At 68.8% G+C, this 41,611-nt stretch carries 31 protein-coding genes; 20 read left to right on the top strand and 11 right to left on the bottom strand.

From position 1 onward, the window contains the following. The 4 genes from AC1D0A_RS19760 to AC1D0A_RS19775 all read right to left on the bottom strand — a co-directional run. The coding region (locus AC1D0A_RS19760; RefSeq protein ID WP_476946606.1) for a DUF222 domain-containing protein at positions 1–1,434 on the bottom strand (1,434 nt) is incomplete at its 3' end. Positions 1,435–1,601: 167 nt separating this feature from the next. Further along, complete coding sequence (locus AC1D0A_RS19765) at positions 1,602–1,904, bottom strand: hypothetical protein (RefSeq protein ID WP_079552845.1); 303 nt, start codon at positions 1,902–1,904, stop codon at positions 1,602–1,604. 57 nt (positions 1,905–1,961) lie between these two features. Next, complete coding sequence (locus AC1D0A_RS19770) at positions 1,962–2,186, bottom strand: DUF3107 domain-containing protein (protein WP_028278253.1); 225 nt, start codon at positions 2,184–2,186, stop codon at positions 1,962–1,964. Between the two features lie 61 nt (positions 2,187–2,247). Further along, positions 2,248–2,895, bottom strand: a complete 648-nt coding sequence (locus AC1D0A_RS19775; RefSeq protein ID WP_279294506.1) for a TetR/AcrR family transcriptional regulator — start codon at positions 2,893–2,895, stop codon at positions 2,248–2,250. Between the two features lie 156 nt (positions 2,896–3,051). Between AC1D0A_RS19775 and moeB the strand changes: the two genes are divergently transcribed. Then, on the top strand, positions 3,052–4,275 hold the full coding sequence (moeB, locus tag AC1D0A_RS19780; protein ID WP_476943553.1) for a molybdopterin-synthase adenylyltransferase MoeB: 1,224 nt from the start codon (positions 3,052–3,054) through the stop codon (positions 4,273–4,275). Positions 4,276–4,360: 85 nt separating this feature from the next. After that, positions 4,361–5,431 (top strand): SDR family NAD(P)-dependent oxidoreductase, encoded by a 1,071-nt coding sequence (locus tag AC1D0A_RS19785; RefSeq protein WP_243182247.1) that lies wholly within the window; start codon positions 4,361–4,363, stop codon positions 5,429–5,431. Between the two features lie 38 nt (positions 5,432–5,469). On the opposite strand, the gene AC1D0A_RS19790 is transcribed toward AC1D0A_RS19785, so the two are convergent. Continuing rightward, positions 5,470–6,858, bottom strand: coding sequence for a glutamyl-tRNA reductase (locus AC1D0A_RS19790; protein ID WP_476946607.1), 1,389 nt, complete (start codon positions 6,856–6,858; stop codon positions 5,470–5,472). A 170-nt stretch (positions 6,859–7,028) separates the two neighbouring features. On the opposite strand from AC1D0A_RS19790, the gene hemE reads away from it, so the two are divergent. From hemE to hemL, 10 genes are all read left to right on the top strand, one after another. Continuing rightward, positions 7,029–8,201 (top strand): uroporphyrinogen decarboxylase, encoded by a 1,173-nt coding sequence (hemE, locus tag AC1D0A_RS19795; protein WP_476946608.1) that lies wholly within the window; start codon positions 7,029–7,031, stop codon positions 8,199–8,201. Between the two features lie 4 nt (positions 8,202–8,205). Continuing rightward, positions 8,206–9,723, top strand: coding sequence for a protoporphyrinogen oxidase (hemG, locus tag AC1D0A_RS19800; RefSeq protein WP_243182249.1), 1,518 nt, complete (start codon positions 8,206–8,208; stop codon positions 9,721–9,723). Positions 9,724–9,935: 212 nt separating this feature from the next. After that, positions 9,936–10,808: a hypothetical protein gene (locus tag AC1D0A_RS19805; RefSeq protein ID WP_476946609.1), complete on the top strand. Its 873-nt coding sequence runs from the start codon at positions 9,936–9,938 to the stop codon at positions 10,806–10,808. A 124-nt stretch (positions 10,809–10,932) separates the two neighbouring features. Continuing rightward, positions 10,933–11,679: a hydrogen peroxide-dependent heme synthase gene (hemQ, locus tag AC1D0A_RS19810; protein WP_476946610.1), complete on the top strand. Its 747-nt coding sequence runs from the start codon at positions 10,933–10,935 to the stop codon at positions 11,677–11,679. Continuing rightward, positions 11,676–12,968, top strand: a complete 1,293-nt coding sequence (locus tag AC1D0A_RS19815) for a ferrochelatase (RefSeq protein ID WP_476946611.1) — start codon at positions 11,676–11,678, stop codon at positions 12,966–12,968. Before hemQ ends, AC1D0A_RS19815 begins: the two co-directional genes overlap by 4 nt. Next, positions 12,965–13,963, top strand: a complete 999-nt coding sequence (hemC, locus tag AC1D0A_RS19820; RefSeq protein ID WP_243181161.1) for a hydroxymethylbilane synthase — start codon at positions 12,965–12,967, stop codon at positions 13,961–13,963. Before AC1D0A_RS19815 ends, hemC begins: the two co-directional genes overlap by 4 nt. A 19-nt stretch (positions 13,964–13,982) precedes the next feature. Further along, positions 13,983–14,948 (top strand): uroporphyrinogen-III synthase, encoded by a 966-nt coding sequence (locus AC1D0A_RS19825; protein WP_476946612.1) that lies wholly within the window; start codon positions 13,983–13,985, stop codon positions 14,946–14,948. After that, on the top strand, positions 14,945–15,928 hold the full coding sequence (gene hemB, locus AC1D0A_RS19830) for a porphobilinogen synthase (RefSeq protein ID WP_476946613.1): 984 nt from the start codon (positions 14,945–14,947) through the stop codon (positions 15,926–15,928). Before AC1D0A_RS19825 ends, hemB begins: the two co-directional genes overlap by 4 nt. Further along, positions 15,925–17,025 (top strand): LLM class flavin-dependent oxidoreductase, encoded by a 1,101-nt coding sequence (locus AC1D0A_RS19835; RefSeq protein ID WP_476946614.1) that lies wholly within the window; start codon positions 15,925–15,927, stop codon positions 17,023–17,025. The genes hemB and AC1D0A_RS19835 overlap by 4 nt, the downstream gene beginning before the upstream one ends. A gap of 45 nt (positions 17,026–17,070) precedes the next feature. Continuing rightward, positions 17,071–18,402, top strand: coding sequence for a glutamate-1-semialdehyde 2,1-aminomutase (gene hemL / locus AC1D0A_RS19840; protein ID WP_243181165.1), 1,332 nt, complete (start codon positions 17,071–17,073; stop codon positions 18,400–18,402). Between the two features lie 79 nt (positions 18,403–18,481). On the opposite strand, the gene AC1D0A_RS19845 is transcribed toward hemL, so the two are convergent. From AC1D0A_RS19845 to AC1D0A_RS19860, 4 genes are all read right to left on the bottom strand, one after another. Further along, positions 18,482–19,219 (bottom strand): amino acid ABC transporter ATP-binding protein, encoded by a 738-nt coding sequence (locus AC1D0A_RS19845; RefSeq protein WP_028277189.1) that lies wholly within the window; start codon positions 19,217–19,219, stop codon positions 18,482–18,484. Next, the gene (locus AC1D0A_RS19850) at positions 19,216–19,980 is read right to left on the bottom strand and encodes an amino acid ABC transporter permease (RefSeq protein WP_028277188.1); all 765 of its coding nucleotides are present in this window, start codon (positions 19,978–19,980) and stop codon (positions 19,216–19,218) included. The genes AC1D0A_RS19845 and AC1D0A_RS19850 overlap by 4 nt, the downstream gene beginning before the upstream one ends. A 3-nt stretch (positions 19,981–19,983) precedes the next feature. Continuing rightward, positions 19,984–20,919, bottom strand: coding sequence for an ABC transporter substrate-binding protein (locus AC1D0A_RS19855; RefSeq protein WP_028277187.1), 936 nt, complete (start codon positions 20,917–20,919; stop codon positions 19,984–19,986). 409 nt (positions 20,920–21,328) lie between these two features. Further along, positions 21,329–22,039 carry a 3'-5' exonuclease gene (locus AC1D0A_RS19860; protein ID WP_028277186.1) on the bottom strand — a complete coding sequence of 237 codons (711 nt, stop codon included), beginning with the start codon at positions 22,037–22,039 and terminating at the stop codon, positions 21,329–21,331. A 97-nt stretch (positions 22,040–22,136) separates the two neighbouring features. Here AC1D0A_RS19860 and AC1D0A_RS19865 point away from each other — a divergent pair, with 97 nt between their 5' ends. From AC1D0A_RS19865 to AC1D0A_RS19875, 3 genes are read left to right on the top strand one after another with little or no spacing between them, the layout of a single operon-like run. Next, positions 22,137–22,553 carry an MGMT family protein gene (locus AC1D0A_RS19865; protein WP_028277185.1) on the top strand — a complete coding sequence of 139 codons (417 nt, stop codon included), beginning with the start codon at positions 22,137–22,139 and terminating at the stop codon, positions 22,551–22,553. A 26-nt stretch (positions 22,554–22,579) separates the two neighbouring features. Further along, on the top strand, positions 22,580–25,933 hold the full coding sequence (locus AC1D0A_RS19870; protein ID WP_476943557.1) for an ATP-dependent helicase: 3,354 nt from the start codon (positions 22,580–22,582) through the stop codon (positions 25,931–25,933). Further along, on the top strand, positions 25,930–29,502 hold the full coding sequence (locus tag AC1D0A_RS19875; RefSeq protein ID WP_476943548.1) for an ATP-dependent helicase: 3,573 nt from the start codon (positions 25,930–25,932) through the stop codon (positions 29,500–29,502). Before AC1D0A_RS19870 ends, AC1D0A_RS19875 begins: the two co-directional genes overlap by 4 nt. A gap of 76 nt (positions 29,503–29,578) precedes the next feature. Here AC1D0A_RS19875 and AC1D0A_RS19880 read toward each other — a convergent pair whose 3' ends face one another. Continuing rightward, complete coding sequence (locus tag AC1D0A_RS19880; protein ID WP_476943547.1) at positions 29,579–31,216, bottom strand: macrolide 2'-phosphotransferase; 1,638 nt, start codon at positions 31,214–31,216, stop codon at positions 29,579–29,581. Positions 31,217–31,403: 187 nt separating this feature from the next. On the opposite strand from AC1D0A_RS19880, the gene nudC reads away from it, so the two are divergent. From nudC to AC1D0A_RS19895, 3 genes are all read left to right on the top strand, one after another. Then, a complete protein-coding gene (nudC, locus tag AC1D0A_RS19885; protein ID WP_243181167.1) occupies positions 31,404–32,495 on the top strand; it encodes an NAD(+) diphosphatase in 1,092 nt (363 codons plus the stop codon). Positions 32,496–32,676: 181 nt separating this feature from the next. Then, a complete protein-coding gene (locus AC1D0A_RS19890; RefSeq protein ID WP_223913982.1) occupies positions 32,677–34,779 on the top strand; it encodes an ATP-dependent DNA helicase UvrD2 in 2,103 nt (700 codons plus the stop codon). 14 nt (positions 34,780–34,793) lie between these two features. After that, a complete protein-coding gene (locus tag AC1D0A_RS19895; protein WP_243181168.1) occupies positions 34,794–35,426 on the top strand; it encodes a M48 metallopeptidase family protein in 633 nt (210 codons plus the stop codon). Between the two features lie 7 nt (positions 35,427–35,433). Here AC1D0A_RS19895 and AC1D0A_RS19900 read toward each other — a convergent pair whose 3' ends face one another. Beyond that, entirely contained in the window at positions 35,434–36,957 is a 1,524-nt protein-coding gene (locus AC1D0A_RS19900; RefSeq protein WP_476946615.1) for a zinc-dependent metalloprotease, read from the bottom strand. A 257-nt stretch (positions 36,958–37,214) separates the two neighbouring features. Here AC1D0A_RS19900 and AC1D0A_RS19905 point away from each other — a divergent pair, with 257 nt between their 5' ends. Together AC1D0A_RS19905 and AC1D0A_RS19910 are read left to right on the top strand one after the other, a co-directional pair. Continuing rightward, positions 37,215–38,363 carry a YlbL family protein gene (locus tag AC1D0A_RS19905; RefSeq protein WP_243181170.1) on the top strand — a complete coding sequence of 383 codons (1,149 nt, stop codon included), beginning with the start codon at positions 37,215–37,217 and terminating at the stop codon, positions 38,361–38,363. A 214-nt stretch (positions 38,364–38,577) separates the two neighbouring features. Further along, positions 38,578–41,574 (top strand): UPF0182 family membrane protein, encoded by a 2,997-nt coding sequence (locus AC1D0A_RS19910; RefSeq protein WP_243181171.1) that lies wholly within the window; start codon positions 38,578–38,580, stop codon positions 41,572–41,574. Positions 41,575–41,611 lie beyond the last annotated feature (37 nt).

Genomic DNA, 41,611 nt, shown 5'->3' on the forward strand with positions numbered 1-41,611 from the left:
GCCGCCGGCGGTGACGGGGCCGGTGAACAGCAGCGTCCCGGTGCCGTGTCTGGTTCCGGTGCCGTGCTGTGCGGTGTTGGCAGGGGCGCCTGCTTCGGCGGGAGTCGTCCCGAGCCGGGTGAGCAGGTCCCGGTAGTCGATGGTGGCCATGATCTGGGGCCGGAGCCCGCCCGTGGCGGGCAGCCCTCCGGTGGCGAGGGCAGCCTTGCACGCGCCGACCAGGCCGTCGAGCAGCCGTTGGGGCCGGGAGCGGAGGTCCAGGGACGGCAGCGCGGCGTCCTTTTCGGCCGTGGCGGGCTCGTCAGACGGTCCTGGCGCAGCCGCCGCCGCGGACCCGTCACCCCGTCCGGCCTGCGCCGTGTGTTCGGTGGCGGTGCCCTCGCCGGCGTCTGGCCCGGTGCGGGGGTTGGTGGCGGTGTTCATCACGGTGATCAGGTGTTCGAACTGGTCCGTGGTGGCGAAGATTTCCAGGTGCTGCAGGCCGTGCCGGGGTTTGCGGAGGAAGGCGCCCTGGAGCTGGCGGAGCAGTTCCTCGGAAGGTTCGGCGCCGTCCTGGTCCAGCGCCTCGGCCCAGCTGCGGCTGACCCGGGCCAGGAAGTCGCCGTCGTTCTCGGCCGCGGTGCGGGTCAGGGCGTGTTCCATCGCCGCCGCGGCCTCGGGGAGGCAGGTGTGCCGGACCCGGTCCAGGGCGAGCGTGATGACGGTCGCGGCCCGGGACGCGACCTCGCCGGCCGCGACGGCGGCTCCAAGCTCCGGGTGCACGGGCGCCATGGGCCGGCCGCCGAGTCCCTGCCGGGGCAGCAGCGTGTCGGCCAGGCCGAGCCGGCGCCTGGCCTCCGCGGCGCCGATCCGCAGCCGCGCCCGCAGGAACTCCACCGTGTTCCGGTACCCGTCATCCAGCACCGATTCCGGCACCCTCGGTTCCGCCGCAACGGAGGTACCGGAGGGAACCGCCGCAACGGACGTGCCGGAGGGAGCAGAGGACAAGGAGGTGCCGCCTGGAACCGCCGCAGCGGACGTGCCCGCGGGAGCCGAGGCCAAGGAGGCGCCGGCGGGTTCCCCGGTTCCGGGTGCGCCGGTCTGCCACCCGGCGGGGCTCTCACGCCAGCCGGTGGTCCACGCGGTGACCGCCCCCGCTACAGCCCCCGTGGCCACGGCGGCGGACTGCTTCCGGGTCCGGTCCACGGCGGCCGCCGCGACGAGCTGCAGATACTCCACCGCGCGGGAGACTTCCTCCACCTGTCCGGCGAAGTCCGACGCGGCCCGGAATCCCCACGACCCCGCATCCTCCACCGCCGTCGAACCCACCGCCCGCAGCGCGGTCAGGGCGGCGTCCAGACCGGATTGCCCGACCGGGGCTGCGCCCCGGTCCGTGCCCTGCGCCTCGTCCTCGCAGGCGGTGAGATCCCTGATGAAATCCCTGACGGCTTCCATGGCTCGAGTCTATTTGAGGGCTCCGACAAAAGTGATGGGCACGGTTCCGCCTCGGAGTGACTCCGGTACGGTGCACCCGGCCGAACCCCAAACGAACTGTGACCACGCACCCCGTTGGGTGCGTGGTCACGGTTGCGCGCGGAAAACAGCTGCGCGGGGCTAAAGAGCTAGAGCTTCAGGATGCTGGTGAGCCGCTCGGTGTCCTGCCTCGTCCGGGCCTTGCCGAGATACACCACGGCCGCGATCGAGGCTGCAGTGCCCAGGACCATTGGCAGAATCCACGGGATCCAGGTCAGGCCCGGCTGGTAGCCGAATCCGGCCGCTATGAAGATGATCCAGCTGAGCATACCGACGGATGCAGCGACTCCCGCGGGGACGGCGACGCCGTACTTCTGGTGCCGTTTGTCGTTGGCCCACACCACGAAACCCGCAGCCACGGTCACCATGGCGACCACAATCAGGGAAAGCATTCAGGACACCTCACGATGGAGAAACTGCGATGAAGGAACGGTGGTGGGAAGAACGGGCTAGAGGGCACCGAAGCCGACGCGGCGGGCCTCTTCTGCGCCGATTTCCACGTAGCCCAGAACATTGGCGGGGACGATCACCAGGCGGCCTTTGTCGTCCGTCAGCCGCAGTTCGCTGCCCTTGGCGATCGCGTCGCCCACTACCTTGGCGACGGCTTCGGCATCCTGCGCCGATTCGAGGACAATTTCGCGGCCAATGTTTTGAATACCAATCTTTACTTCCACAGCAAGGCCTCCCAGCCAATCAACGTCCAAAAAATGTCTAAGGTCAATCTCTAGTTGTAGTCTAGGTCTCTTTGGGGAAGCGGGAGATTCCGCGCCAAGCTAAACGGTAGATGAGGTCGCTGGCTACATCGAGATCCAGATTCCCGTCCGTTTCCAGCCAATACCGTGCGCTCACGTGGGCCATGCCGGCGAGTCCGCGGCCCAGCAGCTGGGCCTCCAGTTCAGGCAGTTTGGTGTCCTCGGCGATGACGTGCGCGACGGCGTCGGCAAAGGTCTTGTTGAACGTTTCCAGCCGCGCGCTGACGTCGGGGTCGTTAATCAGGTCCGACTCGAAGACGAGCCTGTGGGCCTGGTCGTCGTGCGCGATGAAGCGGAAGTAAGCGCGCATGACGGCCTGGACGCGCTCGTCATTGTCGGTGGTGGAGTTCAGGGCGCCAAGCAGGAGGTCGGTCAGCTTGCTGAGGTGGCTGTCCAGCAGAGCCAGGTAGAGGTCCCGCTTGGAGGGGAAGTGCTGGTACAGCACCGGCTTGCTGACGTGGGCGGTCTCGGCGATCTCGTCCATGGCGGCACCGTGGTATCCGTTCGCCACGAAAACTTCCTGCGCGGCCGCCAGGAGCTGCGCCCGGCGTTCGTCGCGGGGGAGGCGGGCCGAGCGTTGTCCGCTCCGGGGCTGCACTGCCGTCGGCTTGCCCGACTCGTCCCGCTCCAACGGTGCCTGATGAACCACTGTCGGCCTTCTTTCCCTTATTCACCCCATTGCGCGCAATGGCAATCGTCTGCATTTTGTACTGAACTACCTTGCACTCAATTACACCTTACGCGCGGGTAATATGACCTGGTGGTATCTTCGGGCATAGATTGAAGTATGGCTTCCAAGTTCACCGCCGCCGGTGCCCCCGCAACCCCCCAGACGAAGCTGGATCCGCAGCCCGGACCGCTGGTCGACCCGGCTGCGGACCTCAGTCCGGACGAGGTGGAACGCTACTCGCGGCACCTGATCATTCCGGAGATCGGCGCGATCGGCCAGCGACGCCTCAAGAACGCGAAAGTCCTGGTGATCGGTGCCGGTGGCCTCGGCTCCCCGGCGCTGCTCTACCTCGCCGCCGCGGGGGTCGGCACCCTTGGCATCGTCGATGACGACGACGTCGACCTCAGCAACCTCCAACGCCAGATCATCCATGGTGTCGCGGATGTGGGCCGGCCGAAAATCGAGTCCGCCCGCGACGCCCTTACGGCCCTGAACCCGCTCGTGGATGTCCGGCTTCACAACGTCCGGCTCGACGCGTCCAACGCATTGGAACTCTTTGCCGGCTACGACCTGATCCTCGACGGCGCCGACAACTTTGCCACGCGCTACCTCGTCAACGACGCCGCCGCCATCCTCGGCAAGCCCTACATTTGGGGATCGATTTTCCGTTTCGACGGCCAGGTCAGCGTCTTTTGGGAACAGTTCGGGCCCACCTACCGGGACCTCTACCCGGAGGCGCCGCCGCCCGGATCCGTGCCGTCCTGCGGCGAAGGCGGCGTGTTCGGCATGCTGTGCGCCGCCGTCGGAGCGCTGATGGTGACCGAGGCGGTCAAACTGATCACCGGCGTCGGCCGGTCCCTGCTGGGCCGGCTGGCGCTCTATGACGCGCTGGGCGGCACCTGGCGCGAGATCAAGGTGACCAAGGACCCGGCGGCTGCACGAATCACCGAACTCACCGACTACGAGGCCTTCTGCGGGATCACTCCAACGGCGGATCCCGGTACCGAGCACACTGTGACGGCGACCCAGCTCGCCACCATGCTGGCCTCCCGCAAGGCCGGCCTCAAGGACTTCCACCTCGTGGACGTGCGGGAGCAGGGAGAATACGAAATCGTCCGCATTGAGGGGTCGGAGCTGATCCCGCAAGGCCGCATCCTTGCCGGCGAGGCGTGGCAGGAACTGCCCCAGGATGCCGAAATTGTCTTCCACTGCAAGGCCGGAACACGATCCGCCGCCGTCCTGTCCGCAGCCCGCGCCGCAGGGTACGGGCGCGTCAGCCACCTCGAAGGCGGCATTCTCGCCTGGGTAAGGGACGTGGAGCCCGGGAAACCGGTGTACTGAGCCTTGGCGGGCCATATGGCCAGCAAGGCCGCGATACCGCACAACACGCTCCGCTGAGCGGCGCCCTAAAACGAAAGGCTTGGTCATGAGCGAGGAAAATACAGTGACGTCCCAGCGCAAGATTGGCTCGGGGTTCGGCCGGGATTCGACGGCGGCCGACGTCATTGCCGGCATCGACCTGACCGGGAAGACCGCCATTGTCACCGGCGGCTACTCGGGGCTGGGCTTGGAGACCGTGCGGGCGCTGGCCTCCGCCGGCGCCACCGTCGTGGTGCCGGCCCGGCGGCCCGAGCATGCCCGCGACGTCCTGGCCGCGGCGGGGCTGACGCCGGCAACGGCTGGCGGCGGCGTCAGCGTCGCCGAGCTGGACCTTGCGGACCTGGCCAGTGTGAAGGCGTTCGCCGCCGGCTTCCTGGCCGGCCTGGCGACCGAAACGGCACCTGGCGCCGCGCCTGACGCGGCACTTGGCGCGGCGCCGGGCTCAGGCCGCAGCCTGGACATCCTCATCAACAACGCCGCCATCATGGCAAGTCCGGAGCAAAGGGTGGGACCCGGCTGGGAATCACAGTTCGCCACGAACCACCTGGGCCATTTTGCCTTGACCAACCTGCTGTGGCCGGCTCTTGCCGCGGCGCAGGGGGCCCGCGTGGTCTCGCTGTCCTCGACCGGCCACAAGCTCTCGGCCATTCGCTTCGATGACATCAATTTCGACGCCGGCTACGACAAATGGCGTGCCTACGGCCAGGCCAAGACGGCAAACGCGCTCTTCGCCGTCCAGCTCGATGCCCTGGGCCGGAACTTTGGCGTGCGCGCCTTCGCAGTACATCCCGGCGGGATCATGACGGAGCTGCAACGGCACCTGCCGCGGGAGGAGATGATCGCCGCGGGCTGGATGGATGAGCACGGCAAACTCGACCCGCGCTTCAAGACACCCGCGCAGGGCGCCGCCACCTCGGTCTGGGCCGCAACTGCGCCGGCGCTCGAAGGAATGGGCGGCGTCTACTGCGAGGACTGCGACATCGCCGAAGCCACGGTGCCGGGATCGCCCGAAGCCAGGATCAGGGGAGTAGATGCCCACGCGGTGGACCGGGAGGCGGCCACACGGCTGTGGCAGGTGTCGGCCGATATGACCGGGATCAACGCTTTCCCCGGATAATCCAGGGATAAGCCGCGGCGCGGGGAGGCGCGGGCCAGCTACGCGGTTTCGCGGATGTCGCCCGTTGCGGGGCCGGCGTCGCCGGGGTCGCCGGGGTTGTGGACAGCGGCGTTGTGGTCCACGGGGCACGCGGCCCCGGAACCGGCGGCACCTGCAACCGTTGCGCCGGCGGTGGGCTCCACGGTGATGCCGTACAGCGCCTCAAGACCGGCAATGTAGGCGTCCTGCTGTCCGTTGGAGGCCAGTTCGCGGGCCCGGACGGTGGGGACGTGGAGAAGCTGCTTCACCATGCGGCGCAGGGCAAATTCGACTTCTTCGGCGGCGGCCGTGCAGCCGTGCCGGGCCCGGACCTTTTCCATTTCCGCATCCAGGACGTTCATCGTGTGGCGGCGCAAGGCGACGATCGCCGAGTCGACGCTCCTGGCCTCGCGCTCCTGCTCAAAGGCGCTGGCCGCCCCGGCCACGATGCTGCTGGCCTGTTCGAGCGACTCGGCCTGTTCCTGCGGTGCGGCCAGCCGGACCGATTCCAGCGTAAGCAGTTCGACGCCGTCGAGGTCGCCGACCGCGGGGTCGAAGTCATGGGTCAAAGCGAGATCGATCGCGATCAGCGGCTGGGGCGAGTTCGCCCGGATCTGGGCGAGTTCGTCCGCTTCGACCCGGCTGTCGGAGCCGCTGCAGCCGATCATGACGTCGGCGGCCGCGACTGCGCCCGGAAGCGTGTCCTCGTTCAGTGCCGTGCCGCCCCGGGTGGCGACGAAGCCGGCGGCGCGGCCGGAGGAGGAATAGACAAAGACATCGGTGCAGCCACGTTCCCGCAGCAGGGACATGGTGGCACCGGCATAGGCGCCGGTTCCGAAGACGACGGCTTTCTTGGCGGACCAGTCCGGGTTTTCCGACAGGTCAGTGGCGAGGTCCAGCGCCACGGAGACGATGGAGAGCCCGCGCGAACCCAACGCCGTCTGGGCGCCGACGTCCTTCGCGGTCTTGGACGCGGCCTGGAACAGCCGGACCAGGCCGGAGCTGGCGGTGCCCTCGTGCTGGGCCGTGATCAAGGCACGGCGGACCTGCCCGGCAATTTCCCGTTCGCCCACCACGGCGGAGTCCAGCCCGGAGCTGACCGAGAAGAGGTGCTGGCTGACCTCGGCGCCGGTGCGGGTGCTGAAGGCGCGGGAGACGAGCTGGTCGTTGAGTCCGCTGGCGCCGCTGATGTGGGTGATGAGGGCCGCCCGGGCGGCGGCGACGGCGTCCGGATGGGGTGCTTCGCCGTAGATTTCAAGGCGGTTGCAGGTGGCAAGGACAACGGCACCCGCCACAGCCGGCGATCCGGCGAGGGCGGATGTGGCGATCCCTGAAGCACCGGTGCTCAACTGAGCAACGGTTTCGAGGTCGATGTCGGCGTGTGTAGCCACCAATGAAAAAAGAACCACAGCATCACCATCATAGCTTTTTCGCGCCCGTGTAGAACAACTTTCCGGGCGTGGGCTCAGGCACCCTGGCCTGTGATTCCCGCCACGACGCGGCACTCGGGGCCGGTGTCAGAGCCGGCGTGACAGGCTGTCGTTATCTTTTGGGCACAAATTTGGGCACAATCGAAGTCATGACTCCAAGCGCTGCGGCACGTGCCGGCACGACCACATTCAGTACGTCCGACAACGGCGCAGCCGGCAATGCAGCCATTGACGGCGCCGCCACAGATGGCGCCGCCCGCGGCCTCGACGCCGGCCACCCGCTGATGGACGGCCGCACCGCGGATTCGCCGCTGATCACCGCCTACCGCGGCGGCAAGCCCTCCCTCCGTCCCGTCTGGTTCATGCGCCAGGCCGGCCGCTCACTGCCCGAATACCTCAAGGTCCGTGAGGGCGTCGCGATGCTGGACTCGTGCCTGCGCCCCGAGCTGGCCTCAGAGATCACCCTGCAGCCGGTACGCCGCCACGACGTCGATGCCGCCATCTTCTTCTCGGACATTGTCATCCCGCTCAAGCTGGCCGGCGTCGGAGTGGACATCGTGCCCGGCGTCGGACCCGTGCTGGACAAACCGGTCCGCACGGCCGCGGACGTTGCCGCCCTGCCGCAGCTGACCTGGGAGGCCTTGGAGCCCATCCGCGAAGCCGTCCGGCTCACGGTGGCCGAGCTCGGCAGCACCCCGCTGATCGGCTTCGCCGGTGCGCCCTTTACCCTCGCCGCGTACATGGTGGAAGGCAAGCCTTCCCGCGACCACCTCGGCCCGCGCACCATGATGCACGCCGACCCCGAAACCTGGACTGCCCTGGCCAACTGGGCCGCCGATGCCTCGGGGATGTTCCTCCGCGCACAGCTGGAAGCCGGCGCTTCCGCCGGCCAGCTCTTCGACTCCTGGGCCGGTTCGCTGGGACTTGCCGACTACCAGCGCTTCGTTGCGCCGGCGTCGTCCCGTGCCCTGGACCATGTCCGGCACCTGGGCGCACCCCTGATCCACTTCGGCACCGGCACCTCGGAACTGCTCGTCGCGATGCGCGACGTCGGCGTTGACGTCGTGGGGGTCGACTACCGGCTGCCGCTGGACGAAGCCAACCGCCGCCTCGGCGGCACCGTCCCGCTGCAGGGCAACATCGACCCGGCACTGCTTTCGGCGCCGTGGGAAGTCCTCGAAGCCCACGTCCGAGAGGTGATCGCGGCCGGCTCCGCGGCGCCCGGGCACGTCCTGAACCTCGGCCACGGTGTGCCGCCGGAGACGGACCCTGAGGTGCTCACGCGCGTCGTCGAACTCATCCACTCCATCGCTCCGGAGTAGGGGCGTGGACGCGGGCGCCGCCGGGACTCCCGTGGAAGGTACCGCCGTTGTGATCGGGGGCGGGATTTCCGGACTGCTTGCGGCACGGGAATTCGCCCGGGCCGGGGTCCGCACCACCGTCCTGGAGGCCGGCGAGGCCTGGGGCGGCTGTGTCGGCAGCCATGTCGTGGCCGGACTGACCCTGGACAGCGGTGCGGAGTCTTTCGCCACCCGCACCGCCGCCGTAGCCGATCTCGCCGCGGAGCTGGGGCTGGCCGGCGAGATCGTCGCGCCGAACCCCGGCGGGGCCTGGGTCCAGTTGCCTGACGGCCCCCGGGAACTGCCTAAGACCGGTGTGCTGGGCATCCCGGCGAGCCCGTGGGACCCGGAAGTCCGCCGGTCGCTGGGCCTGCTGGGATCCCTCCGCGCCTCCGTCGACGCCGTGCTGCCGGCCTCGCTGGGCACCGCTGACGCGGCAACGAGCGTGTCAGCCCTGGTCCGCCGGCGGATGGGCAAGCGGGTCCTGGACCGGCTCGTCGCACCGGTGGTCGGCGGCGTGCACTCGGCCGACCCCTCAGTGCTCGACGTCGACATGGTGGCCCCCGGTCTGCGGGCCGGCATCCGCCAGCATGGTTCCCTCGCCGCCGCCGTCGCGGCCCAGCGCAGGGGAGCGGCGGTCGCCACGGGCGGACCCCCCGGACCGTCCGGAGCAGGCCAGGCCGGCGGGCTCCAGAAGGCCGGTTCCGCCGTCGCCGGGCTGCGCGGTGGCATGCACACCCTCGTCGCCGCCCTGCTGGCCGATCTGCGTCAGCGCGGAGTCACCCTGCTGCCCGGCACCGCGGCCCGGTCAGTGCGGCGCTCAGCCGACGGCTGGCGCGTGGCCACGGACCAGGCCACTTTCGACGCCGGGCTCCTCGCGGTTGCGGTCGAGGGTCCCGCCGCCGTCGGGCTGCTTGAGGAGTCCCTGCCGGAACTTGCTGGCCTCCGCCCCGATGCCGGACCCGACGTCAGCCTTGTCACGCTCGTGGTGGACCTCCCGGCCCTTGACGCGGCGCCACGCGGCACCGGCGTGCTTGTTGCCCCGCAGAGCCCGGGTGTGCAGGCCAAGGCGCTGACGCACGCCACCGCCAAATGGGCGTGGCTGGCGGAGCAGGCAGGCCCGGGAAGGCATGTGCTCCGGCTCTCCTATGGGCGGAGCACGGCTCCAGGGGCTGTTACTCCCGGGGCATTGCCCGAGTCCCGCGGCGGCGGACTGGCCGCGGCGCCGCGCTCCGACGATGAACTTTTCCGCGCAGCCCTTGCTGATGCGTCGGCCCTGCTGGTGGTGCCAGTCGGCGCCGGGGACGTGGCCGATTGGGACGTGGTCCGCTGGGCCGGCGCGCTGCCGTTTGCGTCCCTGGGCCACAGGCAGCGCGTCGCGGCCGTCCGGAGCGTCTGTGCCGCGGACGGCACGCTTGCCGTGGTGGGCGGCTGGCTGTCCGGCAATGGCCTGGCAGCGATCGTGGCCGACACCCCGCAGCAGGTCCGCACCCTGTTGTCCTGAACGTTGTCCTGAACGCGGCTGCGCTGAATTTGGTGACACTGATTTTGGCTGTCCCGAACGACGTTCCTGAGTCCCAGGCACACCTTCAGTCACAGGAATCACAGCGGTTCCAAAGGCACCCTGAGCCCCTCCGGACCCGGCGGTTTCGTGCCGGAAATTCGCGGTTTTTGCAAGTTTTTCCTGCTGGTCGATTCCGGCTAGGCTCGATGACCATGTTTATTTTCAGGTCCAAGGTGTCAACAACGAAGACCGGCCGCCATCGGGGCCTTCGAAGCGGCGCGGCGGCGGTCGCGCTCGGGGCCGTACTGGCTGGCACCGCCGGGGCTCCTGCCTCGCAGGCGGCCGCAGGGTTGTCCGCGGCGGCGTCCACCGCACCGTCCGCGCAGGGTTCGCTGACCCTCGGCCTCGGCGACGTGCTGGACAGCCTGCTGGGCTCCTCGACGACGCCGAGCCCCTCGCCGTCCGCCGGCTCGGGCGAGTCCTCCCCGTCGCCGTCGCACGGCAGCAGCCCGGAACCCAGCGACCCCGAGCCCAGTGACCCGGAACCCAGCCACCCCGAGCCCAGCGACCCCGAGCCCGAGCCCAGCGACCCGGAACCCACGTCACCGCGCACCAGTACCCCACCGGCGTCGAGCACCCCGCCCGCGAAGGTTGCGCCGCCCGCCGGGCCGCAGGACCCCGCCGCGCCGCCCGCCGCCCCGGCTCCGGGAGCTCCCGCCGCAGGCGGATCCGCCGGGTCTGCCCCCACCGGGCAGGCCCCAGAGCGGCCGGCGCCGGGCAGCGCGGCCGCCGACCCGGCCGCCGATCCACAGTCCGGCACCGCGGTGCCGGCCACGGGCAACGGTGCCGGCGCGCAGACGTCGGCCTCGAAGTCGGCCACACCGCAGCCGTCCCCGACGGGTTCAAACACAGCCGGCTGGACCCAGGCACCGGCTCCGGCCAAGGGCCACTCCGGCAACTCCTCCCTCGAGGCGACCTCGACGTTGGAACCGGCCGGCCTGTCCCCGCTGGTCGGCTGGGGCATCGGCCTGGTGGCGCTCTCGCTCGGCGCCGGCGCCGCGGTCCTCCGGATGCGCCGGAGCTGACAGGACCCGCCTCCCGCGGACGCGCCCCCGCCTCCCGCGCCACGCATGTGAAATAAAGCACTTCTACGCGTTGTAGAAGTGCTTTTTTTCGACTTAGCTGGGGAGAGGAGGCAGACTGGTATGCATGAGCCACACTTCTGCCGAATCTGTCACTAAAACCGGAATGTCAGCCCCCGGAGAATCAGTCGCCGGGGCATCGGCGCCCGAAGATTCAACTGAGCAGTTCTTCACCCTTTGGACCGTATTCAAGCGGTCAGCGGACATCCTGCGCGGCGCCGATGCCGCTGAGGACTTCGAGGCCCTGATGAATAGCCTCGCCGACGCCGGAGTTGTCCACCGCGGCAGCTACGACGTCTCGGCGATGCGGGCCGACGCGGACATCATGGTTTGGCTGCACGGTCCCCGGCCGGAAGCGCTGCAGCGGGCAGTGCGGGACATTCGGCGCAGCAAGCTGTTCGCCGGCACCGAGATCGTCTGGTCCGCCATGGGCGTGCACCGGGAGGCCGAGTTCGCCAAGAACCACACCCCGGCGTTTTCCCGCGGCGTGGAACCGGCGGAATGGCTCTGCGTCTACCCCTTCGTCCGCTCCTACGAGTGGTACCTGCTCCCGGACGCCGAGCGCGGCGCCATGCTCCGCGACCACGGCATGCTGGGCCGCGACTTCCCCCAGGTCATCTCCAACACCGTCTCCTCCTTCGCCCTCGGCGACTGGGAATGGATCCTCGGACTGGAAGCCCCCGAGCTCGTGGACCTCGTGGACCTGATGCGCCACCTGCGCGCCACCGAAGCCCGGCACCACGTCCGCGAGGAAATCCCCTTCTACACCGGCCGCCGCGTCACCGCCGCCGAGATCGCCGAGGTCCTGGCATGAGCCCGATCGATCCGCAGGAATCCGCCGCTCCGGTAACCGCCGTGAACACCGTCACCGAGGCCGGCCGGATGGCCCCCAAGGAGTACGACGCCGTGCTCCTCGCCTCGTTCGGCGGGCCCGAAGGCCAGGAGGACGTCATCCCGTTCCTCCGCAACGTCACCCGCGGCCGCGGCATCCCCGACGAACGGCTCGAAGAGGTCTCGCACCACTACCGCGCCAACGGCGGCATCAGCCCCATCAACGGACAGAACCGTCAGCTCAAGGCCGGCCTCGAGGCCGAACTTGCAGCCCGCGGCATCGCGCTGCCGGTGTTCTGGGGCAACCGCAACTGGGACCCGTACATCCCGCAGACCCTGCAGGAGATCTACGACGCCGGCCACCGCAAGGTGCTCATGCTCACCACGAGTGCCTACTCCTGTTACTCCAGCTGCCGCCAGTACCGCGAGGACATCGGCATGGCGCTGACCGAAACCGGGCTCGACGGCAAGCTCGAGGTCGACAAGGTGCGCCAGTATTTCGACCACCCCGGGTTCGTGGAGCCCTTCATCGAGGGAACCGCCGCCGGCCTCGCCGACGTCCGTGCCCAGCTGGCCGCGGCCGGCACCCCGGACGCCCCCGTGCACATCCTGTTCGCGACGCACTCCATCCCGACCCGCGACGCCGAGGCCGCCGGCCGGTCCGAGGGTGAGCCGCGCACTTTTGAGGAAGACTCCGCCTACGCCGCACAGCACCTGGCCTCCGGCACCGAGATCATCCGCCGGGTGGAAGACGCGACCGGCCTGACCGCACCCTGGTCCCTCGTCTACCAGTCCCGCTCCGGCGCCCCGCACGTGCCGTGGCTCGAGCCGGACATCAACGACGCCATCGAGGAGCTCGCGCGCCAGGGCGTCAAGGGCATCGTGATTGTGCCGCTGGGCTTTGTCAGCGACCACATGGAAGTGGTCTGGGACCTGGACACCGAGGCGCTTGAGACCTGCGCCCGGCTGGAACTGGCCGCAACCCGTGTCCCCACGCCCGGAACGCACCGCAAGTTTGTCGCCGGGCTTGTCGACCTCATCTGCGAGCGGACTGTCGCGAACAACATTGCCGAGCGGCCGCACCTGACCAAGCTCGGCCCTTGGTACGACGTCTGCCGTCCCGGCTGCTGCGCTAACTTCCGCGGCGAAAAGCCCACCATCGCCGGAGCCGACACCACCGTCGGGACCGGACACGATCCCTACCCGGCCGCCCCCGCGGCGGCGGGAAGGGCAGCCGCGGCTGCTGCGGCGGCGGGCGAGGGGACCGCATGAGCGTCCGGATCGGCACGCGCGCCAGCAAACTCGCCCTGACCCAGACCCAGCAGACCGCGGACCAGCTGGCCGCCATCGGCGGGTTCCCCGTGGAGCTGGTCCATATCCGGACCGACGGCGACGTCCTCAAAGGCTCGCTGTCCCAGATGGGCGGTACCGGCGTCTTCGTCGCCGCGCTCCGCGAGGCCTTGCTGCAGGACACCTGCGATATCGCCGTGCATTCGCTCAAGGACCTCCCGACCGGTCCGGCCCTCGGCCTGAGCCTCGCGGCCACACCCCAACGCGTCGACGTCCGGGACGTGCTGTGCGCCCGCGACGGACTGAAGCTCGCGGACCTGCCGAGCGGCGCGAGCGTCGGCACCGGCTCCCCGCGCCGCGCGGCCCAGCTCCGCGCCGTGCGTCCGGACCTGGACATCCGCGACATCCGCGGCAACGTGGACACCCGGCTGGGACGCGTTCCCGGGCTGCCGGGCAACACGAACGATGCCGTCGTTGACGGCAAGTCGAACGACCTCGACGCCGTCGTTCTCGCAGCCGCCGGACTGCACCGGATTGGCCGGCTCGACGCGGTCAGCGAATACCTTGAGACGGACATTATGCTGCCGGCCGCCGGGCAGGGTGCCTTGGCGATCGAATGCCGGACCGCCGACGCTCCCCGCAGGGCCGGGTCCACGGAAGGCTCCCAGGGCGTGCTGGCGCAGGCCCTCGCGGCCCTCGATGATCCGGACACCCGGCTCGCCGTCACGGCCGAACGGGCTTTACTGGCCCGGCTGGAGGCCGGATGCGCCGCCCCGGTGGGCGCCTACGCCTACCGCAAGGGCAGCATGCTGTACCTCGAAGCGGTGGTCTGCGCCGTCGACGGCACGGCAACCGTCCGCGACAAGAAAGCCACCGACGGCCTCACCGAGGTCGGGGCAACGCTGCTCGGGATCGAGTTGGCGGAAGTGCTGCTGGCCCGAGGCGCCGCGGACATCGCGGACCTGGCAGCTTCCTGAACCGCGGATCCACCACTTCATGGCACCCCACAGCGACCGCAACAACACGGGCGGCCCAACCGGCATGAGGGTGCCGGAGGGCGCCCGCGTGCTGGTTGCCCGCAGCCCGGACCGCGCGGGGGAACTCGTCACGGCCCTCCGCCGTGCCGGCGCCGAGCCGTTGCTGCTCCCGCTGATTGACTTTGAGCAGGCCAACGACCAGCACTCCCTCGACGTCGCCTTCGACGCCCTCGGCGCCGGGGCCTACACGTGGCTCGTGATCAGCAGCGTGACCACGGTCCAGGCACTGGAGGCGAAAGCCGCCGAACGCGGCGCCTCCCTGAGCAACTGGCTGCCCGGCAGCATCCTCGTGGCCACGATCGGCCCGGCGACCCGCCGTGAGCTGGAGTCCCGGGGCATCAGCGTCGACCTTGCACCCACGGGCCAGCAATCCGGCACGGGCTTGCTCGACATCTGGCCCGCGAACCAGGGCAGCGTGCTCCTGCCTCAGGCGGACATAGCGGACCCGCGGCTGCGCAAGGGCCTCGAGGCCCGCGGTGCGGCCGTCCAGACCGTCACCGCGTACAACACCGTCGACTATCCTGCCGATCCGCGCCGGGCGCTGCCCGCATTCCCACCGGCCCCGCCGCAGGCGACCTTGTCGCAGGGGATCAGTCCGGCCGGGCAGGACGCGCCGCCCACCGTGCTCACCACGGCCGAGGCGAAAGCCGAAATCGGGGCCAGCCGGCTGCACGCCGTCGTCGCCGCCTCCCCGAGCGCCGCCCGCCGCATCCACGCGGACATCGGCCCGCTGGGCACCTGCCGTTTCGTCGCCATCGGACGCTCGACGGCGGCCGAGGCGGCCTCCCTCGGACTCAGCGTCGACGCCGTCGCCGAAGAGCCGACGGCGTCCGGCCTGGTTGCCGCAGTCGTCCGGTCCCTTGACCACCAGCAGCCCCCACCGCATCCGTCAGCCGCAGAGCCCTCAGCAAAGGACACCATATGAGCTTCCCGACCCACCGCCCCCGCCGGCTCCGCACCACCCCGGCCATGCGCCGGCTGACGGCCGAACACCGGCTCTCAGCCTCGGAGCTCATCCTGCCGGCCTTCATCCGCGAAGGCCTGAGTGAGCCCAACCCGATCGCCTCGATGCCCGGTGTGCAGCAGCACACCACCGATTCGCTCAGGCGTGCCGCGGCCGAGGCTGTCCAGCTGGGCGTCGGCGGCATCATGCTGTTCGGCGTCCCCGCCGTCCGGGACGCGCGCGGGACGGCGTCGCTGGATCCCGACGGCGTGCTGAACAAAGCCATCCGGGACGTCCGCGCCGAGGTCGGCGACGACCTCGTGGTCATGAGCGACGTGTGCCTGGACGAATTCACCGACCACGGCCACTGCGGTGTCCTGGACGCCAACGGCTACGTCGACAACGATGCCACCCTGGAAATCTACGGCCAGATGGCGGTTGCCCAGGCCGACGCCGGCGCCCACGTCCTGGGCCCGTCGGGCATGATGGACGGCCAGGTCGCCGTGATCCGGCAGGCCCTCGAGGACGCCGGCCACGCCAACACCGCCATCGTGGCCTACGCCGCGAAATATGCCTCCGCGTTCTACGGCCCGTTCCGCGAGGCCGTCGACTCGCAGCTGACCGGCGACCGCCGCACCTACCAGATGGACGCCGCCAACCGCCGGGAGGCCGTCCTCGAGGTGGACCTGGACTTGGCCGAAGGCGCCGACATGGTCATGGTGAAGCCTGCCATGAGCTACCTGGACATCCTCGCAGACGTCGCCGCCATGAGCCCGGTCCCCGTGGCCGCCTACCAGATTTCCGGCGAGTACTCGATGATCGAGGCCGCCGCCGCAAACGGCTGGATCGACCGCCGGGCCGCCATCACCGAGTCCGTCCTGGGCATCAAGCGCGCCGGCGCCAACATGGTGCTGACCTACTGGGCGAGCGAGCTCGCCGGCTGGCTGAAGGAAACCCGATGAACACGGCCCCCGAATCCGCGGACGCCCCGCTCAATTCCATACCCACCGCGCCGGTGGGGCCCAACCGCATCTTCCTGGGCCTGAACACCTTCGGCGACGTCGGGGTCTTCCCGGACGGCCATCCCGTCCCTCACGCCCAAGTGCTGCGCCAGCTCCTGGAACAGGCCGAACTCGCGGACCAGATCGGCCTGCACGCCTTCGCGGTGGGGGAGCACCACCGCCGCGACTTCGCGGTCTCCGCCCCGGAGGTCTTCCTGGCCGCGGCGGCCGCCCGCACCAAGAACATCCGGCTCGGCTCGGCTGTGACAGTGCTCAGCTCCGATGACCCGATACGGGTGTTCCAGCGCTTCGCCACCGTGGACGCCATCTCCGGGGGCCGGGCAGAGGTCATGCTGGGCCGCGGGTCCTTCATCGAGTCTTTCCCGCTGTTCGGCCTGGACCTGGCGGACTACGAGGTCCTGTTCGAGGAAAAGCTCGAGCTCTTCGACAAGGTCCGGGCGCAGAAACCGGTCCACTGGGAGGGACGCACCCGGCCGGCCATCAGCGGCCTGAGCGTCTACCCGCCGCTGGAACACCACCTGCTGCCGACCTGGATCGGCGTCGGCGGCACGCCCGAGTCGGTGCTGCGCTGCGCCGAGTACGGCTACCCGATCATTTTCGCGATCATTGGCGGCCAGCCGCGGTCTTTCGCGCCCCTGGCCAACCTCTACCGTGAGGCCATGGCCAAGTACGGGCACCCGATGCAGCAGATGGCCACGCATTCGCCCGGCCACGTTGCCGCCACGGATGAGGACGCCCGCGAGGAGTTCTTCCCGCACTGGCTAGAGCAGCGGAACCGGATCGGGGCCGAACGCGGCTGGGGTCCGGCCAGCCGTGGCGAGTTTGACGCGATGTGTACGCCCGAGGGAGCCCTCTATGTCGGGTCACCGGAAACCGTGGCTGCGAAGATTGCCCTGCTCAAAAAGAACCTGGGGGTGGACCGCTTTGACCTCAAGTACAGCAACGGCACCCTGCCGCACACGGCCATGATGCGCTCCATTGAACTGTTCGGCACCGAAGTGGCGCCCCGCGTGGCCGCCTTGCTTAGCGCCAACTGAACTGGCCGCGAACTGACCTCGCCGCGAACTGAAAGAATAGGAACCATGACTTCCAGCATGCCTCGCAACGAGGAACTCTTTGACCGTGCCCGCCAGCTGATGCCGGGCGGGGTGAACTCGCCCGTGCGCGCCTTCGGCTCTGTGGGCGGGACGCCGCGGTTCATGGTGTCCGCCAAGGGTGCCTACCTGACCGACGCCGACGGTGCCGACTACGTCGACCTCGTCTGCTCCTGGGGCCCGGCGCTGCTGGGGCACGCCCACCCGGAGGTCCTGGCAGCCGTGCACGCAGCCGTCGACCGCGGTCTCTCCTTCGGCGCTTCCACACCGGACGAGGCCAACCTTGCCGCAATCGTCAAGGAGCGCGTCCCGGCTGCCGAGCGCGTCCGGATGGTCTCCACCGGCACCGAGGCGACCATGACGGCCGTCCGGCTCGCCCGCGGCTTCACCGGCCGCAACCTGATCATCAAGTTCGCCGGCTGCTACCACGGCCACCTCGACGGCCTCCTCGCCGCCGCAGGCTCCGGCCTGGCGACCCTCGCGCTGCCCGGCTCAGCCGGGGTCACCGCCGCGACCGCCGCCGAGACGCTCGTGCTGCCCTACAACGACCTCGGCGCCGTCGAAGCCGCCTTCGCCAAGCACGGTGACAGCATTGCCGCCGTCATCACCGAAGCCGCTCCCGCCAACATGGGCGTGGTCACCCCCGGCGACGGCTTCAACGCAGGCCTTTCCCGGATCACCCGCGAACACGGCGCCCTGCTGATCCTCGACGAGGTCCTGACCGGATTCCGCACCGGCTACTCCGGCTACTGGGGCCTCACCGGCGGCGCCGCCGGTGCCGCCCAGCCGTGGACCCCGGACCTGCTGACGTTTGGGAAGGTGATTGGTGGAGGCATGCCGACGGCGGCCCTCGCCGGACGCGCGGAGGTCATGGACTACCTGGCGCCCCTGGGCCCCGTCTACCAGGCCGGGACGCTGAGCGGTAACCCGGTGGCCATGGCCGCCGGGGTCGCGACCCTCACGCACGCCACCCCCGAGGTCTATTCGTTCGTGGATGCCCGCTCGCTGGAACTCTCCGCGGCGCTGTCCTCCGCACTCGATGCGGCCGGTGTGGACCACTCCATCCAGCGCGCAGGCAACCTGTTCTCCGTGGCCTTCGGCACGGGCGCCCGGGGGGTCCACAACTACGAGGACGCCCAGGGCCAGGAAGTGTTCCGCTACGCCCCGTTCTTCCACTCCATGCTGGACTCCGGCGTCTACCTGCCGCCGTCGGTCTTCGAAGCCTGGTTCCTCTCCGCCGCGCACGACGACACCGCGATGAACCGGATCTTCGACGCCCTGCCGGCCGCGGCGAAGGCGGCCGCCGGCGCCAAGCCATAGCCTTAGCCCTTAAATGACTGATGGCACCCGCCGCTGCGGGTGCCATCAGTCATTTAAGCTGCCGGGACTCTGGCGCGAACTACAGAACGTCCGCGAGGAACCCCTGCAGCCGCTCGGTCCGCGGGCTGGTAAAGATCTGTTCCGGGGGACCGGACTCGACGACGACGCCGGCGTCCATGAACGTCACGGTGTCCGAGACATTGCGGGAGAAGCCCATCTCGTGGGTCACCACCACCATGGTCATGCCGCCCTTGGCGAGGTCGGCCATCAGCGCCAGCACACCCTTGACGAGCTCGGGGTCGAGGGCGGAGGTGGCCTCATCAAAGAACATCACCTCCGGCTTCATGGCCAGGGCGCGGGCAATGGCGACACGCTGCTGCTGGCCGCCGGAGAGGTTGGCAGGACGGGCGTCGGCCTTGTGCTTGAGCCCCACCAGGTCGAGCTGCTCGAGTGCCTCGGCCCGGGCCTGCTCGGCCGGCAGCTTGCGCAGCTTCCGCAGCGCCAGCGAGACGTTGTCCACCACGGTCTTGTGCGGGAACAGGTTGAACTGCTGGAACACCATCCCGATCCGCTGGCGCAGCTCGTCCGGGTTGTCCTTCAGGACCGAGCGGCCATCGAGCAGGATGTCGCCCTGGTCCGGTTCGATCAGGCGGTTCATGACACGCAGCAGCGTGGACTTCCCTGAGCCGGAGGGCCCGATCACCGAGGCGGTGGTGCCCTTCTCGACATGAAGGTCGATGCCGCGGAGGACATGGTTCGTGCCGAAGGACAAGTGCAGGTTCTTGCCGGTCAGCGAGCCAGAGGCGAATTCGCTCATGGCTGTGCTCCCTTCCCGATCAAGGCTGCGGCGTCGTCAGGCTGACGCTTCTCCGGACGGCCGGTGCGCAGGCGCTTGTCGATGTAGTTGACCAAGTGGGTGAGCGGAACCGTCAGGATGAGGTACATGAACGCCGCGGCAACCAGAGGCGAGAGGTTTCCCGTATTGGCGGCGGCGTCGTTACCGATCCGGAAGATCTCGCGCTGGCTGGCGATCAGGCCCAGCAGATAGATCAGGGACGAGTCCTTGATCAGCGCGATGAACTGGTTGACCAGGGCCGGGAGCACGCGCCGGACCCCCTGTGGAATCACCACGAGGCGCATAGACGAACCATAGCTGAAGCCCAGGGCCCGGGACGCCTCCAGCTGGCCCTTTTCCACGCTCTGGATGCCCGAGCGGAAAATCTCGCCGATGTAGGCCGCCGCCATGAGCGTCAGGGCGAAGATGGCCAGCGGGAACGGGTTCGTGGATCCGGTCGCTACCCGGACTATGGGTCCGAGCCCGAGGCCGATGAGGAGGATGATGACAATAGCCGGAACGCCGCGGAAGATGTCCGTGTAGATCCGGGAGAGCCACCGCAGCGGCGTCAGGCGGGACGTGCCCATGACGGCCAGGACCATGCCCAGGATGCACCCGAGCACGCCCGAGGAAACCGCCAGGATCAGGGTGTTGGGCAGGCCGAACATAATCATGTTCGGCAGGACGGCTGCCATCGCCTCCCAGTCAAAGAAGGTCTTTACGAGTTGATCGAGTGCATCCATGGACTAGGACTTCGGAACGGTGACGGCCTTGGAGCCCGGGGACCACGTGGCCGGGGTCTCGCGGTCCGGGTACCATTCCTTGGTCAACTTGGACCAGGTGCCGTCAGCAATCACGGCGTCGAGGCCGGAGTTCAGCGCGTCAATGAGCGGCTGGTTTTCCTTGTTCACGGCGTACGCGGTGAAGTTCTGGGTGTTCACAACCGACTCGGCAATGACCGTGCCGTCGCCTTCCTTGACCTGGCCGGTGGCCTGCTGGGACGGAGCGACCCAGGCGTCAACCTGACCGTTCTTCAAGTTGGCGTAGGCGGTGTTGTAGTCCTCGAAGCGGACGGGTTCGATCTGGAGGGTGTTGGTGACGTAGTCATCCTGCACCGTGCCCTGGACCACGGCGATGCGGGTGTCCTTGGTCAGGTCCTTGAACCCCTTGATGTTGGAGTCCTTCTTGGCGACGACGGCCATGTAGCCGAAGTCGTAACCGTTCGTGAAGCCGACGGTCTTACGGCGCGCGTCGGTGGTGGAGATCGAGGAGGACCCGAGGTCGAACTGCTTATTCTGGACCTGGGCGAGCAGCGAGGCGAAGCCGGTCGCCTTGAACTCCACCTTGAGGCCCAGCTTGTCCGCAATGGCGCGCAGGAGCTCGTTGTCGTAGCCGGTGAACTTGCCCGACTTATCGATGTAGATGTTCGGCGGGGCGTCCGAAAGGGTGCCCACAGTCAGGGTTCCCTCGCTGATCAGGCCGAGCTTGGACTTGTCAATCTTGTCCAGGGGAGTGACGTCCTTGGTGGTGTACTTGTCCAAGGACTTCTGGTCGCTGCCCTGGAGGGCATCCGTCGGTGACGCCGTTGACTGGGCCGAACCGCCGCCGCAGGCTGCAAGGGAAACCGCCACGGCGATGGCCACGGGAACGGTGGTCAGCCACTTCAAGGCTTTGCTTTTCATCACGCAATCACTTTCGTCTGAAATTCAGTGGGTCGCGGGAGGCTCATCGGGCCCCCGGCCGCTGGCTTGGGCGCCGGGTGGAGCAGACACGCCGCGAAAGATAATTGTGTCATCCGACGTGGACGCCCATTCAATCCGAACAGATCAGAGCTGACGTGTGCGTTCTGCGAACTATCTTCAGGTTCATGTGTGATCGGCGGCGATCCTGATAGTGCTGGCGGGGTAGCGCGGAATCATCGGCGCCGGAGCAGGCGGCAAGTGGAAGCCCCGGGCGGTGTGACCTCCGTCGCAATCAATGGATTTGCGCGCAGCGGCGGACTAGTTAAGCCGTTCCGCCGGCGAACGTTTCGTTTTAAGAAGTGTTCCCGCGCCGGCGCCCAGGCGTCCGGAATCCCGCCGTTCCGAAATCCTAGAAGTCGCCCCGGCTGGCATCCTCGGGAGGCAGGACGGGCCAGTCGCCTTCGATCACGGCGGCCGGCTTCGTCTTGCGCAGGTAGCTTTGGAAGTCCGCGGCCTGGGCAGAGGCCCATTCGACCTGGAGCTGGTGCAGGTTGCCCGCCGGCATCCTGAGCTTGGGGAATTTTCCGGCCATGGCATCGAGCATCCGAAGGGTTGCCAGGGCATCGGCAGCCGAGGTGTGCGCGTTGTCCAGATTGACGCCGTACTCCTCGCACAAGGCGGTGAGCGTGCGCTTGCCCTTGCGGTACCGGTCCACCTGTTTGTTCATGACGTACGGATCCAGCACGGGGAAGCGGCTCAACTGCGGGACGCCGTAGCGGGCCGACTCGGCGGCGAGCACCGTGAAGTCGTAGCTGGCGTTGAAGGCGATGACCGGAACACCCGTGTCGAAGAGCTCCTGAAGCACGGCTGCGACCTCCCGCGTCACTTCCGCGGCGGGGCGGCCTTCGCTGCGGGCCTTCTCGGTGGTGACGCCGTGGATGTCGCTGGCCTCGGTGGGAATCTCAACGCCGGGGTCGGCGAGCCACTCGTGTTCTTGGACGATCCCGCCGTCGGAGTCCACCACGGTGATGGATGCTGTGACAATCCGCGCCGCGCGGGAGTTCCGCCCGGTCGTTTCGAGGTCGAAGGCTGCGCGGGGGAGGGTGTTCCAAGTGCTCATGCTTCAACCGTAACTGCTGCCACTGACAGTTCCTGACCGCCGTGCCCGTGTGCCGCCCGGGCACGGTTCCGGAGTCCGGAACGGCTAGGCTGGACCGATGCGGACGGAGTATGTGGAGGCGGTTCTGGAGCTCGTGGCGTTGATCCCGGCCGGCACGGCGGTGGCCTATGGCGACGTTGCGGAACTCCTCGGCGCCGGCGGCCCGCGCCAGGTCGGATCGGTCATGAGCCACTATGGCAGCAGCGTGCCCTGGTGGCGCGTCCTGAAATCCAGCGGGGACGCCCCGCCCGGCCTGGAGCACGAGGCATTGGGCCTTTATCTGCAGGAGGGGACGCCGCTGCTGGGCCGCTACGAGGACTTCCGCCGGACCGGCGAGGGGCGCTGGCGTGTTGACCTGGCCTCCGGCCGGTGGGCGCCCACCGACGCCGATTTCGACCGGATCGATGCCATCGCGGAGCGGCTCGAGCGGGAGTCGCATAAATTGTCGGTACCCGATGATGAAATGACTGTGTGAGTACCCCCAGCCACCTCGAACCAAGCCTGCAGCGGTCCGGGTCCCGTCCCCTTCCCGGGGCGGGGCGCGCAACGGGAGCGGGGCTGCGCCTGTTGCCGCCCCGGACCCAGCACAGCGCGGTGCCGGTGCTGTCACCGGACCAGCTCGCCGCCGTCGAGGTCCCGCCCGGCTCCGGCCCCGTCCTGGTGCCCGGCGCGCCCGGCACCGGCAAGTCGACGGTCCTTGTCGAGGCTGCCGTCCGCCGCACCCTGCGCGATGGCCTGGATCCGGAGCGGATGCTCATCCTGGCTCCCGGGCGGCTCGCCGCGGATACGCTCCGCGACCGGTTCACGGCCCGCCTGGACCGGAGCCTGAGCACGACGCCGGCACGGACCTGGGCGTCATATGCCTTCGATCTGATCCGCCGTGCCAAGGCCGAAGGCCTCCTGCCGCTTCCGCGCCAACCGAAGCTGCTCTCCGGCCCGGAACAGGACCTGATCATCAAGGAACTGCTGGAGGGCCATGCGCTGCCCGGCCTCGAGCTGCCCTGGCCCGAGGACCTGGGCGCCGCCCTGCAGACCCGCGGTTTCCGGCAGGAAGTGCGCCAGCTCTTTGACCGGATCATCGAATCCGGGCGGACCGCCGAGGACCTTGTAGCCTTGGCCAGGCAGTGCAACCGGCCGGACTGGATTCCGGCGGCCGCCCTGTACTCCGAGTACCGTGATGTCCTGGACCTCCGCATGCCCGAGGCCTTCGACCCCGCCGGCATCATCACTGCCGCGCGCCAGATCTTCCAGGACTCACCCGATTTCCTCGCCGCCGAACGCGACCGCCTGCAGCTGATTCTCGTGGATGACATCCAGGAGGCGAACCCGGCGGTCTTCGAATTGCTCGCCGACATCGCCGCCGGCAAGGATGCCATCATCACCGCCTCGCCGGACACCGTGGTTCAGGGCTTCCGCGGGGCACGCCCCGATCTCGTGGCGGAGCTTCCCGGCCTCCTGGCCCCTGACGGGACGATCCTGGAACGACCCCTGTGGACGGCGCATCGGCAGGACCCGGCCGTGGCAGAGGCATGGCTGTCAGTGGCCGGGCGCATCTCCCGCAGGTCCGGAGGGCAGTCCGCCCGCCGGCTTGAACAGCCCGGACCAGTGCCGGCGCCGGACGGGCGACCAGTCCCGACACCGGACAGAGCCGCCGGCGCCCGCGCGGGGACGGTCGAGGCCCACCTGTTGCCGTCCCCGGTCCACGAGCTGCGGTATGTGGCCCAGCGGATCCTCGAAGCCCAGCTGAACGACGCCCGGGAACTCGGGGACATCGCCGTGATCGTGCGCAACGGCGGCCAGCTCAGCCAGTTGCAGCGGTACCTGGCCGGCCAGGGGATCCCGGTCCGGATCCCCGTCGCCGAATCCGCAGTCCGGGACGAGGTCGCGGTCCGTCCGCTGCTCGATGCCTATGCGGTGGCCCTGGACCCTGCCGTGCTCACACCCGAGTCAGCGGTGTCCTTGCTGACGTCCCGGATAGGCGGCGCCACCGCGATTGAACTGCGGAGGCTGCGGCAGTCGCTGCGCCGGGAGGAACTCCTGGGCGGCGGCGGACGCACCAGCGACGCGCTCCTGGTCGAAGCCCTGCTGGAGCCGGGAGCGCTCGCAACGCTGGGCATCGAGGGTCACTCGGCCCGCCGGATTGCCCGGATGATCGCAGCGGGCCGGGACGCCGCCGGTGCCCCCGGAGGCAACGCCGAGACGGTACTCTGGGCGCTCTGGCATTCCACCGGCCTGGCCTCGCGCTGGACCGACGCCGCCCTCGCCGGAGGATCAGCCGGTGCCCGGGCCGACCGTGACCTTGATGCCATGATGGCGCTGTTCCATACCGCGGAACGCTTTGTGGACCAGCTGCCCGGTTCCGGCCCGGAGCAGTTCCTTGAATACCTGCTCAGCCAGGAACTTCCCATGGATACCCTGGCCGCCCGGGCGCAGCTGGAAGACGCGGTGGAGCTCATGACCCCTGCCAGCGCGGCCGGCCGCGAATGGCCGGTGGTAATTGTGCCCGGACTTCAGGAAGGCGTGTGGCCCAACACCCGGTTGCGCGGCGAGCTGCTCGGCAGCACGTTGTTCGCCGACGCCGTCGAGCACGGCGTGGAGTATGCCCTGCGACTGGATCCGCAGAGCCGGCTGCGCGAAATACGCTATGACGAGCTCCGGAGCTTTTCCACGGCAGTGTCCCGCGCCCGGGAGGTGCTGATCTGCACGGCGGTGTCCTCGGAGGACGAGCAGCCGTCCTCGTTCCTGGACTATGTGGCGCCGTTGCGGCCCGGGCAGGACCGCCGGGGCTTTACCCCGGTCGAGCGTCCGCTGACCCTCCGGGCGCTGGTCGCGGAACTGCGGCAGTACGCCCAGCTCGACCCGAGGGCGGCCGAATCGGCGGAAGCCGCTGCCGTGCTGGGGGGCCTGGCCACGGCCCAGCCGCCGGTTCCGGGCGCGCACCCCGCGAGCTGGTGGGGGCTGGTGGAGTTGTCCTCGGAGGAGGCGGTGGTTCCGCCGGGCGGTACCGTGTTCGTGTCGCCCTCGAAGGTCGAAACCGTGCAGAAATCTCCGCTGGACTGGTTTGTCCAAGCCGCCGGCGGTGAAGCCGCAACCGATTTTGCCCGCAGCCTCGGAACGCTGGTCCACGCCATTGCGCAGGACCTCCCGGACGCCTCGGGAAGCGAATATGTCGCCGAACTCGTCCGGCGCTGGCCCACGCTGGGGATGAAGGACAACTGGGAAGGCAAACTGGACTTCCAGCGAGCCGAGTCCATGGTCCGCAAGCTCGCCCAGTATGTCCTCGTGATGCGCAGCGAGGGCCGGAGCCTGATCGGCGTCGAACAGGACTTTGAGGTGAAGCTGCCGGACGTTCCGGCGGAGGCCGCTTCCACACAGGCCGGATCCGATCCCGGCGACGGCGGAAGCACCGGTCCGGCGCGGCCCGCCGTGCTCAGGGGTCAGGTCGACCGGCTCGAGATCGACGCCGAGGGCAGGCTGGTGATCATCGACCTCAAGACCGGAAAACGCCAGCCCGGCAAAGCGGATCTGGACCGGCACCCGCAGCTGGGCGCCTATCAGGCCGCCGTGCTGGCCGGCGGCTTCGCGGGTCCCGACGACGGTCCGCCGCCGCTGCCGGGCGGCGCCGTCCTGGCCCAGCTGGGCACCACCACCAAGAGCCCCGGCATCCAGGCCCAGGCACCGCTGGATCCGCAGGACAACTGGGCACTGGAGATGGTCGGCGACGCCGCCCGCGTAATGTCCGGGAGCGTTTTCCAGGCCCGCCACGATCCGTCCAAGGGAGGCCACGGCGGCCACGGCTGCCGGCTCCCTGAAGTGTGCCCGCTGTGCGTGCGGGGAAAGCAGGTTACTGAATGAGCCCCGAGGCGCCGGCAAGCGGCCCGACCGACCCGCATCCGGCACCGGCTCCCCTTCCCGCGCCCCTTCCCGAGCCACGGTTCAGCCCGGAAGAGCTGTCGGCACTGCTGGGGGAGGGGAACAGCCCCACGGCCGAACAGTCCCTGATCATTTCCTCGCCCCTCACGCCGCGGCTCGTGATCGCCGGGGCGGGGTCGGGGAAGACCGCAACCATGGCGGACCGGGTGGTGTGGCTCGTCGCCAACGGCTGGGTCCGGCCGGAGGAAGTCCTCGGCGTCACCTTCACCCGCAAGGCCGCCGGTGAACTCGCCTCGCGGATCCGGGCCAAGCTGGCCGCCCTGGCGCGCATCGCGGCGGCCGACACCGGGAACACGCTCTTCCCTGCCGGGCTGCTGAGCGCGGATGCGCTTGAACCCAAGGTCTCCACCTACCACTCGTATGCGAGCGGCATTGTGTCCGACTACGGTCTCCGCCTCGGTGTCGAACGCGACGTCGTGCTGCTCGGCGGCGCCCAGTCGTTCCAGCTCGCCAGCGAGGTGGTGGAAGCCTTTGACGGGGACTACGAACACTTCCGGTCCGCCAAATCGACGCTCGTCAAGGCCGTGATCCAGCTGGCGGGAGAGTGCTCCGAGCATTTGCAGGACCCGACCCAGGTCCGTGGCTGGCTCTTGGAGCGGGTCGCCGAGTTCGAGTCGCTCCCGTATGTCGCAGAAGCCAAGAAGAACCCCACCCAGGCTGCGGGCGAGCTCAGCGCGATGCTTCGCACGCGGGCCAGCGTCGCGGACATGGTGGGCCGCTATTCCGAGGCGAAGCGCGCCCGCGGCGCCCTGGACTTCGGTGACCTGGTGGCCCTGGCGGCGCGGGTGGCCAGTGAGATTCCGGTCGCCGCCCAAACGGAGCGCCAGCGTTACAAGGTGGTGCTGCTCGATGAGTTCCAGGACACCTCGCACGCCCAGTTGGTGCTGTTCTCCCGGCTCTTCGGCGACGGCCATGCGGTTACCGCGGTGGGGGACCCGAACCAGTCCATCTACGGATTCCGGGGAGCGTCCGCCGGGCAACTCTTCCATTTCGTCCGCGAATTCCCGATCCTCGTCAGCGGCGAAGGCACCGACACCGCCAATGGCAGCTCGCGGGGCCGGGGCAGCGGGCAGGCCCGGCGCTTTGCCGTGGCGCCCACCTCCTACTTGACTACAGCGTGGCGCAACGGACGCAACATCCTGGCCACGGCCAACCTCATTTCGGCGCCGCTGAGCAAGGCGGCGGCGAACCTCGGGGCCGCCGGGGCCCGGGAAAGCGCCGACGCCGTCGAGGTCCCGCCACTGCAGCCCAGCCCGGCCGCGGTGGACGGCAGAGTGGTGATGGGACGGTTCGCCACGGACGAAGCCGAGGCTGCGGCGATCGCCGGCGATGTGCTGAAATTTCGCGTAACGGACTTCGACGCCGCGCACTCCGCCGACCCGGTTCCGCCGGCCATGGCTGTCCTGTGCCGGCGCCGGGCACAGATGGAATGCATTCGCCGCGAGTTCGAAGTCCGGGGCATTCCCTATGAAATCGTTGGGCTCGGCGGGCTGTTGGACACGCCGGAAATCATCGATCTTGTCGCTACGCTCCGGGTTTTGGCCGACCCGGGCCGCTCGGACTCCCTCATGCGCCTGCTGGCCGGCGCGCGGTGGCGGATCGGCCCGGCGGACCTGATGGCCCTGCGGGACTGGTCAAGTTTCCTGGCCCGCCGTCGGGGCCACCCCGGCGGCCTGGACGCCGGCGACGCCGGACAGGGTGCCGGAGACGCCGGGGGTGCCGTAGACGATACTGACGACGCAGTGATTGAAGGCGACATCACGGACGCCGCCAGCCTGGTCGAGGCCCTGGACTGGCTGCCCCGCGACGGCTGGACCTCGGCGCACGGACGCAGACTGAGCCAGGAGGCCCGGGACCGTCTGCAGCGGCTCTCGGACGAGCTCCGGCAGTTGCGCAGCTACATGGGGGACGACCTCACCACTTTGCTCGGCGAGGTCGAACGGGCGATGCTCCTGGACATCGAAGTTGCGGCGCGGCCGGGGATCAGTATCCATCAGGCCCGCCGCAATCTGGACGCCTTCCAGGACGCGGCGGCCGGGTTCCTGCACACCTCGCAGCGGGTCGACGTCCTGGCGTTCCTTGCATGGCTGGAAGCCGCGGCGGCCGAGGAAAACGGTCTGGATGCCGCAGCGCCGGAGGTGAACCACGAGGCCGTCCAGCTGCTGACCGTGCATGCCTCCAAGGGGCTGGAATGGGACGTCGTGTTCGTTCCCGGGCTCAATTCCGGGGCGTTCCCCAGCAGCCGTGACTCGCGGTGGAGCAGCGGCAGTGCGGCACTGCCGTGGCCGTTGCGCGGCGATCGCACCGATTTGCCCCAATGGGACCTGGTCCAGCCGGACCAAAAAGGCTGGCTCGACGCCGAGAAGGAGTTCAAGTCTGCCGTCCAGGCGCACGGCGAGGCCGAGGAACGGCGCCTGGCCTACGTGGCGTACACCCGTGCCAAACACGTGCTCTGGCTATCGAGTGCGGCGTGGGTGGGGTCCCGGGCAGGTTTGGCGGAGATGTCTCCCTTCCTTGCCGGGCTCGAGGGCCTCACCGCCGACGGCTCGGCCGAAATCCATCCGCTGTCCGTCACCGAGGACGCGCTGCCGGCCGAAAGCCCCCTGACCTCTGAACTCGAAGTCGCCGCCTGGCCCTATGATCCGCTGGAGGGCCCGCATGACCCCCGGACGGGAAAACGGCTGCGGCTTGTCCCGGGCCGGCGGGCGGCCATGGAATCCGCAGCGGCCCGCGTCCTGCGGGCAATGGACGCCGGCCCGGATGGCGCGGAGGCCGGAAAACGTCCCGTCCTGCGCGGTCCTGCCGCCGGGTGGGCGCAGGAGGCGGCCACTTTGCTGGAACGCCGGTCCCGGCGTTCGGTGGTACAGGATGTGCATCTGCCCGGGCACATCTCGGCGTCGACTCTCGTGGACCTGGAAGATGACCCAGGCTCCGTTGTGGCCCGGCTGCGCCGGCCGATACCGCGCGAACCGGGGATGTCGGCCCGCAAGGGCACGGCCTTCCACGCCTGGGTGGAGGAATACTTCGGCGCCGCCGGGATGCTGGACCTGGGTGAGGCCGCCGGCGCCGACGACCACATCGACGAGGCCTACGGCCTGGATTCCATGGTGGAAACTTTCCGTCAGTCCGAGTGGGCCCACCGCGCCCCCGCCCACGTCGAGGTCCCGGTCGAGACACGGATCGGCGACGTCGTGGTCCGGGGCAGGATCGACGCCGTGTTCCGCGACGCCGACGGCCGCTGGGATCTTGTGGACTGGAAGACCGGCCGCCGCCCCTCGGCGGCCCAATTGAAGGTCAAGGCAGTCCAGCTCGCCGTCTACCGGCTGGCCTGGGCCCGGCTCAAGGGGGTCCCGTTGGAGGACGTCCGGGCCGCTTTCTACTACGTGGCCGACAACCAGGTGGTCCGCCCCCATGACCTCGGATCAGCGGAAAAGCTTGAGGAAATCGTGGCGGCGGCGCTGGGGAGGACGGCGACGCACAGCGGCGCCTAGCGGATGTCATCCGGCCGGAGAAAGCCCGCCGAACGAGCCGGCGGGGCAGTACACCTGAACCGGCCGGCAGCCGGCGCTAGCGGGACGCGGAGTCGACCACCGTGATCGCGGCGGTTGACGTGTTGTCACCGGATCCGGGCTCCGCAGCGGTCTCGGGCTGTACAGGGGAGTCGCGCTGCACAGCGGTCTCGGGATGTACGACAGAGCCGGGCTGGACGACGGCGATCGATTGCGTCGACGTGTCGTTACCGGCGGGAACCGCTGCCCCGGCGTCACTGTCACCGGCCTCACTGACCTTCCCGGCGTCCGTGTCGGGGGCCGCCGCCTGCGGGGCGCCGTCCAGCGCGGCATCAGCGCTGGAGGACTCGGAGGACGTGGAGGACTTGGCGGCACCGGGGATTGCGGTGATGTCGGCGGGCGCACCTGCGGCCTTACCGGCGCCCGGCTCGGCGCTTGCCGGGTCGCCTGCCTCAGCGGCTGTGGCTGTTTCTGCGACGGGCTGGGGGACAGCCGCCGGTTCGTCGGCGCCCGTTTCGCGGGGGATAGGCGTGACGTGCACAGCGGGCATGGCACTGATGCCGGCAGTGGCACCATCAGCCGAAGCGCTGCCCGGGACCGGCTCCATAGGCAGCAGCGTGACCTTGCTGACGGCGGGCGCCGTCCCGTTGGCCGCAGGGGCCGGCGCGGCCGGGACCGTCGGCGCATCGACATGAGCACCGGCGTCGGCAATGGCTTGTTCTGTGCCGGGGTCGGGGGCCGCGACCGGCTGCGGCAGCGGTTCCACGCTGATCGGCTGGCCGCCGTGTTCCGCCACGTCCTCCGCCAGTGTGGCGAGCATGGATTCCGCCTCGTCGACCATTTCCTGGTTGCCGGCGGCCATGCCCTTGACCAGATACTGCGCCAGGGCGAATTCGGCAGAGAGCGCGGCCCGCCGCAACAGGTGCGCATCGGGCGCGTCGCGCCGGCTGGAGGTGTAGTGATCCAGGACCGCGTTCACAAAGTCCTGTTCGTTGGAGGCGACCAGCCAGGCCATGTCGTCCGCCGGGTCACCGATGCGCAAGTCGGTCCAGCCCGTCACTGCGGTCACACGCTCACCCTCGACCAGCAGGTTGTCCTCGTGGAGGTCGCCGTGAACGACGCAGGGATTGAAGCGCCAGAGCGAGACGTCTTCCATGGCGTGTTCCCAGCGCCGCAGCAGCAGCGGCGGGATTTTTCCGGTCGTGGCCGCCTGGTCCAGTTCGTTAAGGCGCCGCTGGCGGAATTCGTTGGGCGTATAGCTGGGCAGATCGGCGTTGCTCACGATTGACCGCGGGAGGTCATGGATCGCTGCCAGGGCCGCCCCGATTTCGCGGGCCAGCGCGGGAGAGCCGTTGCTGAGCTCGTCCAGGGAGCGGGTGGCGCCGGCCAGGTGCGAATAGACAAACGTGCTGAGCTGGCCTTGCCGGACCGTTCCCGCCACGGTGGGCATGAGGAACGGGAGCTCGGCCCGGATGCCGGGAGCGAAGGCCCGCAGTACCAGGAATTCGGTTTCCAGCCGGGCGCTCGCTTCGGCATGCCGGGGGGAGCGGACGCGCCAACGCTTGCCCTCAGAGTCCAGCAGGAGGGCCGCGTCGAAGTCCGCCGGATCGTCGGGCGCAGAGCTGACGGCGGTCGGGGTCAGGCCGGGTACCGCCGCCGTTGCTACAGCTGCCAGTTCGATTGGTTTCCTTCTCACCCTTCCACGGTAGATTGAGCGGCGCCCAAGTCGGCGATGCACTGCGGCGAGTCTTGAGATCGGGGACAAATCGGAGGGAAATAGGCGCTGAATCCGGGGCAAGCGGCCTGTTCCGCACACGCTGTGGAGCGCCCGGCGGCATGGTCGGCAAATGTCAATTGTCTGCCCGAGTCAGTACGGTGGGTGTATGAGTCTTGCGGAGTCAGCGGCATCTTCATCGGCATCACAGCAAACACCCTCCGAATCCCCGGCACCCGACGGTGCGGCCCCGCCGGTGCATCTCCTGCCGGCAAACCACCTCATGGAGACGGTCCTTCCCGTGCGCCCGGCCCTAATCGACCGCGGATCCGCGGCGCGGGCGAAACCCGGAATGCTCGCGGAGCTGGTCGGTTCAGGCGCGGCGCAGGCCGTGGTGCTCTCCGGCCGGCAGGCCCTCGTCAGCGGCAACAGCCTCGTGCTCCTCAACGCGGCCGAGCTCTCCGGGCACCTGGCCGACACCCCGTACGCTCCCGAACACGTGATTTACCTCGGTTCCGCCCTGGCCGGTTCGGACCTCGACGCCGGCACTGAGCTTGTCCTCTTTGTCCTCCCGCTTCAGTTCGAAGTGCAGGCCGAGGAATTTGAGGCTCACGTGGCCGGCGTTCCCAGCGATGCGCAGTGGGTGGGTTTCCGCGAAGTCGCGGCACGCCTGAACGCCACGGACACGGCGTTGTTCATCGAAGCCAGCGCCATCGCCAACTGGCACTCCACCCACACGCACTGCCCGCGCTGTGGCACTCCCACGCAGCCGGAAGCCGGTGGCTGGGTCCGGCGCTGCCCGGCCGATAACTCCGAGCACTTCCCCCGGACGGATCCGGCCATCATCGTCACCGTGGTGGGCCCCGACGGGAGGCTGCTGTTGGGCGGAGGCGGACCGCTCGACGCCCGGAACTATTCGACCCTCGCCGGCTTCGTCGAACCGGGGGAGTCCCTCGAACAGGCCGTGCAGCGCGAAATCGGCGAGGAAGTCGGGGTCCGCGTCACCGCGTCCCAGTACCTTGGATCGCAGTCCTGGCCGTTTCCCGCCTCCCTGATGCTCGGCTTCACGGCCACCACGCCGGACACCGAAGCCCGGCCCGACGGCGTCGAGGTCACCAGGGCACGGTGGTTCAGCCGGAGCGAACTGCAGGACGCCGTCCTCAGCGGCGAGATTGTCATTTCCAGCAGGCTCTCCATCGCCCGGTCCCTTATTGAACACTGGTACGGCGGCGTCATTCAGGACGCCGCGGACAGCGCCTGACACTGCCGTATACAGGCTGACACCGCCTGCCCCTGTCCGCAGGACACCGACTACCGACTGAGCAGCAAAAGTGACCACAGAGAAATTGAACTTCAGCACCATCCCCGGCGGGGAACCGTCGGGCGGCACGACGTCGGGCGATGCCCCGCCTGGCGATGCCCCCGAACCTGACAGCCGTTCGCTGGAGGAACGGATCCTCGGCGGCCTCGACGCCGAGCAGCGCGAGGTCGCCAGCACCCTCCAGGGGCCCATGTGTGTCCTGGCCGGTGCCGGGACCGGCAAGACCCGCGCCATCACGCACCGGATCGCCTACGGCGTGCACTCAGGGGTGTACAGCCCGCAACGGCTCCTCGCTGTCACCTTCACGGCCCGGGCTGCCGCCGAGATGCGCAGCCGGCTCCGTGACCTCGGCGTCGGCAACGTTCAGGCCCGTACCTTCCACGCCGCGGCGCTGCGCCAGTTGCAGTTCTTCTGGCCGCAGGCGGTCGGCGGCACCTTGCCCAACCTGCTGGACCACAAGGCGCAAATGATTGCCGAGGCCGCGCGGCGGCTCCGGCTCAGCACGGACCGCGCCTCCATCCGGGACCTCGCCTCCGAAATCGAGTGGGCCAAGGTATCCATGCTGACCCCGGCGAACTATCTGGAGAACGCCCAGGGCCGTGGCAATCCGGGCGGCTTCGACCTGACGGCCGTGGCACGGGTCTTCCAGTCCTATGAGGACGTCAAGACCGACCGCAACGTCATCGACTTCGAGGACGTGCTGCTGATCACCGTGGGGATCCTGCAGGAGGACCCAAAGGTGGCAGCGACCGTCCGGGAACAGTACCGGCACTTCGTCGTCGACGAGTACCAGGACGTCTCGCCGCTGCAGCAGCGGCTCCTGGAGCTGTGGCTCGGCGGACGCGACGAGCTCTGCGTCGTGGGCGACGCCAGCCAGACCATCTACTCCTTCACCGGCGCCTCCCCGAAGCACCTGCTCGGGTTCAAAGCGATGTATCCCGAGGCCCACGTCGTTAAGCTGATCCGGGACTACCGGTCCACTCCCCAGGTAGTCAGGCTCGCCAACGACCTCCTCGCCGGCCGGCGCAGCGGCGGACCGGTGGCGGACGCCGCCTGGGCCACACCTTTGCAGCTCGTGGCGCAGCGGCCGGCGGGCCCGGTGCCGCGGTTCACCGAATGCTCGGATGACGAGGCGGAGGCCGCCACTGTCGCCGCGCGGATCCGCGAGCTCCTCGATGCCGGAACTCCGGCGAGCCAGGTCGCCGTGCTCTTCCGCACCAACGGGCAGTCCGAAGCCTACGAACAGGCGCTGGCCTCGGCGGGGATCGGCTACCAGCTGCGCGGCGGTGAGCGGTTCTTCGCGCGGAAGGAGGTCCGGGACGCCATCCTGCAGCTCCGGGCCGCGACCCGGGCGGTGGCTGAAACCGCCACGCCCGAGCCGCTCGGGCAGCTGGTCCGGGACATCGTCGCCTCCCTGGGCTACACGGACGCGGCGCCGCACAGCGGCGGCGCTCTCCGGGAGCGCTGGGAATCGCTGGCCGCCCTCGTGGCGCTGGCCGACGAACTCGTGATCAGCAGGGGCCCGCAGTTCTCGCTCCCGGACTTTGTCAACGAGCTCCAGGAACGGTCCCTGGCCCAGCACGCACCGACCGTGCAGGGCGTTACCCTGGCATCGCTGCACGCCGCCAAGGGCCTGGAATGGGACGCCGTGTTCCTGGTCGGGCTGAGTGAGGGCCTCGTGCCGATCTCGTTCGCGGACACTCCGGAAGCGGTGGACGAGGAACGCCGGCTCCTGTACGTCGGGATCACCCGCGCCCGCGAACACCTGTCCCTGTCCTGGTCCACTGCCCGGACACCCGGCGGACGCGCCAACCGCAAGCCCTCGCGCTTCCTGGACGGCCTGCGCCCCGACTCGGTGGCCAGCTCCCACCTGCGGGGCAAGGGCCCGGCGCCGCGCCGGAAGGCGGCCGTTCCGGCGTCGTGCAGGGTCTGCGGCAGCATGCTCTCCAGCGGCGCGGAGCGCAAGGTGGGCCGCTGCAACCAGTGCCCGCCCAGTTACGAGGAACAGACGTTCGACGCGCTCAGGCAGTGGCGGAAGGACGTGGCCCTTGAGGCGGACGTCCCGGCATTCGTCGTGTTCACCGATGCCACCCTGACCGCCATCGCCGAGGCACGCCCCGAGTCGCTGGAGCAGTTGGCCAAACTCGCCGGCGTGGGTCCATCCAAACTGGAGAAGTACGGCGAGGCCGTTCTGACAGTCCTGGCCGAAAGCACGGTTCAGTGAAGCCGGGGAGTTCAGTGACGCCCGGTTCAGTTCCGGCTGCCATTCCGCTGACCACCGCCGACGGCGCCCCGGTCGTGGTCCGCCGCTCTGCGCGCCGACGCCGCACGGTCGCCGCGTTCTGGGAGGACGGCACCGCCGTCGTCGCCATCCCCGCGTCCTTCAGCAGGGCGCAGGAACGGGAGTGGGTCCATCGCATGCTGGAAAAACTCCGGCGCCAAGGGGACCGGGCGGCGCGGGGTTCCGGCCGGCGCCGCCCCCGCAGCGATGCCGACCTTGCCGCCCACGCCGCGGATCTGTCGGCGAAGTACCTGGGCGGCAGGGCGGTGCCCTCCTCGGTCCGCTGGGTCACCAACCAGAATTCGCGCTGGGGTTCCGCGACGCCGTCCGAAGGCACCATCCGGCTCTCGGCGAAGCTGCAGCCCATGCCGCAGTGGGTGATCGACTACGTGCTGCTTCACGAACTGGCCCACCTCCTAGTGGCCGGCCACGATGCCGCCTTCTGGCGGTTGCTGACGGCGTACCCGGAGACTGAGCGCGCCAAGGCCTTCCTGGAAGGGGTCTCGTTCGCGACCTCACGCGGCCTGGCGCCCGACGGCGGATACGACGAAGCCCCGGACGGAACCGAAATCCCGGCCGGGGCCGACTAGCGTTCGGCTAGGCCTTGGGCGTGCCGCCGTCGTCCGGTCCGCCGTCGTCCGGTCCGCCGTCCTGACGGTCGTCGTCCTTGGCCGCCGGTTCGTCCGTGCCCTCTGAATCCGCGGTGCCCTCTGAATCCGGAGTGCCCTCTGAACCCGGAGTGCCCTCGGTGTCCGTGGCGTCGGCGCCGGCCGGCGCGTCGAACCCTCCGCTGAGCAGCTTCTGCAGGGCGTCATCCACTTCGCTGTCGCTGGCTTCGGCGAGTTTGCGGCGTTCGCTGAAGCCTTGCGGGTCTTCCAGGTCCTCTGCTGTGGGAAGCAGGTCGGGATGCTGCCAAACGGCGTCGCGGCCGTCGACCCCACGCTCTTCCTTGAGCAAGGCCCACAGTGTGGCAGCCTCGCGGAGCCGGCGCGGCCGCAGTTCGAGTCCCACGAGGGAGGAGAACGCGTGCTCCGCGGGGCCCCCGGTGGCCCGGCGCCGCCGGACGGTTTCGCGCAGTGCGGCGGCGGACGGCAACATCTTCTCGGTCGCACCCCAGGTGAGTTCGTCCACCCAGCCCTCCACCAGGGCCAGCGCGGTCTCCAGCTTTTCGAGGGCCTGCTCCTGGGCGGGAGTCCGCTGCGGCATGAAGACACCCTGCGAGAGCGCCTCCTGGATGCCCTCGGGGTTGCTGGGATCGATCTCGCGTGCCAGTTCTTCGATCTTGGACGTGTCGATGTGGATGCCGCGGGCGTAGGCCTCGATAGCGCCGAGCAGGTGCCCGCGCAGCCAGGGGACCTGGACGAAGAGGCGGGCGTGTGCCGCCTCGCGCACGGCCAGGAACAGGCGGATGTCGTTCTCCGGCAGGCTGAGGCCCTCACCGAATTTCTCCACGTTGGCCGGCAGAAGCGCCATTTCAAGGTCTGCGAGGGGCACGCCAATGTCCGTCGAGCTGACCACTTCGGCCGAGAGCGCGCCGATCGCCTGGCCGAGCTGCATGCCGAAGATCGCCCCGCCCATGTTCTGGATCATCGAGGAGGCGCCGCCCATCATGGACTTCATTTCCTCGGGCATCTGCTCGGTCATGGCGGCCGAGAGCGCATTGGCAATGCTGTTGGCCACGGGCTCGGTCAGCCGCTTCCACGTCCCAAGGGTTTCCTCGACCCATTCGGCGCGGGACCACGCCCGGCCGATCAGTCCCGTGGCCGGAAGCCCGGTGACCTGGTCGAGCCACAGTTCGGCCAGCCGAAGGGCCTCGTCGACCTCCCGCGACTGATGCGCCGTGACCGAGGGGTCGGATCCGCTGGCGGCGACGCGCCGGGCGTTGTCATGTGCCAGCTGCCAATTGACGGGCCCCTCCGAGGGGGCGCTCATCATCGCCTGCACCTGGGAGAACATCTGGGCCAGGAGGTTTGGATCGTCCGGGAGGCCTGCCGCCTTGGCGAGCTCGGCGGGGTCGATATTGCCCATGCCCTGCCCGCCCATCAGGTTTTTGAGCATTTCGGCCAAGGGATCCTTGGGTTCCTCGTCGCCATTGGACGGATTGAGTGGGTTGGAGGTCATGATCCCGCCGATCGTCGGTGTGGCTGCTTCTCAACTTCACGGTACCCCTGTGCAAGAGTGGCTGTCTGCCGAAACCGCGCCACGTTCGCTGTAGGCAAAGAGCCGTCCGGGGTCCCAAGCGCGTAGGCTTGGAAGTTGGAATATTTGCACGCGGCAGCCTCGGGTTAGGCTGCGGCCCTGGTGCGTGGTCGCGGTGGCCTCTCGGGCTTGTCCTGGCAGGGCCGCAGCCCCTCGTGCCGGCACGGAGAGGTCGTTCAATGACAATCACCCACGGTGAGCAGCCCGCCAGCGACCCAGCGGCCGGCCCTGCCCGGGGCAGGAGGGCGCGACTGGCTGGCGCCGGCGTGCGGCGCCCGCGCAACAACCGGTCTTCAGCCATGCTTGTCTCGGGGCTGCTTGCCGCCGCGCTGGGCATCACCGCGGTGAGTCTTCCCGTGCCCTACGTGATCGAGTCTCCCGGCCCCACCTTCAACACCATCGGCCAGGATAACGGCAAACCGGTGATCAGCGTCAGCGGCCATGAGTCGTTTCCCGCCAAGGGCAGCCTGGACCTGACCACTGTCTATGTCGACGGCGGTCCCAACGGTTCGGTCAGCGTCTTCGAGGCGTTCTCGGCATGGCTGAACGGGACCAAGGCCGTCTACCCCCAGGAACTGCTGTTCCCCACCGGCGTCACCAAGGAACAGTCCCAGCAGGAGAGCGCCACCGCGATGACCACCTCCCAGGAGAACGCCATCGCCTCGGCACTGAAGGAACTGAAGATTCCGTTCGGGCAGAAAATGCAGGTGGCCGGGCTCCCGGACGACTCCGCCTCGAAGGGACTGCTGCAGGCAGGGGACGAACTTGTCTCCATCAATGACAAGCCCATCACTGCGCTCGGCGTGGTCCAGGCGGAACTGGCCGCCGGCAACGGCAAGCCCGCCAAGGTCATCGTGGAACGCGCCGGCGCCCGGGTGCCAGTCACCATCACGCCGGCCAAAAACAGTGCGGGCCGCTACATCCTCGGTGTCTTGCTGCAGTACAAGTTCACCTTCCCGTTTGATGTCACCATCTCGCTCGACAAGGTCGGTGGCCCCAGTGCGGGCATGATGTTCGCGCTTGGCATCATTGACACCGTCACTCCCGGGGACCTGACCGGCGGCAGGCACATCGCCGGAACCGGAACCATCACCCCGGACGGTGCCGTAGGACCCATCGGCGGGATCGCCCAGAAGATGCAGGGGGCGCGGTCCGGCGGGGCCACGCTGTTCCTGGCCCCTGCGGCCAACTGCGAAGACGTCCTGGGCCACATCCCCGACGGCCTGCAGGTGGTCCGGGTCGAGAACCTCACCGAGGCCCGCAAGGCAGTTGAACTGGCGGCGTCAGGCGGCGACACATCGGGCCTGCCGGTCTGCACCAACAACTAGACTGGCCGCGGAACTAAGCGCCGGCCCCAATCGTGGCACTAATTGACGGCCGCGCCGTCCCGCCGGGACCCTGCTGCAGGGCCCTGACGGAACGGCGGTGACGGCCGTTAGAATGCATCAACCTGCAACACCGGCACTTGGTCGCCAGACTGAGCCACAGCAGCGACTGATAACTAAAAACCAGCAGTAGACGACCAGCTATGAGGTACCGAGTTTGTCCCGTCCCGCCAGCACTGTCCCGCCCGGAAGACCCCAGACACGACGCGGCGCCCTGACGCCGACGCTGATCATCGTGGCCCTGATCGTGGTCGGATTCATCTTCTTCGCCAATGTCTGGACGGATGTCCTCTGGTACCAGCAGCTCGGCTACTTCGAAGTGTTCCTGACCGAGAACCTGGCCAGGATCGTGATCTTCCTGACAGGTTTCGCTGTCATGTTCCTGGCCGTCTTCTTCGCCATCAGGATTGCCTACCATGCGCGGCCGGTGTACGCCCCCGATTCGGAAATCCGGGACAACCTCAACCGCTACCAGGCGCAGCTCGAACCGATCCGCCGCGTCGTGATGGTGGGGCTTCCCATCCTCTTTGGCCTGTTCGCCGGCAGCGCCGCGGCCAGCCAGTGGCAGAAAGTCCTCCTGTTCCTGAACCAGGAGCCATTCGGCCAGAACGATCCGCAGTTCGGGCTCGACATCAGCTTCTACCTCATGACTCTTCCCTTCCTCGGCTTCGTCACCGGGTTCCTCATCAGCGTCACGGTGATCGCTGGCCTTGCCGGCATCCTCACCCACTACCTCTACGGCAGCATCCGGATCATGGAACGCGGGATCTTCACCAGCCGCGCCGCGCAGATCCACCTGGCTGTCACGGGCGCCGCCTTCCTGGTGCTGATGGGCCTCAACTTTTGGCTGGACCGCTACTCCACGGTGCAGAACAACGGCGGGCGCTGGGCCGGTGCGCTGTACACGGACGTGAACGCCGTCATTCCGACCAAGGCCATCCTCGCCGTGGCCGCTGCCATCGTCGCCGTGCTGTTCATCGTCGCCGCGGTCATCGGCAAATGGCGGCTGCCGGTGATCGGCACCGCCATGCTCATCATCACGGCCATCCTGGCCGGCGGCGTCTACCCGTGGGTCATCCAGCAGTTCCAGGTCCGGCCCTCGGAGCAGACGCTGGAGAACGAATACATCAAGCGGAACATCGCGATGACCCGTGCGGCCTACGGCCTGGATAAGGTCCAGGAAAAGCGGTACAACGCCACCACCAACGCCACCACCGGCGCGCTGGCCCCCGATGCGCAGACCACCGCCAACATCCGGCTGCTGGACCCGAACCTGATCTCGGATGCGTTCTCGCAGCTCGAACAGTACCGGCCCTACTACCAGTTCCCCAGCGCCCTGAACGTGGACCGCTACGAGATCGACGGCAAGATCCAGGACACGGTCATCGCCGTCCGCGAACTTAACCCGGACGGGCTCGCCACGAACCAGCAGTCCTGGCTGAACCGGCACGTGGTCTACACCCACGGCTACGGCGTCGTCGCCGCCAAGGGCAACAAGTTCACCGTGGACGGCAAGCCGGACTTCCTGCAGGCGGGCATCCCGTCCACCGGCGCGCTCGGCAACGATTCGACCTATCAGCCCCGCGTCTACTTCGGCCAGGACTCGCCCGACTACTCGATCGTAGGCGCCCCGGATGGTGCACCGCACCGTGAGCAGGACCGGCCCGCGGCCAAGGAAGGCGACGGCGAGACGCAGTACACCTTCACCGGGAACGGCGGCCCGAATGTGGGCAGCTTCTTCAACAAGATCCTTTACGCGATCAAGTTCCAGTCCTCGGACCTGCTGCTTTCCGACGGCGTGAACGCCGAGTCCCAGATCCTCTACGACCGCAACCCGCGGGACCGCGTCGAAAAGGTGGCGCCCTACCTGACTGTTGACGGCAATCCGTACCCCGCCGTCGTCGACGGCAGGGTGAAATGGATCGTGGACGGGTACACCACCAGCCCGTACTTCCCGTACTCCCAGCAGGAGCAGCTCTCGGCCGCCACGGCCGACTCACAGACCGCCGCGAACCGGACAGTAGCCCTGCCCAACAGCTCGGTGAACTACATCCGCAACTCAGTCAAGGCCACCGTGGACGCCTATGACGGTTCCGTGACGCTGTACGCCTGGGACGACCAGGATCCGGTCCTGAAGGCCTGGCAGAAGATCTTCCCGACGTCGGTGAAGCCGTATTCGGAGATGTCCGGTGCGCTCATGAGCCACGTGCGCTACCCGGAGGACCTGTTCAAGGTCCAGCGCGAGCTTCTGGGCCGCTACCACGTGACCAACCCGGACAGCTTCTACACCAACATTGACGCCTGGTCCGTTCCCAACGACCCCACCGTCAAGGACGAAGTCAAACAGCCGCCTTACTACATGTCGCTGAAGATGCCCGACCAGGACAAGCCGGCGTTCCAGCTGACCTCGTCGTTCATCCCGCAGGTGGTCAACGGCAACGCCCGCAACGTGCTCTACGGCTTCCTGGCCGCGGACTCCGACGCCGGCAACCAGAAGGGCGTCAAAGCGGACAGCTACGGCCAGCTGAGGCTCTTGCAGATCCCGCCGGAGACCCAGGTCCCCGGACCTGGCCAGGCGCAGAACAAATTCAACTCCGACCCCACCGTTTCGCAGGCCCTTAACCTGTTGCGCCAGGGTGCGTCGGCGGTGCTCAACGGCAACCTCCTGACCCTGCCGGTCGGTGGCGGCATGGCGTACGTCCAGCCCGTCTATCTTCGCTCCACGGGGGAGACCTCCTACCCGACGCTGCAGCGGGTCCTGGTGGCGTTCGGCGACAAGATCGGGTTCGCGCCCACGCTGGACGAGGCCTTGAACCAGCTCTTCGGCGGAAATTCCGGTGCCGCAGCAGGTGACTCGGCGAACAAGGGACAAACACCGGCCACGCCCGCCACGCCAGGTGGGGCCACTCCGCCGCCTGGGACTACCGATGCGAAGGCAGACCTGAAGGCCGCGCTGGACGAGGCCAATGCGGCGATCAAGGCCGGCCAGGACGCCCTCGCGAAGGGCGACTTCGCGACCTATGGAGAGCAGCAAAAGAAGCTGAACGCTGCCTTGCAGAAGGCGCTCGAGGCCGAAGCGAAGCTGGAAACACCTGCGGCGCCGGCGGGCACCGCCACGCCGTCGCCCTCTCCGTCGGCGACGGCGGGCGGCTAACGCTGCGCAGGCTGTGAACGGTGCGACAGGCCGGGGT

The sequence above is a fragment of the Arthrobacter sp. P1_D4 genome, assembly GCF_056406115.1.

Bases quoted from the DNA above. Each gene is read 5' to 3' on its own strand.
- AC1D0A_RS19845 (WP_028277189.1), bottom strand. From the start codon at position 19,219: ATGAGCGAATTCGCCTCTGGCTCGCTGACCGGCAAGAACCTGCACTTG.
- AC1D0A_RS19865 (WP_028277185.1), top strand. From the start codon at position 22,137: ATGCGGACGGAGTATGTGGAGGCGGTTCTGGAGCTCGTGGCGTTGATC.
- AC1D0A_RS19850 (WP_028277188.1), bottom strand. From the start codon at position 19,980: ATGGATGCACTCGATCAACTCGTAAAGACCTTCTTTGACTGGGAGGCG.
- nudC (WP_243181167.1), top strand. From the start codon at position 31,404: ATGAGTCTTGCGGAGTCAGCGGCATCTTCATCGGCATCACAGCAAACA.
- AC1D0A_RS19875 (WP_476943548.1), top strand. From the start codon at position 25,930: ATGAGCCCCGAGGCGCCGGCAAGCGGCCCGACCGACCCGCATCCGGCA.
- AC1D0A_RS19905 (WP_243181170.1), top strand. From the start codon at position 37,215: ATGACAATCACCCACGGTGAGCAGCCCGCCAGCGACCCAGCGGCCGGC.
- hemL (WP_243181165.1), top strand. From the start codon at position 17,071: ATGACTTCCAGCATGCCTCGCAACGAGGAACTCTTTGACCGTGCCCGC.
- AC1D0A_RS19835 (WP_476946614.1), top strand. From the start codon at position 15,925: ATGAACACGGCCCCCGAATCCGCGGACGCCCCGCTCAATTCCATACCC.
- AC1D0A_RS19805 (WP_476946609.1), top strand. From the start codon at position 9,936: ATGTTTATTTTCAGGTCCAAGGTGTCAACAACGAAGACCGGCCGCCAT.
- AC1D0A_RS19815 (WP_476946611.1), top strand. From the start codon at position 11,676: ATGAGCCCGATCGATCCGCAGGAATCCGCCGCTCCGGTAACCGCCGTG.
- moeB (WP_476943553.1), top strand. From the start codon at position 3,052: ATGGCTTCCAAGTTCACCGCCGCCGGTGCCCCCGCAACCCCCCAGACG.
- AC1D0A_RS19855 (WP_028277187.1), bottom strand. From the start codon at position 20,919: ATGAAAAGCAAAGCCTTGAAGTGGCTGACCACCGTTCCCGTGGCCATC.
- hemQ (WP_476946610.1), top strand. From the start codon at position 10,933: ATGAGCCACACTTCTGCCGAATCTGTCACTAAAACCGGAATGTCAGCC.
- hemE (WP_476946608.1), top strand. From the start codon at position 7,029: ATGACTCCAAGCGCTGCGGCACGTGCCGGCACGACCACATTCAGTACG.
- hemB (WP_476946613.1), top strand. From the start codon at position 14,945: ATGAGCTTCCCGACCCACCGCCCCCGCCGGCTCCGCACCACCCCGGCC.
- hemC (WP_243181161.1), top strand. From the start codon at position 12,965: ATGAGCGTCCGGATCGGCACGCGCGCCAGCAAACTCGCCCTGACCCAG.
- AC1D0A_RS19785 (WP_243182247.1), top strand. From the start codon at position 4,361: ATGAGCGAGGAAAATACAGTGACGTCCCAGCGCAAGATTGGCTCGGGG.
- AC1D0A_RS19765 (WP_079552845.1), bottom strand. From the start codon at position 1,904: ATGCTTTCCCTGATTGTGGTCGCCATGGTGACCGTGGCTGCGGGTTTC.
- AC1D0A_RS19900 (WP_476946615.1), bottom strand. From the start codon at position 36,957: ATGACCTCCAACCCACTCAATCCGTCCAATGGCGACGAGGAACCCAAG.
- AC1D0A_RS19825 (WP_476946612.1), top strand. From the start codon at position 13,983: ATGGCACCCCACAGCGACCGCAACAACACGGGCGGCCCAACCGGCATG.
- AC1D0A_RS19860 (WP_028277186.1), bottom strand. From the start codon at position 22,039: ATGAGCACTTGGAACACCCTCCCCCGCGCAGCCTTCGACCTCGAAACG.